At 53.8% G+C, this 57341-nt stretch carries 56 protein-coding genes (1 of these 56 running past the window's edge); 24 read left to right on the top strand and 32 right to left on the bottom strand.

All coding sequences use genetic code 11. The features are described from left to right. Both topA and V8L71_RS14360 read right to left on the bottom strand, forming a co-directional pair. Positions 1 to 1273, bottom strand: partial view of a type I DNA topoisomerase gene (gene topA / locus V8L71_RS14365; RefSeq protein ID WP_336274538.1) — the 5' portion only. 1355 nt of this gene lie to the left of the window's left edge; the window shows 1273 of its 2628 coding nt (coding positions 1-1273); the start codon lies at positions 1271 to 1273; the stop codon falls past the left edge of the window. Between the two features lie 319 nt (positions 1274 to 1592). Continuing rightward, positions 1593 to 4193 carry a DUF3141 domain-containing protein gene (locus tag V8L71_RS14360; RefSeq protein ID WP_336274537.1) on the bottom strand — a complete coding sequence of 867 codons (2601 nt, stop codon included), beginning with the start codon at positions 4191 to 4193 and terminating at the stop codon, positions 1593 to 1595. 248 nt (positions 4194 to 4441) lie between these two features. On the opposite strand from V8L71_RS14360, the gene V8L71_RS14355 reads away from it, so the two are divergent. Continuing rightward, a complete protein-coding gene (locus tag V8L71_RS14355) occupies positions 4442 to 5428 on the top strand; it encodes a LysR family transcriptional regulator (RefSeq protein WP_035557245.1) in 987 nt (328 codons plus the stop codon). A gap of 172 nt (positions 5429 to 5600) precedes the next feature. After that, entirely contained in the window at positions 5601 to 6659 is a 1059-nt protein-coding gene (lipA, locus tag V8L71_RS14350; RefSeq protein ID WP_336274536.1) for a lipoyl synthase, read from the top strand. Positions 6660 to 6715: 56 nt separating this feature from the next. On the opposite strand, the gene lipB is transcribed toward lipA, so the two are convergent. From lipB to V8L71_RS14295, 11 genes are all read right to left on the bottom strand, one after another. Next, positions 6716 to 7378 (bottom strand): lipoyl(octanoyl) transferase LipB, encoded by a 663-nt coding sequence (gene lipB, locus V8L71_RS14345; RefSeq protein ID WP_336274535.1) that lies wholly within the window; start codon positions 7376 to 7378, stop codon positions 6716 to 6718. A 2-nt stretch (positions 7379 to 7380) separates the two neighbouring features. Then, complete coding sequence (locus V8L71_RS14340) at positions 7381 to 7692, bottom strand: HP0495 family protein (RefSeq protein WP_035557238.1); 312 nt, start codon at positions 7690 to 7692, stop codon at positions 7381 to 7383. 53 nt (positions 7693 to 7745) lie between these two features. Continuing rightward, positions 7746 to 8960, bottom strand: coding sequence for a D-alanyl-D-alanine carboxypeptidase family protein (locus V8L71_RS14335; RefSeq protein WP_336274534.1), 1215 nt, complete (start codon positions 8958 to 8960; stop codon positions 7746 to 7748). 97 nt (positions 8961 to 9057) lie between these two features. Next, the gene (locus tag V8L71_RS14330) at positions 9058 to 10101 is read right to left on the bottom strand and encodes a septal ring lytic transglycosylase RlpA family protein (protein ID WP_336274533.1); all 1044 of its coding nucleotides are present in this window, start codon (positions 10099 to 10101) and stop codon (positions 9058 to 9060) included. Next, positions 10098 to 11165 (bottom strand): lytic murein transglycosylase B, encoded by a 1068-nt coding sequence (gene mltB / locus V8L71_RS14325; protein ID WP_336274532.1) that lies wholly within the window; start codon positions 11163 to 11165, stop codon positions 10098 to 10100. The genes V8L71_RS14330 and mltB overlap by 4 nt, the downstream gene beginning before the upstream one ends. Positions 11166 to 11286: 121 nt before the next feature. Next, on the bottom strand, positions 11287 to 12447 hold the full coding sequence (gene rodA / locus V8L71_RS14320) for a rod shape-determining protein RodA (RefSeq protein WP_176303662.1): 1161 nt from the start codon (positions 12445 to 12447) through the stop codon (positions 11287 to 11289). Positions 12448 to 12450: 3 nt separating this feature from the next. Beyond that, a complete protein-coding gene (gene mrdA, locus V8L71_RS14315; protein WP_176303661.1) occupies positions 12451 to 14358 on the bottom strand; it encodes a penicillin-binding protein 2 in 1908 nt (635 codons plus the stop codon). Between the two features lie 71 nt (positions 14359 to 14429). Beyond that, on the bottom strand, positions 14430 to 14897 hold the full coding sequence (gene rlmH, locus V8L71_RS14310; RefSeq protein WP_008956613.1) for a 23S rRNA (pseudouridine(1915)-N(3))-methyltransferase RlmH: 468 nt from the start codon (positions 14895 to 14897) through the stop codon (positions 14430 to 14432). Then, positions 14894 to 15280: a ribosome silencing factor gene (rsfS, locus tag V8L71_RS14305; RefSeq protein WP_035557221.1), complete on the bottom strand. Its 387-nt coding sequence runs from the start codon at positions 15278 to 15280 to the stop codon at positions 14894 to 14896. The genes rlmH and rsfS overlap by 4 nt, the downstream gene beginning before the upstream one ends. 78 nt (positions 15281 to 15358) lie before the next feature. Continuing rightward, positions 15359 to 16018 carry a nicotinate-nucleotide adenylyltransferase gene (nadD, locus tag V8L71_RS14300; RefSeq protein ID WP_336274531.1) on the bottom strand — a complete coding sequence of 220 codons (660 nt, stop codon included), beginning with the start codon at positions 16016 to 16018 and terminating at the stop codon, positions 15359 to 15361. A 9-nt stretch (positions 16019 to 16027) separates the two neighbouring features. Next, a complete protein-coding gene (locus V8L71_RS14295) occupies positions 16028 to 17335 on the bottom strand; it encodes a glutamate-5-semialdehyde dehydrogenase (RefSeq protein ID WP_336274530.1) in 1308 nt (435 codons plus the stop codon). Between the two features lie 346 nt (positions 17336 to 17681). Here V8L71_RS14295 and V8L71_RS14290 point away from each other — a divergent pair, with 346 nt between their 5' ends. From V8L71_RS14290 to V8L71_RS14280, 3 genes are read left to right on the top strand one after another with little or no spacing between them, the layout of a single operon-like run. After that, entirely contained in the window at positions 17682 to 18536 is an 855-nt protein-coding gene (locus V8L71_RS14290) for a hypothetical protein (RefSeq protein ID WP_101145735.1), read from the top strand. Then, positions 18533 to 19465: a diguanylate cyclase domain-containing protein gene (locus V8L71_RS14285; protein WP_008956618.1), complete on the top strand. Its 933-nt coding sequence runs from the start codon at positions 18533 to 18535 to the stop codon at positions 19463 to 19465. Before V8L71_RS14290 ends, V8L71_RS14285 begins: the two co-directional genes overlap by 4 nt. Positions 19466 to 19504: 39 nt before the next feature. Continuing rightward, positions 19505 to 20902 carry a bifunctional DedA family/phosphatase PAP2 family protein gene (locus tag V8L71_RS14280; RefSeq protein WP_336274529.1) on the top strand — a complete coding sequence of 466 codons (1398 nt, stop codon included), beginning with the start codon at positions 19505 to 19507 and terminating at the stop codon, positions 20900 to 20902. Positions 20903 to 20921: 19 nt separating this feature from the next. On the opposite strand, the gene V8L71_RS14275 is transcribed toward V8L71_RS14280, so the two are convergent. Genes V8L71_RS14275 through mpl form a run of 3 tightly spaced genes read right to left on the bottom strand, consistent with a single transcriptional unit; the run spans position 20922 to position 23662 of the window. After that, on the bottom strand, positions 20922 to 21545 hold the full coding sequence (locus V8L71_RS14275) for a LysE family translocator (RefSeq protein ID WP_336274528.1): 624 nt from the start codon (positions 21543 to 21545) through the stop codon (positions 20922 to 20924). A 3-nt stretch (positions 21546 to 21548) separates the two neighbouring features. Next, entirely contained in the window at positions 21549 to 22214 is a 666-nt protein-coding gene (locus tag V8L71_RS14270; RefSeq protein ID WP_336274527.1) for a flavin prenyltransferase UbiX, read from the bottom strand. Continuing rightward, complete coding sequence (gene mpl / locus V8L71_RS14265) at positions 22211 to 23662, bottom strand: UDP-N-acetylmuramate:L-alanyl-gamma-D-glutamyl-meso-diaminopimelate ligase (protein WP_336274526.1); 1452 nt, start codon at positions 23660 to 23662, stop codon at positions 22211 to 22213. Before mpl ends, V8L71_RS14270 begins: the two co-directional genes overlap by 4 nt. A gap of 278 nt (positions 23663 to 23940) precedes the next feature. Between mpl and V8L71_RS14260 the strand changes: the two genes are divergently transcribed. Then, positions 23941 to 24327, top strand: a complete 387-nt coding sequence (locus V8L71_RS14260) for a glutaredoxin family protein (protein ID WP_336274525.1) — start codon at positions 23941 to 23943, stop codon at positions 24325 to 24327. A gap of 57 nt (positions 24328 to 24384) precedes the next feature. Here V8L71_RS14260 and V8L71_RS14255 read toward each other — a convergent pair whose 3' ends face one another. Beyond that, positions 24385 to 24951: a hypothetical protein gene (locus tag V8L71_RS14255; RefSeq protein WP_336274524.1), complete on the bottom strand. Its 567-nt coding sequence runs from the start codon at positions 24949 to 24951 to the stop codon at positions 24385 to 24387. 274 nt (positions 24952 to 25225) lie between these two features. Here V8L71_RS14255 and V8L71_RS14250 point away from each other — a divergent pair, with 274 nt between their 5' ends. The 7 genes from V8L71_RS14250 (at position 25226) to pepQ (ending at position 33388) form a co-directional block, all read left to right on the top strand. Beyond that, positions 25226 to 26806 carry an ABC transporter substrate-binding protein gene (locus V8L71_RS14250; RefSeq protein ID WP_336274523.1) on the top strand — a complete coding sequence of 527 codons (1581 nt, stop codon included), beginning with the start codon at positions 25226 to 25228 and terminating at the stop codon, positions 26804 to 26806. A gap of 185 nt (positions 26807 to 26991) precedes the next feature. Next, positions 26992 to 28041 (top strand): ABC transporter permease, encoded by a 1050-nt coding sequence (locus tag V8L71_RS14245; protein WP_035557203.1) that lies wholly within the window; start codon positions 26992 to 26994, stop codon positions 28039 to 28041. Beyond that, positions 28038 to 28994: an ABC transporter permease gene (locus V8L71_RS14240; protein ID WP_336274522.1), complete on the top strand. Its 957-nt coding sequence runs from the start codon at positions 28038 to 28040 to the stop codon at positions 28992 to 28994. The genes V8L71_RS14245 and V8L71_RS14240 overlap by 4 nt, the downstream gene beginning before the upstream one ends. Before the next feature lie 7 nt (positions 28995 to 29001). Further along, the gene (locus V8L71_RS14235) at positions 29002 to 30018 is read left to right on the top strand and encodes an ABC transporter ATP-binding protein (RefSeq protein WP_336274521.1); all 1017 of its coding nucleotides are present in this window, start codon (positions 29002 to 29004) and stop codon (positions 30016 to 30018) included. Beyond that, complete coding sequence (locus V8L71_RS14230) at positions 30015 to 31088, top strand: ABC transporter ATP-binding protein (protein WP_431313182.1); 1074 nt, start codon at positions 30015 to 30017, stop codon at positions 31086 to 31088. The genes V8L71_RS14235 and V8L71_RS14230 overlap by 4 nt, the downstream gene beginning before the upstream one ends. A 49-nt stretch (positions 31089 to 31137) precedes the next feature. Beyond that, positions 31138 to 32049 (top strand): LysR family transcriptional regulator, encoded by a 912-nt coding sequence (locus tag V8L71_RS14225; RefSeq protein ID WP_336274520.1) that lies wholly within the window; start codon positions 31138 to 31140, stop codon positions 32047 to 32049. 43 nt (positions 32050 to 32092) lie between these two features. Continuing rightward, positions 32093 to 33388, top strand: a complete 1296-nt coding sequence (gene pepQ / locus V8L71_RS14220) for a Xaa-Pro dipeptidase (protein WP_336274519.1) — start codon at positions 32093 to 32095, stop codon at positions 33386 to 33388. 83 nt (positions 33389 to 33471) lie between these two features. On the opposite strand, the gene V8L71_RS14215 is transcribed toward pepQ, so the two are convergent. Continuing rightward, complete coding sequence (locus V8L71_RS14215) at positions 33472 to 34065, bottom strand: OmpW/AlkL family protein (protein ID WP_336274518.1); 594 nt, start codon at positions 34063 to 34065, stop codon at positions 33472 to 33474. 457 nt (positions 34066 to 34522) lie between these two features. Then, positions 34523 to 34954, bottom strand: coding sequence for a GGDEF domain-containing protein (locus V8L71_RS14210; RefSeq protein ID WP_336274558.1), 432 nt, complete (start codon positions 34952 to 34954; stop codon positions 34523 to 34525). A 190-nt stretch (positions 34955 to 35144) separates the two neighbouring features. On the opposite strand from V8L71_RS14210, the gene V8L71_RS14205 reads away from it, so the two are divergent. Next, positions 35145 to 35909: an SDR family oxidoreductase gene (locus V8L71_RS14205; protein WP_336274517.1), complete on the top strand. Its 765-nt coding sequence runs from the start codon at positions 35145 to 35147 to the stop codon at positions 35907 to 35909. 75 nt (positions 35910 to 35984) lie between these two features. Here V8L71_RS14205 and V8L71_RS14200 read toward each other — a convergent pair whose 3' ends face one another. Together V8L71_RS14200 and V8L71_RS14195 are read right to left on the bottom strand one after the other, a co-directional pair. After that, on the bottom strand, positions 35985 to 37061 hold the full coding sequence (locus tag V8L71_RS14200) for a 2,3-butanediol dehydrogenase (RefSeq protein ID WP_336274516.1): 1077 nt from the start codon (positions 37059 to 37061) through the stop codon (positions 35985 to 35987). 31 nt (positions 37062 to 37092) lie between these two features. Then, positions 37093 to 38907 (bottom strand): NAD(P)/FAD-dependent oxidoreductase, encoded by a 1815-nt coding sequence (locus V8L71_RS14195; protein ID WP_336274515.1) that lies wholly within the window; start codon positions 38905 to 38907, stop codon positions 37093 to 37095. 287 nt (positions 38908 to 39194) lie between these two features. On the opposite strand from V8L71_RS14195, the gene V8L71_RS14190 reads away from it, so the two are divergent. From V8L71_RS14190 to V8L71_RS14180, 3 genes are all read left to right on the top strand, one after another. Continuing rightward, complete coding sequence (locus tag V8L71_RS14190; RefSeq protein WP_336274514.1) at positions 39195 to 41165, top strand: sigma-54-dependent Fis family transcriptional regulator; 1971 nt, start codon at positions 39195 to 39197, stop codon at positions 41163 to 41165. Positions 41166 to 41261: 96 nt separating this feature from the next. Beyond that, a complete protein-coding gene (locus V8L71_RS14185) occupies positions 41262 to 42116 on the top strand; it encodes an AAA family ATPase (RefSeq protein ID WP_336274513.1) in 855 nt (284 codons plus the stop codon). Between the two features lie 3 nt (positions 42117 to 42119). Then, positions 42120 to 43301 (top strand): vWA domain-containing protein, encoded by a 1182-nt coding sequence (locus V8L71_RS14180; RefSeq protein WP_336274512.1) that lies wholly within the window; start codon positions 42120 to 42122, stop codon positions 43299 to 43301. Positions 43302 to 43350: 49 nt separating this feature from the next. On the opposite strand, the gene V8L71_RS14175 is transcribed toward V8L71_RS14180, so the two are convergent. After that, positions 43351 to 43914, bottom strand: coding sequence for a hypothetical protein (locus tag V8L71_RS14175; RefSeq protein WP_336274511.1), 564 nt, complete (start codon positions 43912 to 43914; stop codon positions 43351 to 43353). 171 nt (positions 43915 to 44085) lie between these two features. Between V8L71_RS14175 and V8L71_RS14170 the strand changes: the two genes are divergently transcribed. Then, the gene (locus V8L71_RS14170) at positions 44086 to 44484 is read left to right on the top strand and encodes a RidA family protein (RefSeq protein ID WP_336274510.1); all 399 of its coding nucleotides are present in this window, start codon (positions 44086 to 44088) and stop codon (positions 44482 to 44484) included. Here V8L71_RS14170 and V8L71_RS14165 read toward each other — a convergent pair. The 3 genes from V8L71_RS14165 to V8L71_RS14155 all read right to left on the bottom strand — a co-directional run bounded on the left by V8L71_RS14165 (position 44444) and on the right by V8L71_RS14155 (position 47465). Beyond that, entirely contained in the window at positions 44444 to 45910 is a 1467-nt protein-coding gene (locus V8L71_RS14165; RefSeq protein WP_336274509.1) for a cobyric acid synthase, read from the bottom strand. The genes V8L71_RS14170 and V8L71_RS14165 overlap by 41 nt on opposite strands. Before the next feature lie 142 nt (positions 45911 to 46052). Then, on the bottom strand, positions 46053 to 46565 hold the full coding sequence (locus tag V8L71_RS14160) for an O-acetyl-ADP-ribose deacetylase (RefSeq protein WP_336274508.1): 513 nt from the start codon (positions 46563 to 46565) through the stop codon (positions 46053 to 46055). Positions 46566 to 46607: 42 nt separating this feature from the next. Next, positions 46608 to 47465 (bottom strand): bifunctional transcriptional activator/DNA repair enzyme AdaA, encoded by an 858-nt coding sequence (locus V8L71_RS14155; protein ID WP_336274507.1) that lies wholly within the window; start codon positions 47463 to 47465, stop codon positions 46608 to 46610. A 215-nt stretch (positions 47466 to 47680) separates the two neighbouring features. Between V8L71_RS14155 and V8L71_RS14150 the strand changes: the two genes are divergently transcribed. From V8L71_RS14150 to V8L71_RS14140, 3 genes are all read left to right on the top strand, one after another. Continuing rightward, the gene (locus tag V8L71_RS14150; RefSeq protein ID WP_336274506.1) at positions 47681 to 48601 is read left to right on the top strand and encodes a glutaminase; all 921 of its coding nucleotides are present in this window, start codon (positions 47681 to 47683) and stop codon (positions 48599 to 48601) included. Positions 48602 to 48716: 115 nt separating this feature from the next. After that, positions 48717 to 49535, top strand: coding sequence for a DUF1206 domain-containing protein (locus V8L71_RS14145; protein WP_336274505.1), 819 nt, complete (start codon positions 48717 to 48719; stop codon positions 49533 to 49535). 10 nt (positions 49536 to 49545) lie between these two features. Continuing rightward, entirely contained in the window at positions 49546 to 50148 is a 603-nt protein-coding gene (locus V8L71_RS14140) for a YqaA family protein (protein ID WP_008956387.1), read from the top strand. A gap of 52 nt (positions 50149 to 50200) precedes the next feature. Here the strand turns inward: V8L71_RS14140 and V8L71_RS14135 are convergent, their stop codons facing one another. The 3 genes from V8L71_RS14135 to V8L71_RS14125 all read right to left on the bottom strand — a co-directional run bounded on the left by V8L71_RS14135 (position 50201) and on the right by V8L71_RS14125 (position 52993). Beyond that, entirely contained in the window at positions 50201 to 50989 is a 789-nt protein-coding gene (locus V8L71_RS14135; RefSeq protein ID WP_336274504.1) for a slipin family protein, read from the bottom strand. Between the two features lie 57 nt (positions 50990 to 51046). Further along, on the bottom strand, positions 51047 to 52405 hold the full coding sequence (locus V8L71_RS14130) for an NfeD family protein (protein ID WP_336274503.1): 1359 nt from the start codon (positions 52403 to 52405) through the stop codon (positions 51047 to 51049). 180 nt (positions 52406 to 52585) lie between these two features. Beyond that, positions 52586 to 52993, bottom strand: a complete 408-nt coding sequence (locus V8L71_RS14125; protein WP_336274502.1) for a DUF4019 domain-containing protein — start codon at positions 52991 to 52993, stop codon at positions 52586 to 52588. A 201-nt stretch (positions 52994 to 53194) separates the two neighbouring features. Here V8L71_RS14125 and V8L71_RS14120 point away from each other — a divergent pair, with 201 nt between their 5' ends. The 3 genes from V8L71_RS14120 (at position 53195) to V8L71_RS14110 (ending at position 55344) form a co-directional block, all read left to right on the top strand. Further along, entirely contained in the window at positions 53195 to 53938 is a 744-nt protein-coding gene (locus tag V8L71_RS14120) for a class I SAM-dependent DNA methyltransferase (RefSeq protein ID WP_336274501.1), read from the top strand. Positions 53939 to 54033: 95 nt separating this feature from the next. Beyond that, positions 54034 to 54837: a helix-turn-helix domain-containing protein gene (locus V8L71_RS14115; RefSeq protein WP_336274500.1), complete on the top strand. Its 804-nt coding sequence runs from the start codon at positions 54034 to 54036 to the stop codon at positions 54835 to 54837. A 51-nt stretch (positions 54838 to 54888) separates the two neighbouring features. Then, positions 54889 to 55344: a carboxymuconolactone decarboxylase family protein gene (locus V8L71_RS14110; protein WP_336274499.1), complete on the top strand. Its 456-nt coding sequence runs from the start codon at positions 54889 to 54891 to the stop codon at positions 55342 to 55344. A 107-nt stretch (positions 55345 to 55451) separates the two neighbouring features. On the opposite strand, the gene V8L71_RS14105 is transcribed toward V8L71_RS14110, so the two are convergent. The 4 genes from V8L71_RS14105 to V8L71_RS14090 all read right to left on the bottom strand — a co-directional run. Beyond that, on the bottom strand, positions 55452 to 55931 hold the full coding sequence (locus tag V8L71_RS14105) for a YehS family protein (protein ID WP_336274498.1): 480 nt from the start codon (positions 55929 to 55931) through the stop codon (positions 55452 to 55454). Positions 55932 to 56025: 94 nt separating this feature from the next. Next, a complete protein-coding gene (locus V8L71_RS14100; protein ID WP_336274497.1) occupies positions 56026 to 56448 on the bottom strand; it encodes a tetratricopeptide repeat protein in 423 nt (140 codons plus the stop codon). 168 nt (positions 56449 to 56616) lie between these two features. Continuing rightward, the gene (locus V8L71_RS14095) at positions 56617 to 57042 is read right to left on the bottom strand and encodes an N-acetyltransferase (RefSeq protein WP_336274496.1); all 426 of its coding nucleotides are present in this window, start codon (positions 57040 to 57042) and stop codon (positions 56617 to 56619) included. A 96-nt stretch (positions 57043 to 57138) separates the two neighbouring features. After that, on the bottom strand, positions 57139 to 57341 hold a 203-nt coding region (locus V8L71_RS14090; RefSeq protein ID WP_336274495.1), incomplete at its 5' end, for a hypothetical protein.

Genomic DNA, 57341 nt, shown 5'->3' with positions numbered 1-57341 from the left:
GCGTGCTGGACAGGTACTCAGCGGGTGTCATCTGGCAAGCCACAAACTGGCGCCAGATCAGCTCGTAAAGGCGCTCTGCATCGCGCTCCATACCGGACAGGTCTGATGCTTTGCGTTCAACGCTGGAGGGGCGAATCGCCTCGTGGGCTTCTTGGGCACTCTCTTTACTGCTGTAACGATTAGGCGCTTCAGGCAGATAGCGCTCGCCAAACTCTTCTCCGATATAACTGCGCACGCCTTCCACTGCATCTTTTGAAAGATTGGTGGAGTCAGTACGCATATAGGTGATATAGCCCGCCTCATACAGACGCTGGGCCATGGTCATGGTCTTCTTAACAGAAAATCCTAACCGGCCACTCGCGGCCTGCTGTAGCGTAGAGGTAATAAAGGGCGCTGTCGGCTTGGAGCTGGTGGGCTTATCTTCCCGCGAAGTAATCGCGAGCTTGGCTTTTCTAAGCTGCTCAATACGCGCCAGGGTGTCTTTTTCAGAGGTGGGCTTAAAGGCTTTGCCATCCTGACGAACCAGGGCAAAACGCACTAGCTCACCCTCAGGAGAGGCCAAATCCGCGTGCACATCCCAAAACTCTTCTGGAATAAAGGCACGAATTTCGCGCTCGCGCTCAACAATTAGACGTACCGCGACTGACTGTACACGGCCAGCCGACAGCCCACGCGCCACTTTCGCCCACAGCAAAGGCGAAAGCATAAAGCCAACAACACGGTCTAGAAAACGCCTAGCTTGCTGTGCTTCCACCCGGGGAATATTTAGCGCGCCCGGTGCCTTAAACGCATCCTGAATAGCATTTTTGGTGATTTCGTTAAACACCACGCGCTTATAGCGGCTGTCGTCTCCACCGATAGTCTCACGCAGGTGCCAAGCAATGGCTTCCCCTTCGCGATCCAAATCCGTTGCGAGATAGACAGCGTCGGCTTTCTCAGCCAACTTTTTCAGCTCAGCCACCACTTTCTCTTTGCCTGGCAGCACTTCATAGCGCGCTTCCCAGCCATTACTGGGGTCAATCCCCATCCGCCGAATCAGCTGATCTTGGCTCTTACGCTTCTTATATTCCACTTTCTCTTCCGCCGACATCTTGCGTGTCGCTGCGGCTTGGCGTGCGCGCTCCTTAGGGTCGGAGGCTGCCTTACCTGAGCCGCTGGTCGGCAGGTCACGAATGTGACCCACGCTCGACTTCACGATGAAATCGTTGCCGAGATATTTGTTAATCGTCTTCGCTTTAGCCGGCGACTCGACGATGACCAGTGACTTGCCCATAGTGCTCCACTTTCCTAATGCACGGGCTGTCTAGCACGTGCTCTAAATTCGGTGCCGTATCGCCGGGATGAAACCGCCCGCTAACAAAGATACGGATGAAAAAATGCGCCTACCCTACCCTACCCCAGCCCTTAGCTAAGCGCCAGTAGCAACCAACGCGCAGGGAAAATACGTAGATTTCAGGCAACCAAGGTTATATTTCAGATAAATAGTAGCTAGACACTAGACTGCCACTGGCATTACGGCAACCCAAAAGGTGCTGAGACAAACAAAGCGCCCCCACCATATAGGCAGGGGCGCTGTAAGCTAACGCACTGTTTTAGCGTTTGTCAGATGGCTTACTACCGCCGTTAGCGCTGTCAGATTTCACTGTTGACTTGGTGCTTTCATCAGCAGTTGCAGAGGGTTTAGTGGCTTTTTCCTCTGTTTTCTCAGACGCAGCCGAAGGCTTAACAGATGTTAGCTTAGCTGCTTTTGGCTTAGCCTCTTCTGTATTAGCTTTTGTTTGACTAGCTCCTTCCGATTTAACAACGTCTTGTTTAGGTTTGCTAGCTTCTGGTTTAATAACTTCTTTATCAGACTTGCCCGCCGCACCAGCCTTAGCGGTTTGTGACTTTGCTGGTGTCTTCGCCTTGGCAGCGTTAGGAGTAGCAGATGCTTCCTTTTTGCTAGGCCGTGCCTGATCAAAAAGCGCCTTTACCTGAACAAAGCGATTTGCAGCATGTTCAGAAAGCTCGCCACTGGCGGCAAACACGTGCTCAAGGTGGCTAATATAACCATCGATATCGTCGTTGCTATTACCCTTGAGTAAAATAGGCAGTGAATTCAATGCTTGTTCACGATCCAGCTTCAAAATAAAGAACTGCTCGCGCACTAGGCGTTTAAATTCACTCAGCTCTATGCCTGGCTCAAGCTCAGCACGGGAGGCGCGTAGCCGTTTGAAGTTACGCTCATCCGTGGCTGGAGCACCGCCGAGTACGTAGATCAGCGAGCGCATAACCGCCTCATGAGCACCACCGTGGGTAATCTTCTCGCGCAGCGCTTCCCGGCGCTGCTCCATGAAGCGGCGGTGCTCGGGCTCAGCGCCGGGGCGGCGGCGATGCACATGGGCATCGCCATAAAGGCCCACGGCGGCCTGCAACAGCGGCTGGCCGTAAATATCCATAAACATTTTTTCAGTACTGCTATCGCGTAAATCGCGCACCGCATTGAGGCTTGCAACCAGCTGGTCAGAGCCCATGGTCTCAAGGGATTTGAAAAGATTATCATGTGAAACAGGATGACGATTTTTACGTATCGCGTCTGCCATTACCGGTAGCGGCACAGAAAGCGGGTTGCGGTCAGAAAGCAGCTTGTAGCCCAGGCGGATAGGGTGCATACGACGAATTAAGCGCGCCGCCTCAGGTGTTATCATGGCTTTTAGCCAAGGCTGCATAAATATCCGATACAAGCCCAAGTTTATTTCTGAAATACGCGCTACGGTGGCAAAGCGACGATCATCCTCAGGCTTGTGCATCACTGCCTGATCTAATTCTTCAAAGTTACGCGGCATAAATTCGAGCAGATAATCTCGCTCGAACAGCTCAGCATCTTCGCCCTTCTCCGCCGGGGATATGGAGGTTTCGTACAGCCCTGGGGGCAATACGTCGATGTAATCCATATTGGCAGTGAATTCGGTATGCTCTTTGCGTGACACGCTACCCGAAACAAATATACCTAGGTGGCCGGTAGTATCATGCTGGCAATAGACGATGGTTTGCTCGTTGGCAATGATGTCATCTGTGTTTTCATATAAATCACGAATCCATCCCAAGGCTTGCGGTGGCGGGGTAATATCATCCCCACGCGAGCAGAACACTACGATCGGCGAACGCACATTGCGCAGGTCGATTCGGCGCCCATCATGGGTCACCAACTGCGCGGTAGAGAGTCGATTACCGACAAACAGGTTATCGACAATATATTGGATTTCTTCACCGCCCAACACGACGTGACCGCCCCACCAGCGCTCAAATTCGAGGTATCGGTTCGCTTCTGTATCGATGTTGTCGTAAAGGTGATACTGCTTTTTCCAGTACGTATTAGCAGGGTTTAGGCGTTCAAAGTTCTGCACCAACCACGCCCCGTCAAACAGGCCATCACCAATGTCGCTAGTGAGCGCCGTAATCCAACTGCCCCCCGCCATTCCGCCGGTATAACGCATTGGGGCTTTGCCATGTTCGCCAGCCCAATAAGAAAGCGGTGCCCCGGCAATAAGAATAGGGCCAAACACATCTGGCTCTAGTGCGGCCGCCATCATGATTTGCCAGCCCGCTTGGCAATTACCCACCACCATGGGCTTTTCGGTGGTTTCTGGGTGACGTTCGATCACATGGCGTAGAAACGCAACTTCTGACTCAACCACATCCTCCACGGTCTGACCCGGTTCAGGAAATGGCAAAAAGCCAATAAAGTAGCAGGGATGCCCCGCTTTAAGCGCCACGCCCAACTCGCTGTCAGGCTTAAACCCGCCAATCCCTGGCCCATGCCCCGCACGCGGGTCGATGACCACAAAAGGACGTTTTTGTAGGTCAGTTTCAGTCCCTTCATGGGGCAATACGCGCAGCAGCTCATAGTTAGTTGGCCGCGGTAGCGTCCGGCCATCCATCAGCACTTCGGTATCAAACCCCAACACACTGGGCTTGGTTTGCTCCATGTGCTCAAGGTATTGATTACCACGCTCACGCATCACATCTAAATACAGAACGCTACGCTCCATGCTATCGCGCCAGTAACCGAAGGCCGCCCGTCCAAACCCAAATGGGTCGAATAAGGATGCGATCGTTTCACTACTTGGCAATGCTGTGGAACCATTTTGTTGCTTTAACCAGGCGTCAGTAAAAGCGCTTGTGGTGAGCAAAGGATTGGCGAGAAAGTTCATAGGTTCTCCCATTGGGATGATGCGCCGGCATCAAACCGGGCAGCAATGAGGATGCTGCAATGCAATATAGTTTAGGCCACTACGTGCGTGACGTCGATCTTTACCCCTAATAATTACGACTAATGGGGTGACATAGCTCTCTTTAAGCAGCGCCAAAGATTCAGTGTTAGCATGCGTTGCGCTGACGATAAAGCCTGTATTTGGCATTAGTCCTAGCGACATTAAAGGGTGTTCACTATGAGGTTGCTATGTCATCCCCTACTCTGCTCAATCGCCTTACATTTCGGCAACTACAGGTCTTCCAGGCGGTGCACCGGCAACGCTCTTATTCTCGCGCAGCTGAGCAGCTGGGACTTACTCAGCCCGCGGTGAGCGCACAAATACGCCAGCTTGAGCTGGCTTTGGGTCAGCCACTCTTTAACTACGCGGGCAAAACGCTCCACACACTTCCCGCCGCCGACACGCTCGCCCATTCGACACGAGAAATTTTTGGTCAGCTTTCACGTCTGGAAATGAACCTATCGGACATTAATGGCAAAATAAGCGGCGAACTTAATATTGCGGCAGTATCCTCGGCTCAATATGTGGTGCCTTACTTACTCGCCCGGTTCCGTGCTCACTACCCAGAGGTGCACGTTCGCTTAAAGGTATGCAACCGCAGCCAAGCCCTAGAGCGGTTGACTGAGCAGCAGGACGACCTCGTTATTATGGCGATGGTGCCAGAGGATGATCGCTTAGTAGTGATGCCAATTCTTGATAATGAATTAATCGCGGTGGTTTGGCCGGAACACCCCCTGCTCTCTATGCCGGAGCCCTCTCTGGCAGACTTTGCACGCCACTACGTATTGATGCGCGAGCCAGGCTCTGGCGTGCGCAATGCCTTTGAACAAATGGCCGCCAATCAGCAGGTCGCCCTTCCACACTGTATTGAGCTGGGCACCAATGAAGCCATTAAAGGCGGAGTAATGGCCCACTTAGGCGTTGCCGTTCTCCCCCGCTTGGCGGTACAGCTTGAACTTGAGCAAGGGTTACTTTTTGAGCTTGGGCTTCCCGATTTTCCGATCCACCGATCCTGGTGCACGGTGTATGCGCGGGAACGTTTTCCCACACCGGTGGCAGAGCTTTTCTTAAGCTTTATCCGTGAGCACTTACCCGATTATCGCCGCCATTTTCAAGCGCCTTCAAGCCCGTTACCGAGCCACGGCGTCGCTTGCCTGCCAATGCTTGCGCCCTAGGGTCATGCGGTGTCCTGTTGACAGTGAAATATGTTACATTAGTAGCTATTAGCACGATGAAATATCGGATGCACTTCGTATTAATTAATCAGGTATCAATTGGCAGGTCTTGTAAGGGCTTAACGCCCACAAACGCACTCGGCCTACCGCACAAAAGAGAGGCTCTGTCCCTATGAGCAATACCCCTCCGCAACGCGTGTCTAGCGGTGAAAAATTCCGTAATGAACATGGCATGACGGTGATCAAGGATGGCATGAAGCAGCGCAAAGCGCAGGCAGAAGCCCCTTCTCTTGAACGCAAGCCTAAGTGGCTGCGCGCTCAGATCCCTGGAGGGGAGCGTTTTGAAGCGGTCAAAAAGAACGTTGCTACCCATCGACTAAGCACCGTTTGTGCTGAATCTCATTGCCCCAATATGGGCGAGTGCTGGAGCAACGGCACGGCGACCATCATGCTTATGGGTTCAGTATGCACTCGCGCTTGTCGATTCTGCGCGGTAGATACCGGCAATCCACAAGGCTGGCTTGATCACGAAGAACCTGAAAACACCGCGAAGTCAGTGGAGTTAATGGGCCTTCGTTACATCGTGCTCACCTCGGTAGACCGTGACGATCTCGACGATGGCGGTGCATCGCACTATGCCAACTGTATTAGTGCCATTAAAGCGCGCACGCCTGAAGTAGTCGTGGAAGCCTTAACGCCTGACTTCGATGGCGAGCTGAGTGCTATTGAGCGCGTTGTTGATTCTGGGTTACAAGTATTTGCCCAAAACGTTGAAACCGTTGAACGATTAACAGGCCGTGTACGTGATCGGCGAGCGGGTTATCGTAAAACGCTTGACGTGCTTGCCCATGCCAAGCGCTACCGTCCTGACATCATCACCAAAACCAGCTTAATGCTGGGATTGGGCGAAACTGACGAAGAGATTTTGCAGACTTTTGATGACCTGCGTGAAATCGGTGTCGATATCGTCACGCTTGGTCAATATTTGCGCCCAACCAAAAATCACTTGGCGGTAGAGCGCTGGGTAACGCCAGAAGAGTTTGACCGCTACCGCGTGATCGGTTTGGAGAAAGGCTTTATGGAAGTGCCTTCTGGCCCGCTGGTGCGTTCCAGCTATCGCGCTGATCGCGTGTTTGAAAAGAACAACCTGGGGCTCGCCTCACCCGCTGCAATTCCTGGTCAGGAACAAGAAGCGAACCCCAATATTATTCCAGCGTTAAACGTAGGATAAGCCTAACTTTACCGCTATATAGAGCTAGCTGAAAATAGGGAGCCACCGGCTCCCTTTTACAGCGGCGAGCTACCTACACTGACTAATTCACGATTTAGCCGTTTGGCTAGCGCTTTCGCCAACTGCTCCCCGACCTGATGATTGCTTGGTAGCGATGCAACGTCGGCCAACCTCACCATGGGCATGCCGGCATAGCCGCAGGGATTAATCCGTAAAAAAGGCGTTAGGTCACCATCGACGTTTAACGCTACGCCATGAAAGCTTGCCCCACGCCTAATTCGCAAGCCTAATGAAGCAATTTTAGCCTCACCAGCGTCGGTCACTACATACACACCGGGCGCATCAGGCCGTGCACGCGCGCTTACACCGTAACTGCTTAATACATCAATCACCGCATTCTCCAATGCAGTGACTAAATCACGTACGCCAATTTTTCCACGCCGCACATCCAGTAACGGATATAGCACCACCTGACCAGGCCCGTGATAGGTAACCTGCCCACCCCTATCTGTATGCACTACCGGAATATCCCCGGGTAGAAGTAAATGCTCCGGCTTGCCGGCCTGCCCTTGAGTAAATACAGGATCGTGCTCGACCAACCAGAACTGATCAAGGGTATTGGCATCGCGGGTATCAGTCAGCGAGCGCATGGCTTCCCAAACAGGAAGATAGGGTTGGCGCCCCAAGTGATGCAGCTTGATTGGCTCGGCGTCGCTCACGCTTACACCACCATATGCACACGACCGGTGGCTTTTAACGCCTCAAACAGCTCTTTAATGTGCTGCTCTCCAGTCGCTCTAATCACCACACGAACCGATTGGAAACGACCATTACGGCTATCAACTACCTGCATTGTCGTGGCGTCGAAATCAGGCGCATGGCGCACAATGACCTGACACACACAGGCAGGAAAGTCTTCGGCGGCATCGCCGACGACTTTTAACGAGTAATCACAGGGAAAAGTGATTTTAGGCGGCTCTTGAACCGCCGGTTGGCGCAAATCACGCAGTCCTTGTGGCGTACCTTTTTTCATAGCAACCCCATCATTGCAAAAAACAAAACCAACGGCTTAAACCTAATCAAACTTTAGTCGGTAAAGTTGCTGATTAGGCCACTAAAGAAGCGCTGCACCTGATCAAACAAACGCTTGAAGAGACCGCCCTCTTCAATGTTTTCCAAGGCCACCAAGCGACGCTCACCGACCACCTCGTCGCCCAGATGAACCTCAAGGGTGCCGACCTCATCACCAATAGCAATCGGGGCCTGAAGATCCGGGTTCAGATTAAGGCGCGCGCGCAGTTCTTCATTACGGTTACGCGGCAAGGTCATAAAGACCTCTTCATCGACTCCCACGCGTAATTCGTTAATATCGCCACCCCACACACGCGGCGTGGCCAAAACAGCACCACGCTCGTAAAGCTTCATGGTCTCGAAAAAGCGGAAACCATAGCTGAGTAGCTTTTGGGTTTCCTGAGCACGCGCCTCATCGGAGGTGGTCCCCATCACAACGGAAATCAAGCGCATATCGTCACGCTTAGCCGACGATACAAGGCAAAAACCAGCCTCTGTGGTCCAGCCGGTTTTTAGGCCGTCGACCGATGGGTCACGCCACAGCAAACGGTTGCGGTTGGGCTGGTCGATGCCGCCATAAGAGAAGGTACGCTGGGAGTAAATTTCATAATGTTCGGGATAATCATTAATAATGTGCTGCGATAAGCGTGCCATATCATGGGCAGTTGAATAGTGCTGCTCGCCCGGCAAGCCCGTGGCATTTTGGAAATTTGTATTATTCATGCCCAGCCGAGTGGCATGCTGATTCATTAGGTCCGCAAAGGGCGTTTCACCACCGGCTAAATGCTCGGCCATGGCGACACTGGCATCGTTGCCCGACACAATAATAATTCCATGAAGAAGGTCATCTACTGAAACTTGATCACCCACTTCGATAAACATTTTAGAGCCGCCGGTACGCCACGCGTTCTCACTAATATTAATCATGTCAGTCAGATTAATAGTGCCGCGATCAAGCTCTCGCTCAACCAAATAGGCTGTCATCAACTTGGTCAAACTGGCCGGCGGAAGGCGTTCATCCGAATTATGCTCCGCCAAAATGCGACCACTGTTGGCATCCATGAGTATCCACGAACTCGCCGCTAACTGAGGGGCCGCAGGAATAATGGTTTGCGGCTGCGGAATTACCGGTTGAGGAACTTGCTGTGCACTGGCAGACACAGCAACCGTCGCCATTGCAGCAAAAAGGCATAGGCGTGCAGAGCGGCCAATGGATGTAAACACGTTCATAACGTCAGTCTCACTTACTTGAAAGCTTACTTGTAAAGCTTTTTTTAAAAACAAGGCGGCGCGTAAAACGCGCCACAAGAAATAAATAGGGTGCTAATTATCGCACAACAAAGACCTGGGGGAACCCTGCTTGACGCAGCGTTTCACGTGCTTGAGTCTCCTGCCCCGGCCTAATGGGGCCTATCTGCACACGATAGACGTCGGCATCACTCATAATACGTACGTCATGGGGCTGTTCAACCTGCAGCCGCTGCTGCAACTGCTGTGCGCCTTCAGGGTTACCGAGAGCAGCAATTTGTAGGTAAACGGCGTCACCTGTCCCGCCTTGGTTTGGCGATGGCTGAGATATCGATGCTTGTGAGGGTGCAGCAGGCGCTGAAGCAGTAGGCACTGAAGAATTTGATACTGAAACATTAGACGCCGCTTGCCGGGCAACAGCCGATGGAGCGTTTGAAACAACTTGCCTCTCTGGAGCGCTTGCTTGTTGGGAAGAAGCACTCCCCCCTCGACCACGCTCGGCTAGCCACTGTTCAGGGTTGATTGCTTCAACTTTAACGGAGCCGGTGCCATTGTCGAGAAAACCCAATCGTGCCGCTGCCGCATACGAGAGATCTATTTCACGGTCACTATGAAACGGGCCGCGATCATTTACCCTGACAATCACCGATTGCCCGTTATCCAAGCTGGTTACCCGAGCAAACGTGGGTAAGGGCAACGAACGGTGAGCTGCCGACATTTTATACATATCGTAAATTTCGCCGTTTGAGGTCGCATAGCCGTGGAATTTTTCACCATACCAAGAGGCCGTACCGCGTTTTTCGTAGCCTGTGGCATCAGGCAGTACATGGTAGGTTTTTCCCCACACCTCATAGGTTGAGCGGTTGCCACCTCGGGAGGGCTGCTCAACGCGCGGCTCTGCATCGGGCACTTTGGTAACATCCGGCGGTTCAAGTGGGTAGGCATCTCCGCTCATGGCGTAACGACCGTCACTCGTAGCGGCCGACGAACTAGGGGCAGCTGCTTGATTGGCCGAGCTAGGCACATCAATACGCTGGGTATCATTGCTAGCACAACCACTGACCAGCGCCAGCAAGGCGATTACCCCGCCAGCACGCCTGGTTATCGTCAGTTTGCTATTCATGCCTCGTCCTCATGCAGCTTATCGTGCAATGTGGCGATCTCTTCCGCCAACTCGGCTACAGCCATGGCATACAGGTGACTATGGTTATAGCGAGTAATCACATAAAAATTATACTCGCCGAACCGATAGTGGGTCTCGCCATCAGCGAACTCAAGCGCCAACGGCGCGACTAACAATTCACTATCTAGAGAATCCTCAGGCATCAGTCCATGCGCGGCCAGTTGAGCGACACTCACTGCAGGAGGCGACGTTTGGTTAAACGAGAGTTCCTGTAATAGCTCGCTTGACAATTCGTCTGGCCCAGTGGCCTGGTGATAAATATCAGCCCCTGGTTTCCAGTTATGCTCGGCAAAGTAATTAGCGACACTACCAATCGCATCGACTGGGTTTTCCCACAAATCGCGGCGGCCATCATCATCAAAATCTACCGCATAGGCTTGGTAACTGGTGGGGATAAATTGCGGATAGCCCATAGCTCCTGCATAAGAGCCGCGCAGCCCAGTAGGGTCGACCTGCTGCTCGTACGCTATACGTAAAAACGCTGCCAGCTCACCGCGAAAAAAAGCGCCTCTCACCGGGTGATGAAACGCCAGTGTCGCCAGCGAATCCAATACACGGTGCTGGCCTTTATGACGACCGTAGTATGTTTCAACGCCAATAATAGCGGTAATTATTTCAGCAGGAACGCCATAGGTATTTTCGGCTCGCGCCAAGGCGTCAGCATGCTCATCAATAAATTCGACGCCCTCTTCGATGCGCTGCTGGGTCATAAAAATAGCGCGATACTCATGCCACTTTAAACGTCGCTCGGCGGCCCCTTCCATAGCGTCCAGTACACTTTGGGTATAATTAGCCTGTCCGAGCGCCTCTTCCAGCCACGCTTGAGGGACTCCTTGCTCAACTAGCTCTTCCATCAGCGCTTGGCTGTCAGCATTTTGCTGAGGTGCAAAGTGCTGTGGGGCAGCTTCACCCTGAGAAGGCTCATCAGCAATTGCGATGGGCGTTACCCAGCACATCATGGCTGCCAAAAAATAGCGGCTCGTCTTCCCTTGAACCTTGTTCATTAACTCTCCACTCCTGAGCTCTTTATCCCAGAACGATTAATTCCAGAACCATCTATTCCTGAGTTTTCCATTGCCGAGCAACACAGGCGTCTGAACTGTATGTTTGGGCTGGGCAACTTCGCTAGCGCGATAGCAGCCGCCGATGAGCATGTATGGACATGAGAATACCGAAACCCGCCAACAAGGTCACGCTTGAGGTGCCGCCAAAGCTAACCAGCGGTAGCGGCACACCAACGACAGGCAGAATGCCACTCACCATGCCCATATTGACAAATACATAGATAAAAAAGGTGAGGATGATACTGCCTGCGACTAAGCGGCCAAAGGTATCCTGGGCAGCGCTTGCCATCCATACACCACGGCTCACGATTAATAGATACAGGCACAACAGCACCAGCATACCCACTAAACCAAACTCTTCGCCTAAAACGGCAATAATGAAATCCGTATGCCGCTCTGGCAAAAACTCTAACTGGGACTGGGTTCCCTGCAGCCACCCTTTGCCCCACAACCCACCGCTACCTATGGCGGTGGTTGACTGAATGATATTCCAGCCAGAGCCCAGCGGGTCGCTTTCAGGGTTCAAAAAAGTTAACACGCGCTGACGCTGGTAGTTATGCATATTCATCCATAACACCGGCACCCCGGCGGCCCCCAATGCCGCGATAAATCCGATCAACCGCCACGACAAACCTGCTAGCAGAACCACGATAAGAGCAGCACTGGCTACCAGCAACGAGGTTCCCAAGTCAGGCTGAATAGCCGTCAGCACGACGGGCACGCCGATGATAACGCCACACACTAGTATATCGCGCAGACGCGGCGGCAATTCACAGCGATTAAGATAGGCCGCCACCATTAACGGGGCTGCCAGTTTCATCATTTCCGAGGGTTGAAAGCGTATGACGCCAGGAATGACTAACCAGCGCTTAGCGCCCATCCCCACATCACCCACTACATCAACAGCAACCAGCATGGCAACCCCGACCCCATAGGCTAGCGGCGCGAAGCGCAAAAAAGTAGAAGGTGAAAACTGGGCAATGATCACCATCACCACCAGGGCGATGCAAAACCGTATGCTCTGAGCAATCACGGCATCAATGGATTGCCCAGAAGCGCTATAAAGAACGATTAAACCACTGCCCATCAATACCAGTAGCAAACCAAGCAGCCAGGGGTCTAGATGGATTCGCTCCCAAATACTTTTACGCCGGGCGATGCCGCTTTCGGGCGGGCGAACTGGGTAACCACGCATAGAACGCGCTAGATAATGCCAAGGCATGGGTTAGTTCCCCTCCACATTGGCGTTATCTTCTTCTAACACTTCGCGTACTTCTTCTACGTCCGGCGCTTCATCCTCAAGTAACCAGGCATCCGTCATAGCACGCGCCAAATGAGCCGCGTGTGTACTGCCGCCGCCTGCGTTTTCAACAATAACGGATACCGCAATCTGAGGGTCTTCCAGCGGTGCAAAGGCCATAAACAGCGCGTGGTCACGGAGCCGCTCCGCTAACTCATCAGCGTTATAGCGTTGGTCCTGGCCCAGCGAAAACACCTGTGCAGTGCCTGACTTACCGCCCATGCGATACTCAAGGCCCACGCCAGTTCGACGCGCTGTCCCTTCGGTGCCACTAATCACCTTCTCCATACCGCTGAATACCCGATTCCACCAGTTGTCATTAGCTAACTGAATGTCATCCAAGGTGTCGGGCAGGTCACGGGGGACAGGGGTATCGCCAATCTGACGCGCCAAGCGCGGCTTCACCCAGTGGCCGCGATTGGCCAGCGTTGCAGTGGCGCTGGCTAGCTGCAAAGGCGTCACCTGCCAGTAGCCTTGCCCAATCCCCACGGACAGGGTCTCACCGGGATACCAGGGCTGGTTAAAGCGTCCTCGTTTCCAATCACGCGAGGGCATCAAAGCGCTGCTTTCTCCTTGCACGTCATGGGCGACACGCTGACCAAAGCCAAAATTACTCATCTGCTCATGGAGATTATCGATACCTAAATCATGTGCCAAGGTGTAGTAGTAAGTGTTATTAGAAACGGCTAGGGAACGCTCCATATCGACACGACCATGCCCCCAGCGCAACCAGTTGCGGTAACGACGGGAGTCGTTAGGTAACTGATAATAACCGGGATCATTAATCGTGCTATCAGGGGTAATGACACCTTCCACCAACCCGGCCAGCGCTAGAAAAGGTTTAATGGTAGAGCCAGGAGGATAATGACCACGGATAGCGCGGTTAAAAAGCGGTAAATCGAGATCTTCCTGCAAACCACGATAAGAAGCCACATCAATGCCGGTGACGAACTGATTACTGTCAAAACCCGGTGTTGAGACCATCGCAAGAATCTCACCTGTGCCTGGCACGATAGCCACGATAGAACCGCGACGACCATCTAACAATTCATAAGCCAGCATCTGGAGGGACTTATCCAGCGTCAATGTTAAATTCTTCCCAGGCACCGGGTCAGTGCGCCCTAGCTCTCGTAGCACTCTTCCGCGGGCGTTCGTTTCCACTTTGCGTAAACCCGCCTCACCATGCAGCTCTTCTTCGTAAAAACGCTCAATACCGGTTTTACCAATAAAGTGAGTACCCGCGTAACGACCTGCATCCAGCGTTTCCATCTCTTCAGCATTAATACGGCCAACGTAACCTAGCGCATGGGCCATTATTTCGGCATCAGGATAAAACCGCAGCGGCTGTGCCTCTATCTCCACCCCTGGCAATCGGTGGCGGTTAACTGCCAAACGGGCAATTTGGTCTTCGCTTAGATCACTGGTAAGCAGCGCTGGCTGGAAAGGTCGTTGACGCTGGCGTGAGCGCACGTTAAACGCTTCAATCTCTTCTTCAGGAAGCTCAAGAAGCTCTACTAGCAGCGCCAGCGTTTCATCCAGATTATCAACACGCTCGCGAACAAGGGTCAGGTTATAGGTTGGACGGTTTTCAGCTAACAGTACGCCATTACGATCGTAGATTAACCCCCGGTTAGGCGGCAGCGGTTCGACGCGAACCCGGTTATTTTCAGAGCGCGTGCTATACATGTCGTGCTGGACGATCTGCAAATAAATTAGCCGCCCCGTTAACAAGCTGGCCAGGGTCAACACCACCAACACGGCGAGCAGCGCTCTAACACGAAAAATACGCAGTTCTTGCTCGGAGTTTTTTAGCGTGTTGGGGCGCTTGAGCATGGCAACGAAGACTCTCAAATCAAACAAAGGGCGCAACAGGACACAAACAGTAAGGGCTTACCATTCAGCCGTTAACGGTGATAAGGGTGACCCACTAATAGTGTCCAGGCACGGTAGAGCTGCTCGGCCAGCATAATTCGTACCAGTGGATGTGGTAGCGTCAGTGGTGAGATTGACCAGGTTTTGTCGGCTGCGGCTGAGAGCGAAGGCTCAAGCCCGTCTGGACCACCTACAAGCAGAGCAATATCCCGCCCGGCCATGCGCCAAGCGTCAGCTTCTTGCGCCAGCTGCTCGGTGGTCCATGGTTTACCTTTCACTTCCAGTGCTACCACGTATTCGTCGCCACGCAACTTATCGCGAATACGCTGCGCCTCCTGGGCGCGCGCTTTCGCGATATCTGCATTTTTGCCACGCTGGCCGAGGGTGATTTCTTCAATCTCGAGATTGAAATCTCTCGGAAGCCGCTTACGGTAGGTCTCCACGCCCTCTTCTACCCACCCAGGCATTTTGCTTCCCACCGCTAACAGCCGGATTTTCATGACATGCCGGCTCGCTCTTGAAAGCGCTCAAGCGACTCACCAATCGCGCCCGAGTCCGTCGGCAGATCGGCCCATAGCCGCTCCAAATCATAGAGCGTGCGCGCCTCAGGCATCATGACGTGAACCACAATGTCACCGAGGTCGACCAGCACCCAGTCGGCGTTATCACCACCTTCTACGCCCAAAGGGCCAAGCCCTGCTGCCTTGGCTTTTTCCACTACGTTTTGCGCCAGAGCAGCGACATGACGGGTCGACGTACCACTGGCAATCAACATGAGGTCGGTGACCTCGGTTAATTTAGCAACATCTAACTGCGTAATGTCGCGTGCTTTCAGTTCTTCTAGCGCGTCAACCGCTAGATTTTTCAATGTATCGATGTGCATGACTCCTAAAGACAACCTCATGGGGTAATCGGTCAATAAAGCCGGCCATTGTAACGGCTTATTTGACGACTGCCAGCGCTATTCACACTGCTGGTAAAGTCCGTAGCGCGCAATAGCCTGTTCAACGGAGGGCGGCACCAAATAGCGCACGCTTTTACCCGCTTCCAGCCGCTTTCGAATATAGGTCGCTGAAATGGCCATTAAGGATGGCAATTCAAGCGACAAAAAGCCCCCACATGACCGCTGCATTAATTCCTCTACGCTATCGACTACCCGATGCTCTACCAGTTCCATTAATGGCGCTGGCAATGGATCGCCATAGCCTGGGCGAGCAATAACCACCAAATGGGCAAACTCAAATATGCGCGCCGGTTGATGCCATTGTGTAAGCCGCAAAAAAGCATCGAAACCAATCGCCATGACCAAGCGCGCATGCTCACCATACTCCGCACGAAGCTCGGCAAGCGTATCGGTGCTGTAGGAGGGGCCGTCACGCATCAGCTCACGATCATCAGCCAACAAGCCAGGCGTGTCACCGATACCCGCCTTTAAGAGCGCCAACCGTTGCCGCGCTGACACCTGCGGCTGATCCCGCAAGGGGGGCTGCTGAGCAGGTATCATATGTAGCTGATCAAGCGACAGCGACTCATGCAACTCCACAGCACTGCGTAAATGCCCCAAGTGAATGGGGTCAAAAGTGCCGCCCAACATTCCAATACGCTGAAATTTTAGACTCACACCACCCCCTTATTCACGCACTTGACCATCACCGAATACGACGTACTTCTGGGTGGTTAAGCCCTCTAACCCTACCGGCCCGCGGGCATGCAACTTGTCGGTTGAAATCCCAATCTCAGCGCCCAAGCCATACTCAAAACCGTCGGCAAAGCGAGTCGAGGCATTAACGATGACCGAGCTCGAATCCACTTCCGCCATAAAGCGTCGCGCCAGTGAATAATCTTGGGTCACAATCGCATCGGTGTGGTGTGAGCCATACTGCTCAATATGGGCGATCGCCTCATCAACACCATCGACCACTTTAATCGCCAGCACCGGGGCTAAGTACTCGGCGTGCCAGTCCGCCTCATCGGCTGCGATAGCCTGAGGTAACAGTGCCTGAGTACGCTCACAACCACGCAGCTCCACCTCATGTTCAGCATAGGCACGTGCCAGCTCGGGTAACAGTAAGTCAGCAATCGGCGCATCGACCAGCAGTGTCTCCATGGTGTTACAAGTGCCGTAGCGATGGGTTTTCGCATTGACGGCGATGGCTAAGGCCTTGGCAGGGTCAGCGGTGGTATCGATGTAGACATGACAAACCCCGTCCAGGTGTTTGATGACCGGCACGCGCGACTCACGAGTAATACGCTCAATTAGCGATTTCCCACCACGGGGAATAATGACATCGACATATTCCGGCATGCTAATCATGGCGCCTACTGCCGCCCGGTCGGTGGTTGCTACCACCTGAACACTACCTGCTGGCAGACCTACATCCGCAAGCCCTGCTTGAATACAGGCACTAATCGCAGCATTTGAGGCGCTGGCTTCTGAACCGCCACGCAAAATACAGGCATTACCCGATTTTAGACACAGGCTAGCGGCTTCCAGCGTCACGTTAGGGCGCGACTCATAAATAATGCCAATAACGCCTAGTGGCACGCGCATTTTGCCAACCTGAATCCCGCTGGGCCGGTAACGCATATCACTAATCTCGCCCACTGGGTCTGGCAAGCTCGCTACTTGCTGAAGCCCTTCAATCATGGCGTCGATTCGAGCATCGTTTAGCGCTAAACGGTCTAACAGCGCGCTCTCTAAGCCGTTCTGGCGGCCACGCTGCAAATCCTCAGCATTGGCGTCTAGAATGCGCCCACGCGCTTCTGCCAAACGCTGCGCCATTGCCATCAGGGCACTGTTTTTCAATCCCGTATCCGCCCGGCGTAGCTCACTGGCTGCGCGGCGTGCCGCCTGACCCAACGCCTGCATATAGGCGGGCACGTCTCCAGACGCTAGGTGCTGATGGGCCTCTTCTTGGAACGATGTTGAAACGCTCATAGTGTCTCCATGCGGCATCGTGCGTGCTAAGTTCAAATATGAAATTCCAGTACTCAAGCCATGTATTCAAGCCGAGTGTTCAGAATAACTACCAAGATTAAAATCTAAAGTGAATAATGCCCTAAGCAGGGTCGAGGTACGCTGTTCAGTGGTTATGAAATGATAAACCCAATAGCTTTGAATGGCATGATTGTGCAGCCGTTTTTACGTTTGTGCTTATGTTACGCCATTTCGACGTTATACTGAGGATGATTAAGGCGCTAATATGTGTCGCGTACGTTGTTCATAATACGCTCACCCACTTGCTCAGATATTTCTGGTTATTCAGGACGAATAGTAAGTCACCATGCAAAGCAAGTACAAAATACGCTTACTACGTGCCAACCTTTTAGCGGCTGCCGTTGCTTTGGCGCTTTGGACGCCCTCTACGCCGCCCGCTGCAGCACTCGTGCTGTGGCTTTCAGTCGGCTGGCTATTTATTACCGCTCTAATGCTCGACTTCAGTCACCGACGCTCGCGAGGGTTGCCATGGCAGCTTGTGCCGGGCGTGCTGCTGGTCGCGTTAATTGCGGCTGCTCCTGAACGGCACAGCATTTTGATTTGGGCCTGGGCCGCCATGCTGATGCTGCCACAAAATAATTGGGTGGCGGCGTTTCACCTCAGCGCCGCATTGGTTAGCTCTGTTCTGGTGGCGCCCCAACTGGAAAAGTCTGAATTTATTCTGCTGCTCTGCTGCCTGTTCGTGCTTGGCTTGCTGGCCCTCTCCAGAGCACAGCAGCTTATTGATATGAACGGCTCTATTCGCCAACGCTTACGCTTGATTCCAGGGCTCAATTTATGGGCCGGTGAACAATTACTGCGCGACATTGCCCGCGAACAAACGCGCTGTGAGCGTGAAGGCATTCATGCAGAAGTATTTATACTGCACGTCAAACGTCATCAACTTTGGCCAACCGCACAAAAACTGTGTGAATTAACGCATGATTTTGAAAACGTGTACCGTTTAAGCAGTACGACGCTGGTCACCCTGCTTCTCGCACGTTCACCGAAAGAAGCCACTCAACGACGCAGCTTGCTGCTCGCCGATTTACCCGACAATATCACGAGTGAATACCTTGAATTGATCGATATCGAACCGGCAACCCTATCGGTATGTGAGATGAGTAAGTTACCGGCTGAGCGAGCACGAGAGACGATATGACCGAGCACCATATTCCCAAGCGGTTGATGACGCTCGCCTACGCCGCCAGCATTGCGCTAATGGCGGGTTATGCGCTTTGGCTATATGCCATGGGTGACTACCGCGACCTGCTGATCCCTACGTTCATGACCCTGCTGCTCATGTCAGCGTTACTCATGCATATCGGGCAAGGGCTGAAAAGTTATCTGCCGCGCATCATATTGCTTTGCAGTACTTACTCGGTGGTACTTAGTGCTTTTTACTACCACCCTGGGGCATCGCCCATTTGGCTTGGCCTGCCCGTTACCGCCACTTTTTTATTGTTACCGTTGTGGGCTGCGTTACTGATCAATGTTGCTATTGGCCCCTTATGGTGGCTGCTTCCCTCCGTCGCCGCTGCGCCACCCGCGATTATTGTCGGCTATGCCGCCTTAACGCTGCTCCTTGCGCTACCTCGCTGGGAACACGCCCGTCGCCGTGCTTTACTTCGGGCGACTGACCCAAACGATAGCGACTGCAACGCCTATCACATTGATACGCTGAAAGAACGCTTAAATAGCGAATTCCAGCGTGCGGCCATGCTCAATCAACAGCTAGCGGTGCTAGTAGTGCACTTGCCGCAGCTGGATATGGCCGCAGAGCAATTTGGCCATCGCGCCCAGACGGCTCTATTAGGCGCACTATGTAGCGAAGTGAATAGCCGCTGCCGTGACCATGATGTCCTGGGCCGCGCCGATAACGCTACGTTTTGGCTGGTTCTGCCAGACACCAGTGAAAGCGGGGCACTATTGGTTCGCGAGCGCTTACAGCGAGCTCTTTCTGAGCGCGTGCTGGTGGAAACTGGCCAGCTTGAAGCACGTATTGCGGCCTGCTTACCCAGTCGAGCAGAAAGCTTTGAGCGCTATTTAAAGCGCCTGGAAGCACGCGGCGCGTCACTCTCCAACGTTTAATTTATTGTTAGCCCCCCTCATTTGTCGCCGGAGAAGTATGTGCCGCTAGCCGATATGCTCCTCTCATTAACGCCATCGCCCCTACTACTACTTTGCTTGGTGCTGGTCATTGCATTAGTGGAATCGCTTGCACTAGTGGGCTTGCTAGTACCTGGCGTGGTGTTAATCACCTCAACGGCCTCTATGGCAGGACATCAGGATATTACCTTGGCATGGCTGATTGGTGCGGCCTTTATAGGGGCTGTTATAGGTGACGGCATCAGCTTTTTGCTCGGCTATAGACATCGCGATCAAGTTACCCAGCGTTGGCCACTGTCTCAGCATCCCGAGTGGCTGGGAAGAGGGTCACGCTTCTTTGAGCGCTACGGTATATGGTCGGTTTTTATCGGCCGCTTTGTAGGCCCTGTAAGACCTATTATCCCTTTGGTGGCAGGCATGATGCGCATGCCGCCACGCACTTTTATTTGGGCCAACCTAACCTCGGCAGCCCTGTGGGCACCTGCTTATATTCTACCCGGCTACCTACTTGGCCGCACTTGGCAGCACCATTTGAATCTACCACCAGGCCTTGAAGCCGCCTTACTGATACTGGCCGTTATTGTTGTCGCTCTCGCGGTTATTTTTTCATGGGGCCGCCATCAAGCCACACGGCATGGGCGACTTTACCGGATGATCGCCGGTACTGCTCGTCGGCTGCCACTGCTACGGCGCCCCTGGCTTGCAATGAGCCAATCAGGAGATGTCCCATTAGCCTCCCTGCTACTGCTGGTCATAGCACTTGGTAGCCTCTCGGGCTGGACGCTAATGGTTATCGGCGAAAACGGCCCACTGGATATGGATATTTTTATTCATCGACTGTTTACAGGGCTGCACGGTGATATTGCTTACAGCGCAGGGAATATTTTTGCAAAAATTGGCGACACCTTTGGCATTATCGCGTTCGCACTGCCGTGGGCGGTATGGTTACTGTTAGGCAAACGCTGGGATGCCCTACGGCACTGGGGCGGCGCCTTTGCAGGGGTCGCACTGCTTAACATTATTGGTAAAGGGTTGTTTGGACGTGCCCGCCCTGACACACCGGACTACCTGATGGGCTCTTTTTCCTACCCAAGCGCGCATACATCCACCGCTGTGGTGCTATTTGGTCTGACAGCAGCGTTTATTGCAGCCGAAATGCCTCGCCATAAGCGCTTTTTGGCCTATTGGTGTGCGCTTGCGCTTGCACTGCCTATGGCGTTATCAAGACTGGTGGTGGGGGTGCACTGGTTTAGCGACCTAGTGGGAGGCGCGCTGTTAGGCTTAGTTGTCTGCGCACTAACCCTGCTGCATTGGCAGCAGCAGCCCCGGCCAAGCCTACGGCCATGCCCCTGGCCTCTACTCAGCGTGGCATCATTGGTACTTCTCAGCGCCCGCGTCGGGTTTTTGCCGCCGGTTTAAAGCACTAACACCGTTTTGATCAACCAAGGGCAAGCCAGAGCCCAACCCCTATCATCAACGTGCCAGCGATTCGGTTAAGTAAGCGCACATTGCCGCTCTTGCCGAGCACATTACGTAGCGTTTTACCCCCAGTGGCATAGACCAGCATGCTAGCGAGCTCGATGGTTAAAATGACCGCAATCAGCAGGCTGAGCTGGCCTGGCAATGGGCGATTACTGTCTAAAAAAGGTGGCAGTAGTACCATAAAAAACGCCCACCCCTTGGGGTTTGCTACCGCAGTGACAAAGCCTTGCGTCGCTAGCTGTAGCCGACTGGCTGGTGGGCCAGCATCCAACTCGCTAGGTATTGCCATTCGTCCGCGGGAACGCCACATCATAATGCCCAAATAGCCTAAATAGGCGCCGCCCACCCATTTGAACAGCACAAACAGTTCTGGCTGACGCAGCATTAGCGCCGCCACCCCGGCACCCGCCGCTGCCGCGACCAAACCGACGCCGAGCAGCTCGCCAATCATCATCCACAGCGTACGTTTAACGCCTTGGGTCATACCCAGCACCATAGCAAGTGTCATGCACATGCCTGGGGTAAGCGAGACAAACAAAAACGTTGGTACAAAAACCGAGAGCGTCGCCCACGACATCATAGACTAGTTATCCTTAGTTGATGAGGAGTTAGCAGTGCTTTCGACCTCACCCCAGCGAGGCACCAGAGAATGCTCGATTCCCAACTGGTTTAGGATACGCGCCACAATAAAATCGATTAGATCCTCAATACTTTGTGGGCGATGATAAAACCCCGGCGCCGCTGGTAAAATGACCACGCCCAGGCGGCTTAACGCCAGCATGTGCTCAAGATGAATGGGGGAAAACGGACTTTCACGAGGCACTAACACCAGCGTACGACGCTCCTTAATCGCAACATCGGCCGCCCGCTCAATCAGATTATTGCTTGCTCCGGTGGCTACCGCCGACAGTGTTCCCGTTGAGCACGGGCACACCACCATTGCCGATGGCGCACCGGAGCCTGAAGCCACTGGCGCCATCCAATCTTCGCGCCCAAAGCAGCGAATCTGCCCAGGCTGGGCACCGCTACGTTCACTTAACGCCTGAGCTAACCGCTGAGGCTGCGCTGGCAGTTCGATATCCGTTTCGGTGGCAATCACCATGTGTGCAGCTTTGGAAATCATCACCCACACTTCATGCCCCGCTGCGACCAGCACATCAATCAGACGTAGGCCGTACTGCGCCCCAGAGGCACCGGTAAGTGCGACGGTAACTGGCTTTTTGAATGGCGGTTCAGTTTGATTGGTCACACATGCCCCTCGTTGGCGGCGGCTTTTTGGGCAGTCGTCAAAGCGGCCAGCAAGCGCTCATGCACGCCCTCAAAACCACCATTAGACATCACTACAATACGGTCCAATGGTGACGCTTGCATGACCACAGCCGCCACCAATTTATCGATGTCGTTATGCAGCTGCGCACGCGCCCCCTGAGTGGCTACCAGCTCCTCCATTGACCAATCCAGCCCAGTGGGCTGAAACCAAAACACACTATCAGCATCAGCCACGCTCTCAACCAAACGTTCGCGCAGCGCGCCCAAGCGCATCGTGTTGGAGCGCGGCTCAATCACTGCCAGCAGCCGCCCCTTGGTGGTCGCCGCGCGTAACCCTTTGAGCGTGGCGGCAATCGCCGTGGGGTGATGGGCAAAATCATCAATGACCTGAATACCATTGATTTCACCGCGCACTTCCTGCCGCCTTCTGGGGGTTTCAAAACGCGCCAGCGCCGCACAACCACGGACTAAATCAATCCCACACAAGCTGGCTGCCGCTAATGCTGCCAATGCATTGCGGGCGTTATGCTCACCGGTAAGCGCCCATTCAACGACACCATCTTCGTCTTGGCCCTTGTTATTTTGAGAATGGCTATCCTGGCTGGGCTCGCCACCACAATGAAGCACCTGGAAACGGCTGGCATCGTCACGCTCAAGGGTAAGCTGCCATTCACTCGTGGCTTGGTCACCAAAATGAGCGACCGGAGTCCAAGCGCCCTGGGCAAGCACACGCTCAAGAGCGGGCTGCTCATCAGCCACTAAAAGTTGGCCTTGGCTGGGCACGGTACGCACTAAATGATGGAACTGGCGCTCAATCGCGGCCAGATCAGGGAATATATCCGCGTGATCAAACTCAAGGTTATTGAGTATCGCAATATGCGGGCGGTAATGAACGAACTTGGAACGCTTATCGAAGAACGCCGTATCGTACTCGTCAGCTTCCACTACAAACGGTGCTCGCGAATCGCCTAAACGCGCCGATACACCAAAATTACGCGGTACGCCGCCGATCAAAAACCCTGGCGTTAAACCGCCGCTTTCCAATAACCATGCCAATATACTCGCAGTGGTCGTCTTTCCATGGGTACCTGCTACCGCAATCACTTGTCGCCCAGGCAACACGTGCTCTGCCAACCACTGCGCGCCGGAAGTGTATGGCAGGCCACTATTAAGTAGTGCCTCCACCTCTTCATTACCGCGCGAGAGCGCGTTACCGACTATCACAAGGTCGGGCACAATACCCGGCGCTAGCGAGAGGTGGTCCGCGTGATACCCCTCTTTCAAGATAATGCCCGCTTCAGCCAGTTGGGTACTCATAGGCGGGTATACATGCTGGTCAGAGCCACTTACCTGATGACCCAACTCACGGGCCAGCAGCGCCAGGCTTCCCATAAAGGTGCCGCAGATACCAATAATATGCAGATGCATGGCATTCGCCCCGTTATTCGCCAATAAACTATTCGCAAAGACGTTTAATAAAAAAGCCAAAATATGGCGTAAAAATAGTCAAATAGCCTAGCATGCTGACTCAACTTGCTCATCTACTCATCGCTATAAACTGCGATTAACGGGGTCAAAACACCCTTCAAGTGACAAATCCTTTCAGTTGTTGCAGGATGCGGCCACTGTTTATCAATGTTAACTATCACTCTCTTTCCACTCGGCACGCTGATATAAGCCTAACCATCAGCGAAAGGAGCCTTTAGATGCGCATTTTAATCCGCTATTTCTTTCGTGGCGTTCGCTTAGTGCTTGCCCCGTTTATGCTGATTTCTGAAAAGCTCTCTACGCCTAAGTCAGTTGAACGCTCGCCTGAAGAGCAAGCCACTATTGATCAGACATGCCAGCGGCTGGCCATGTATCAATTTCGCACCTGCCCGTTTTGCATCAAGGTACGCAAAGAGATAGCGCGGTTGGGATTGAACATTGAACTGCGCGATGTCCAGCTTGACCCTGACCATAAGCAAGCGCTCTTGGAAGGCGGGGGAAAAGTTAAAGTGCCCTGCCTCAAAATTATCCATGATGATGGCCGGGAAGAGTGGATGTACGAATCTGACACAATCAATGCCTGGTTACATAAGCAGTTTGACTAACTAACTGCGTTACACCGTCATGTATTACCCGAAACGGGCAGATGTCGGTTTCGGGTATCAAAACTCGATTTTTTGCGCCTTCACATCAAACGCCACATCAATCTCAATGGTTTCTTCCTGACTCGGAGGCTCATCAAGCTGTATTTGTAGCGCCAGCACGCCCTGTATCGTGCCAGCCACGTGAACTCGTTGATTGGCCCGCCCATAGTGCGTCAGCGTTACCTCTACATCGCCCCCTTCAGAGGTGTAGAGCGGCGGTGAGGTCGAGTCTCCCAGCGGGTGTAACACCACGGCGCTGATCAGCTCCCCTTCGCTTATCGCCAGGCTAATAGACAGCGCTTCTTGAGTCTCCCAGGCCTCATCATCAACAAACCCCGTGATATCGATAGTGATATGGTCACCTGACTCAATAAATGATGCGTTTGAATCATTGCCATGACTCAAAATAAACCATTCGCGTAACTCACCATCTAACGAGCCTTTGATCTGAGCCGCTATTTCCGAGCTGGCTGGCAAATCATGCTCTGAGCCCTGCTCTGCATTGGATCCAGGCGTTGGTTCAACGGCGGCAGCTAAGGTGGGAAGGTACCAAGCCATAGCTGCCACGACGATTTTTTTCCACATACGGCTTCTCCGCCTATTCGGACTTATCTTTTTTCTTACTACTTTCGTCTAATTATAAGCACGCAATGTGCCGCTACTAGCCACGTCATGTAGCAGATGAATGATGCCTGTCATTATTTCGATTGTATGACGCAACAGGCAGTCTCTATGTTGTTAGCCTATGTTATTAAGATAGCTTTAAAGCTGACCGTGTCTGTTTTACGGGTATTTCCGTTCTTTAGCGAGGGAAAGCATCTGTAAAACGAACAATAAACAATGACCCAAGGGAACAATTATGACGTTCAAGAAAACCCTACTGGCTTCTGTTATTGGTGCAGTGGTTGCAGGTACGACATTGCTGCCAATGACGGCAAGTGCTGAAACCCTTCGTATTGGTTACTCTGCCGACCCAGAAACGCTCGATTTACACGAACAACTCTCTGGCGGCGTGCTGCGTTTCTCTCACCTCGCGTTCGATCCGCTCGTACGCTGGACCAAAGATTTCCAGTTTGAGCCGCGCTTAGCCACCGAGTGGGAGCAAGTAGACGAAACCACTATGCGCATGACGCTGCGCGAAGGCGTTACCTTCCACTCTGGTAACGAATTCACCGCTAAAGATGTGGTATGGACTATTGAACGTCTGAAAGAAAGCCCTGACTACCGCGCTATTTTTGAACCCGTTGCCAGTGCCGAAGCGGTTGACGACTACACCGTTGAGATCGTTACCACGGAACCTTACCCGCTGTTGCTCAACCTTGCTACGTACATCTTCCCGATGGATAGCGAGTTCTATACGGGTGAAACCGACGACGGTAGCGACAAAGCTGAAATCGTCAAAGCGGGTAACTCCTTCGCTTCACGCAACGTTTCAGGCACCGGCCCGTTCATCGTGACCGACCGTCGCCAAGGCGTTCGGGTTGATTTCGAACGTTTCGAAGATTACTGGGACACTGAAAGCGAAGGCAACGTATCCAACATCGTCATGACGCCTATCGCTGAAAACGCCTCTCGCGTTGCGGCACTGCTTTCTGGCGGCGTTGACTTTATTGATGCCGTTCCGCCCAACGATTTAGACCGTGTCCGTGAAGCAGATGGCGTCAATCTGATTGAGATCGACGGTACCCGCATCATTGGCTTCCAAATGAACGAAGAGCGCGTAGAAGCCTTCCAAGACGCCCGCGTTCGCCAAGCGGTTGATCTGGCTATTAATCAAGAAGGCATTGCTGACCGTTTAATGCGTGGCTTTGCTAACCCGGCTGGGCAGTTCTCGCCAGAGGGTTACTCAGGCCACAACCCTGATTTAACGCCACGCTACGATATCGAACGTGCCAAAGAGCTAATGGCGGAAGCGGGGTATGAAGAGGGCTTCAGCGTTGAAATGATCGCCCCCAACAACCGCTACGTGAACGATGCCCAGATCGCCCAAGCAGTGGCCAACATGCTGGCGCAAATCAACATTAAAGTTGATCTACGCACCATGCCGCTCGCCCAGTACTGGCCTGAATACGATACCCGTGAATCCGATATGGCAATGATCGGCTGGCACGCCGATACGGAAGACAGCGCCAACTTCTTCCAGTACCTCTCTTTCTGTATCGATGAAGAAACCGGCGCGGGTCAGTACAACTACGGCAGCTACTGCAACGAAGAGATTGATGCACTGGTCACCGAAGCGGATAGCGAAACGGATCTGGAAAAACGCAACGAAATGCTGCGTGAAGCCGAAGCCATGCTTTACGAAGACGTTGGCTTCATCATGCTGCACTGGCAGAACCTTGCCTATGCCGCGGCGGATGGTGTTGAGGTTGAGCCGGTGGTGAACGCTATCGACTTCCCTTACCTAGGTGACTTGGTCGTTAAAAACAGCGACGACTAATCATTTCCATCGCTCATTAGTTGCATAGCGCTAAAAGAGTCACTGCACTATTAACTGTCAGTATGCTTCGCTCCCTAAACATTTAGGGAGCGAAGCCTTTTGTTTGGCAGTTCGAACCTGCAAGCACTTTGAATAACCATGCCCCTACTCTCTTTGATGAACCCTTCACATAGGTGGCGTACGCCATGATTGCCTTTTTAATCAAGCGGCTGATGCACGCGATTTTGGTGATGTTTGTCATCAGCGTGCTGGCCTTCGCCATTCAGGACAACCTGGGTGACCCCGTACAGCAGATGGTCGGCCAGTCAGTGCCGGAAAGCGAACGCGAAGAAATTCGTGAGCGCTTAGGCCTGAATGATCCTTTCCTGGTGCAATACGCGCGCTTCGCTAAAAATGCCGTTCAAGGTGATTTTGGCTACTCCTACTTTTACCGCGAACCAGCGTTAGAAGTTATCGCCCGTCACTTACCCGCCACCTTGGAGCTGGTATTTGCGTCGACGCTGATAATTGTGCTGTTTTCAGTCCCTATCGGGGTATATAGCGCTATTAAGCCGCGATCACCGATATCGCGCTTATTTATGGGCGTATCGATCATCGGTATTTCAATCCCCGTGTTTCTTACCGCGATCGTGCTTATTCAAATTTTCGCGATTGGCGTTACCGTAACGCTATTCCCAGAAAGTACCGGCTGGGGCGCCTGGCTGAATGACTTCTTCTCTACCGAAGGCAATATGCCCTCCTTTGGCCGAGGCTATGATCTGGTGAATGTGGTGGGTGACTGGGACACCAATTTAGCCACCTGGAACGGCTTACAGCATCTAGTATTACCGGCTGTCTCCTTGGCCTCTATCATGCTGCCGCTGTTTATTCGCCTTATCCGTGCCGAGATGATGGAAGTCCTACAGTCTGAGTACGTGAAGTACGCCCGCGCCAAGGGTATCTCTATGCGTCGCGTGTATTTCGTTCATGCACTCAAGAACACCATGCTACCGGTGATTACCGTGGGCGGTGTACAGATCGGCACCATGGTGGCCTATACCATCCTGACCGAGACCGTTTTCCAATGGCCGGGCATGGGCCTGATGTTTTTGGATGCGATCAACCGCGCTGATATTCCGCTAATTGTGACCTACCTGATGATTGTCGGCGTTATTTTTGTGGTCACCAATACGATTGTGGATCTGATCTACGGTCTAGTGAACCCCACCGTTAAACTGACTGGGAAGCCCGCATGAGCAACACACGTAATTCTTCACAAGCGAGCGCTTCACCCGGCCGCTGGGAGCGCCTCCGCGACTCCTATATGTGGTACAGCTTCAAGCGTGACCGCACCGCCCAGCTCTGCCTGGCCGTGTTTATTTGTATGGTTATCGCCGCTTTTGCCTCACCGCTGTTGGCGCCGACGGATCCTTACGACCTCGCCCAAATCGATATTATGGCTTCAGAGCTGCCGCCCTTCTGGATTGAGGGGGCCGATGAGCGCTACTCCTTAGGCACCGACGCCCAGGGCCGTGATTTATGGTCGATTGTGCTGTACGGCACACGCGTTTCGCTGTTAATCGGCTTTGGCGCGGTCATTTTGCAAGCGCTGCTGGGGGTCACTTTCGGCCTCATGGCGGGCTATCTTGGCGGCCGTGTCGATACTATATTGATGCGGCTGGCGGATATTCAGCTCTCCTTCTCGACGTTAATGGTCGCTATCGTGGTAGGCGCCTTGGTTAAAGCGACCATGGGCAGCGCCTTCTATAGCCAATACGCAGTGATGATGCTGATCCTGATTATCGGCCTGGCCGAATGGCCGCAGTATGCCCGCACTGTACGCGCCTCGGTGCTGGCAGAGAAAAACAAAGAGTACGTAGATGCTGCCCGTGTAATGGGACTGCGCAGCAAGCGCATTATGTTCCGCCACGTGCTGCCCAACACCATGTCGCCGATCTTCGTTATCTCGACCGTACAGATTGCCAACGCGATTATTTCTGAAGCAGCCCTGTCGTTTCTGGGCCTGGGTATGCCGGAAACGCATCCATCTCTGGGCTCGTTGATTAAATCAGGCTTTGACTACATCCAGTCAGGCTCCTGGTGGATTACGTTAATTCCAGGTGCGGTACTGGTGGTGCTGGTGCTGTCGATCAATCTACTCGGTGATTGGCTGCGTGATGTCATGAACCCACGACTCTACAAAGGCTGAGGACACCATGGCACTACTTGAAGTCAATAATCTTGATGTCCGCTTTGCGCTGCGCCAGGGTGAAGTCCACGCCTTGCGGGACATTAGTTTCAGCCTTGAGCGCGGTGAGCGTTTGGGCATTGTCGGTGAATCTGGCGCAGGTAAATCCGTCGCGGCTTTTTCGCTACTCAATTTAATCGCTAAGCCAGGCTTTATTGCGGGCGGTACTGTCAACTTTGACGGCCAAGTGCTCAACCGCATGTCCGAGCGCGGCCTGCGCAAAGTGCGCGGTAATCGCATCTCGATGATTTTCCAAGATCCGATGATGACGCTCAACCCGGTGCTCTCCATTGGCGAGCAAATGGTCGAGTGCTTGAAAGCGCACCGGCGTATTTCCTCCAAAGAAGCCCGCGCGATTGCCTTGGATAAGCTGCAACAGGTGCAAATTCCCTCACCGGAAACGCGTTTGGATCAGTACCCTCACGAGCTATCCGGCGGTATGCGCCAGCGGATTATTATCGCCATTGCGCTGCTGCTCGACCCGGACATTATCATTGCCGACGAGCCGACCACGGCGCTTGACGTGACGATTCAAGCCGAAATCATGGCGCTGCTGCTTGAACTCTGCGAGCAGCACAACGTAGGCCTGATTCTCATTACTCACGACCTGGGCGTGGTCAGCCAGGTCACCCAACGCATGCTGGTCATGTACGCGGGCCGGGTGATCGAGCAAGGGCCGACACGGGAAATCATTAATGACCCGCAACACCCCTATACCCAAGGGCTAATCAACGCCTTGCCGCAGATGGCAACGCCAGGCGAAAAGCTCAACCAGATTCGTGGCAGTATGCCATCGCTTTCTAACCTGCCAAGCGGCTGCGCGTTTCATCCACGCTGCGATTTTATCAATCGCGCCGATGGCCAGCCCCGCCCCGCCTGCACCCAGCAAGTGCCCGAATTTGTTGAGTCCGGCAATTGCCGCGTGGCGTGCCACATGGTGGCTGAAATGCTTGAAGACCGCCGTATGAAGGAGGAAACCTCATGAGTGCGCACGCTGAGGCCATGACGGAAAACCCTATGCCTACTCCTCGTCAGAACGAAGAGAGTGCTGATTCGCTGCTGCAGATCCGCGATTTGAAAAAGCGCTTCTCTCTCTCGGGTGATTTCCTTGATCAACTGCGCTTCAAGGGCGGCAAGCTGGTACGGCATCAAGAGCACGTCCATGCTATTAACGGCGTGAATCTGGACATCAAACGCGGTGAAGCACTGTGTGTGGTGGGCGAATCCGGCTGCGGTAAGTCCACCGTAGCGCGTACGGTGATGGGGCTTTTGACACCCTCGGAAGGCGAGATTCGCTACGATGGCCAACGTATCGATAATTTAAGCTCGCGTCAGTTGCTGCCGTATCGCAAGCGTATGCAGATGATTTTCCAGAACCCTTATGCGTCGCTTAACCCACGCATGACCATTCAGCAAACCTTGGAAGAGCCGCTGCGCCTGCATCACCCTGACTGGAAGCGGCCAAAAATCCTCGAAAAGGTTGAAGAAGTGATGCACTCAGTGGGTATTGATCCCGACTGGGGCAAGCGTTTTGGCCACGAGTTCTCGGGTGGTCAACGTCAGCGTATCGCGATTGCCCGTGCCCTGGCCGTGGATCCTGAATTCATCGTCGCCGATGAGCCTATTTCTGCCCTCGACGTCTCGATTCAAGCCCAGGTGCTCAACCTGCTAATGGAAGCTCAGCAAGAGCGCAACCTGACCTATCTGTTCATCACTCACGATTTAGCCGTGGTCGAGCATTTTGGCACCCATGTGGCGGTGATGTACTTGGGTACGGTGTGTGAAATTGCCACGACGGCCACGCTGTTTGAAAAGCCGCGCCACCCTTACACCCAAGCGCTGCTCTCGGCGATCCCGCGCTTAAAGGATGACCGCCCTCAGCATATTCGTCTATCCGGTGAAGTACCGACCCCGGTTAATTTGCCCAGTGGCTGCGTGTTTCATGGCCGCTGCCCGCATGCTAATGCACGCTGTAAGCAAGAGATTCCTCTTTTGCAAACACAGGATGACGGAACCCGTGTCGCATGCCACGCTGTTGAAGAGGGGCGCCTATGAGTAGGGTCCCCTTTACAATACAGCGAGCCAAGTCGCTGAGAGGTAGAGCATGGAAATTCGCTGGCTAGAAGATTTTATCGCCCTGGCCAGAACGCGGCACTTCTCTCGCGCAGCAGATGATCAACACGTTACCCAGCCCACCTTCTCCCGGCGGATTAAATTGCTTGAGGAGGAGATGGGCGTAACGCTGATTAACCGTCAAACGTTACCCCTCTCGCTCACGCCCGCTGGTGAGGAGTTTTTAACCCTGTGTGAACAGGTGACCGAGCGAGAGCGGCTTACGCGAGACCGAGTGCGTGAAATCAATGCTGGCCAGCAGCGGCGTATTATGGTGGCGGCGCCGCAGAGCCTGTTGCCGCATTTTTTGCCTGAATGGCTTGCCTCTACAGGCTGGCAAGACCGCGTACAGCCCTATTTGCGGGCTACCGGCTGGGTAGCTAACGACTATTTTCAAGCGTTAGCGCGGGCCGAGTGCGACCTTGCCATCTGCTACTGGCCAATTGGGCGCTGCGACCTGGATATTGATACCAGTGCCTGCACCTACCGGGTAATCGGTCATGAAAGGCTGATTCCGGTGACTGGGTTAAATGCAGAGGGAGCATCCTGTGCGTTGCTACCAGGGTCGCGCCATCAACCAGCGCCTTGGCTTGCTTACCCAAAGCGCGGCTTGCTTGGCTCAGCCGTTAAAGCCCATTTGGCTAGGTTGCCGCAGAGCACTTACTTAACTGCACAGAGTGAAAATCTCTACGCGGCAGGCATTAAAGAGCTGGTGCTGCTTGGCTATGGCATGAGCTGGCTGCCTGAGCGCAACGTGGCCGCAGAGCTTGCTCAAGGTACGCTGGTAAGAGCAGGCGATAGCCGTTGGGATGTGCCGATGGAACTACGGCTCTATCGCCATCAAAGCCACCACCACGCTGAACTCGACGGTTTCTGGAGTGAACTCGCCACTCCACGCACTTGAAGTCGTCTTTGAGAAAGCTTACTTAAGAAAGGACACGGTTTGCATGTCGAGCACTCTTTTTAACTTGCAACTCGATCATATAGCCCACCTTCAGCGCGCCTATGCGTCGATGTTGAGCGAACATGGATTAGATAGCCTAGCGATTTACAGTGGTCATGCCAGCGTGCATTTTGCTGACGATCATACGCCCCCCTTTCAGACTTACGGCCATTTCATGCACTGGGTGGGCTTAGCCGATGTACAGCATAGTTGGCTGATTATTCAGCCAGAAAAACGCCCACAGCTATACTTGTATGCACCCGCTGATTTTTGGCATTTACCCACTCATCTTCCCGAAGAGCCTTGGGTGACCGCCTTCGATGTTCACTTTTGCAGCGACAAAATCACACCACCCTTGATCGGTAATGCGGCCATTATCGGCGATACTGACCAACTCTCAGCTAGTCATCAGCAGACGATGCACGCCGAACGTCAGCCTGAGCAACTGGTGAATTCACTGGATGAATTGCGGCTATTTAAAACGCCCTATGAGATTGCCTGTATTCGTGAAGCCAACCGCCTAGCGATAGCGGGCCATCAAGCAGCGCAAGCAGCGTTTATTGGCGCCTCCGGTGAACTGGATATTCAATTGGCTTACTTAGGTGCCAGTCGTCAGCGCGAATCAAACGTACCTTACCAAAACATCATCGGTTTAAATGAACACGCAGGGGTACTGCATTACCAGCATTACGACCTAAATGCGCCTAAACGGCGTTACAGCCTGCTAGTAGATGCTGGACGTCGGTTTCGAGGTTACTGCGCTGATATTACTCGCGCCTACGCTGGCCCCGATGCACCTGCAGCGTTTGGCGAACTGGTCACAGCCATGCATGATTTGAAAGATGAGCTTGTGAAAGGTGTGGCGCCAGGCGTTAGCTTTATTGCCCTACATGAGCAAATGCATCAACAGCTAGCTGATATATTGGTGGACCACAGGCTATTCAAAGGCACCGCAGAGCAAGCGGTTGCTGAAGGCGTAACACGAGCCTTCTGCCCTCATGGGTTAGGTCATTCGCTGGGCCTGCAAGTACACGATGTAGCTGGATTGCGTCACCCAGACGGCACGCCAGCACCTGCCCCAGAAAAGCACCCAGCACTGCGGTTAACGCGTACGCTGCGCCCAGGTATGGTCGTGACCATAGAGCCAGGGCTCTATTTTATCACTATGCTGCTCGCCCCTCTGCGTAGCACATCACTGCCCATTAACTGGCTACTAATTGATCAGCTCTCACCCTGTGGCGGCATCCGCATTGAAGATAACATCGCGGTCACAGAAAGCGGTTTTGATAATCTAACGTAATGCGCTATTTTTCCGCTCCCTAAACGAGCAACGCCCGGCAAAAGGCCGGGCGTTGGATAACCACAAAACATGTCAGTACTCGATTAGAAGCGGTAAGTAACACCGCCGCCAATAGTAACCGGTTCAATGTCGACTTCACCGCCAACGTTGATATCGGCGTTCACATCCGCGTAGCTTGCGTAGCCATTCAGCATGATGTTATCAGTCACGGCCAGATCAATACCCACCTGACCAATGGCGCCGTAGCTTTCATCAACGCTCAAGCCGCTCGGCTCGCTGGAGAAATGTGTGTAGTTAAGACCAGCACCTACGTAAGGCTGCACGCGTGAATCCAAGCCGCCCAGCGGGTAGTAGTTAACCAGCAGGTTAACCGGCAAGCGATCAATACTGCCCGCTCCCACACCGGCTACACTCAAGTCGTGCTCGAATTCTTCGGAGCTGTTCAGCTCAACACCGACCTTATCGGTAAACAGGTAACCCACGCCATAGGTTAATCCGCGCGCTTCATCAACACTTAATGAATCACCGGCTACATTGCCATTATCTGAACCCGTATCCGTCTGGGCAACGCCGCCACGGACAAATACATCGCCAGCGTTATAAGCAAGAGCTGCAGAGCTTGCCAGAGTGAAACCAGCAGTGATTACAGCGGCAGAAATCAGTTTCATATTACTCATCAGGGTCGTCCTCATTATGCAGCGCGCAGTTCCTTGCGCTTAGGGATTGCGATTCTTGCTATCCAACTTCCTATACAGTATATAGTATAAAAACAGTGTTTCCAAATATCTTGTGAAATATTAATATAAGTAAATTAGCCCTGATGTTTTTTTAGGCATAAAAAAAGTCCCCCGAAGGGGACCCAGGTGGAGCACGCCAGCTCACTCGATGTATCGTGCGGCTAAACCGCAACGATGTAGCAAAGAAGGGAAAGCACCAGCTCAATCATAGGTCGCTCTATTCATTTGCTGCTTACTCTTTATATTGCGAACGGCGTGCCACTATATTTTTAATATATATAAAACAATTACTTATAAAATTCAAGGGCAATTCAACATTTAAATAGCGCTTTCACACACTGCAAAGCGCACCAACAACGCGCATTTTACTGGCTGATTGCCTCAAAACGAGACATGGTTACTGACAAACTTGATTTCGACCACCACGTTTAGCGCGGTATAGCGCTTCGTCTGCTGTCACAAGCAGCCTTTCCCGTTCCTCATCTAGCACATCGACACTACATACCATCCCCGCTGAAAGCGTACAGGCAAACTCAATGTCGCCTTGTCTAAAGCGCAAGCGTGAAAAATATTCCCGTATGTTTTCCAGTTTTTTCCACCCATCCTCTGCTTCACAATATGGAAGAACGACTAAAAATTCCTCGCCCCCATAGCGACCTATGATGTCCGTTTGACGCAAACGCTGACGCAGGAGTGTGGCAACAGAAGCAATTACGACATCGCCTACCGCATGACCGTACGTATCGTTAACTTTTTTGAAATGGTCAATATCTATCATCGCTACTACTACTGGGTACTGCTGCCGGTAGGCACGAGCAATTTCGTTGATGGTGGCGCTTTTATGCTCAAACCTCGCGGGTTAGATGACAGCACATATAATTTATCGGGAATTGTGCAGCTAAGCTTAATTAATTAGTCTAAATGTATGCATTAATTCATCGGCTGTCGCTGGTTGTATCGATATTTCACATTCAGACGGCTGCTACTTTCAGCCGCGCCACCCACTATGGAAAACATTGATGACCACACCTCAAACCATCTATATCACTGGCGGAGCCCAGGGAATTGGCCTCGGTATCGCCCACACGCTGCTCACCGACGGCTACCGCGTCGCCATTACCGACATTGATGAAGAAGCTTTAAGCGCAGCCTCTGAGCGGTTGCCCCACCGTGAGAACCTGCTAACACTAATGGCGGATGCCAGCGATGAGGCGCAGGTAGCTAGCAGCCTCGAAAAAGCCACCAGCCATTTTGGCCAGTTAAACGGCATCGTTCATAACGCAGGTATTGCAGACCCCTTCAATGGCCCGGTGGAGCAGCTTTCGCTAGAGACATGGCAGGCCTACTTAAACACCAACCTCACCGGCGCCTTTTTGTGTGCCAAACATGGCGCTCCCTACTTACGCCCGCACGGTGGCAGCTTGGTGCTCATGGCCTCTTCCCGTGCACTTCAATCCGAGCCGGATACCGAAGCCTACGCCGCCAGCAAAGGCGGTATCGTCGCCCTTACTCATGCGCTGGCCATCAGCCTCGGCCCTGATATTCGCGTTAACGCCATCAGCCCTGGCTGGATTGAAGTTGGCGACTGGCAAAAGCCCAGCCGCCAGCAACCTGTGGAGCACCGTGCCGTTGACCTCGAGCAGCACCCGGTGGGGCGGGTTGGCACCCCCGAAGATATTGCCGCGCTCACCCGCTTTCTACTCTCCAAAGAGGCAGGCTTTATCACCGGCCAAAATTTTGTGGCCGATGGCGGTATGACGCGCAAAATGATCTATGCCGAGTAGCGGCACCGCCCATCAAAAAGATCCCATTAAAAAAGGCCATCCGCGGATGGCCTTTCGCTTTTCAAGAACGTACCGCTAAGGCGTGACGATAATCTTCACCTGCGCCTTATCGCTCAACAGGGCTTCGAAGCCCTCCTCCACGATATCCGCCAGCGGAATGCGTTGAGTGACCATATCCTCGGCGCGGAAGTAGCCCCGCTGCATCAGCGCCATCACCGCCGGGTACACATGACGATAGGCAATAATGCCTTTCATGGTGCGCTCTTTAATCACCAAGTCGTTGGGGTGAAAGCTGGCCTCTCCCTCCCAAATACTCACCACCACCACTTCGCCGCCCTCGTGAGTGCTGTGCAGCGCTTGGTTGAGCACGGCGGGAATGCCGGTCACTTCGAAGGCCACGTCCACCCCGCCGCCGCTCAAGGCGTGAAGCTTTTCCACCGCGTTTTCTTGCTGCGGGTCGACAACAATGGCTCCCAGCGCTTCGGCTTTAGCCTTACGGGATGGCGCAACTTCCACCGCATAAATCTGTGCAGCCCCTGCGGCTTTAAGCGCTTCGATGGTCATTAAGCCAATCGGCCCCGCACCAAACACCACGGCGCTATCCCCGGCTTTGAGGCTGCTCTGGCGCACTGCATGCAGCGCAACCGCCGCAGGCTCTACCAGCGCCCCCTGTTCAAAGCTGAGGTCATCCGGCAGTTTGTGCACCATGTGTTCACCCATCACGGTGAACTCCGAGAATCCGCCGCCTCCGCCAGAGAGGCCGTGAAAGCCGAGCAGCGGCGTCAGGTTGTAGCGCTCCATCTGGTAAGCGCCATCCTTGTTAGGTGACAGAATCGGCTCAATGGCCACACGGTCGCCTACTTTGACCCGCGTCACTTTCTCACCAACCTCCACCACTTCGCCCGCAAACTCATGGCCCATAATGATCGGTGCCTGTTCACCGCTAATGGGGTGCGGTTTGCCTACCGGAATAAAAATCGGCCCGGCGGCATACTCGTGTAAATCGCTGCCGCAAATACCGCAGGCGGCGACTTTCACCTTTACCTCATGGGGGTCGTTGATGGTAGGCACCGGCACGTGTTCAACGCGCAGATCTTTGGCGGCATACCATACCGCGGCCTGCATCTGTTGCTGATTCGTCAACTGACTCATAAGTATCCCTTCTTGTTAATACAAATGGCTTTCAAGACACATGGTGAACCGGCTGCAGCCCATAGACAGGCGTTTCCAGCCCTTCCATACGAGCCTTTAACTGCAGCGCCAAATAGTGCGAGTAGTGCCGGGACTGGTGCAGGTTGCCGCCATGGAACCAAAGCGCTTCCTGCTGGGTGGGCTTCCACATATTGCGTAGCTCGCCTTCCCAGGGGCCGGGGTCTTTAGTGGTGTCGGAGCCCAAGCCCCAGCACTTGCCCACTTTATCCGCCACTTCCTGAGAGATAAGCCGCGCCGCCCAGCCGTTCATGGAACCGTAGCCAGTGGCATAAACGACTAAATCTGCCTCTAACTCACTGCCATCGGTAAGCGTGATGGAGTGTGAGTTGATTCGTTCGATCCCTAGGCCGCTACGTAGCTTGATATCCCCGTTGGCGACTAAATCGCAGGCGCCTACATCGATGTAGTAGCCCGAACCACGGCGCAGGTACTTCAAGAACAGGCCGGATTCATCGTCGCCAAAATCGAGCATAAAGCCCGCGTCTTCGAGCTTTTGATAGAACTCAGCGTCGCGTTGTTTAATGGCATCAAACGCCGGGCGCTGGAAATCGGGCAACACCTTATAAGGAATCGAGGCAAACAGCAGGTCGGCTTTTTCGTGGGTCAACCCGCCAGCTACCGCCTCTTCCGAATAAAGCGGCCCCAGCACTTCTTCCATCAATGAGTCCGACTTAACGATATGGGTCGAGGAGCGCTGGAGCATGGTGACATCGGCATCGTGCTCCCAGAGCGCGGCGGCAATATCGTGAGCCGAGTTATTCGAGCCCACGATCACGCACTTTTTGCCCGCGTAAGCATCCGGCCCTGGGTGCTGGCTGGAGTGCTGCTGCTCGCCTTTAAAGCTCTCCGCCCCTGGGAACTGAGGCACGTTAGGTACCCCGGACATACCGGTGGCCATCACCAGCTGTTTCGGACGTAGCGTGATCTCCTCGCCGTTACGCTTCACGTTTACGATCCACTCGCCTGCGGCTTCATCGAAGCGTGCATTCTGACACTCGGTGGCACTCCAATAATTGAGCTCCATCACGTTTGTGTACATTTCCAGCCAATCGCCCACCTTGTCTTTCGGTGCAAACACCGGCCAGTTCTCCGGGAAGGGGATATAGGGCAGGTGGTCGTACCACACAGGATCGTGCAGGCAGAGCGATTTATAGCGGTTGCGCCAGGAGTCCCCCGCGCGCTCATTGCGCTCGATGATAATGGTCGGCACGCCCATCTGCTTTAGCCGCGCCCCCAGGCCAATTCCACCCTGGCCGCCACCGATAATCACGCAGTAGGGCTGCTGTGTGTAGCCCAGTTCGGCTTCCTCGCGCTCCCGCGCTTCCAGCCAGGTTTCCCGCTGTTTGTTGGCACCGTGCTCTGCCCCTTTTGGCCGGTGGTGATTGCGCGGCTCTGGAAAATCATCCAGCGCCTGCATGGTGGTGAGCAGTGTCCAGCACTTGCCGCTCTTCAGGCGCAAGTAACCCTTGCCGCTAGCCACGGCTGTTTTAAAGGTGAACCACCCCTCAACGGTATCGCCGTTTTCGCTAGCCTCCCCTTCCAGCTGCCACTGGGTGGGCTGGGTATGGGCCAGCGTGGCATCGAGCATCGCCTGGATATCATCTTTGCCTTCGCAGGTTTTTAAATTCCAGGTAAAGGTAAGAAAGTCACGCCAATAGCACTCGTCGTTAAACAGCGATAGCACACGCTGAATATCTTGCGCTTGCAGCGCCTCATCAAAATCATGCAGCCATGCGTTGACGGTGCTGGTAGCGTTTTGTGGTGTGCGTACTTGTGTGTCAGTCATCGCGGGTGCTCCAGGGTCGTTGTTGTTGAATTGTCGATAAGACATCCAATCCTAAGCACCCGCCGTGCCAAATACGCCAAACTATCAATAAGCAATTGAAAAATAAAAACAATTCAGCTTAATCTGCTTTCGCTAAGGCGTTGTAAAACACGTACACCTGTCACGCCGTTTACAGTCAAATGTTACAGGTGTAACGCACGACTAACGGCGTAATACACTCACGTTGACACCACCCTCAGAGCGCATAGGCTTGAAGAACAACAACAAGCCCCAGAGCGTAAAACGCCATGCCCACTCAGTCGCCACCTGCACGGCTTCAATCCGTTCAGCGCCAGCATATCGAGCATATTTTCCAGCTCGGCGAAGGCTTGGAAATACCACAGCTACCGGCTCAACCCATGATTCGGCGCTCCTGGCTGCGCTGCCTGAACGAGTACCAGCTCGACCCCACGCAGCCACGCCCTGCCCGCGTGGTGCCTCAGCAAACACTCATAGAACATCGTGAATCCGTCGATGAGCTGCTGCACGTTGCCCGCGCCGGGGTCGAGCAGCTTTACGGGCAAATCGCCCAACTGGGCTACGTGCTGCTGCTCACCGACCATCGCGGCATTACCGTCGAGTTTCGCGGCAACCCAAATCAAGACCAGCAGCTGCGCAAAGCGGGCCTCTATTTAGGTGCCGATTGGGACGAGCGCTTCGCGGGGACCTGCGCAGTAGGCACCTGCCTGTACGACCGCCAAGCGATCATTTGCCACCGTCAGGAGCACTTCGACGCTACGCACATATCATTGACCTGCACCGCCGCCCCCATCGCCGACCCGCAGGGCAACGTGATGGCCGTGCTGGATATCTCGGCGCTGCAATCGCCTGCCCAGCATGAAAGCCAGAATTTCAGCCTATCGCTGGTCACGCTTTACGCCCGCATGATCGAAGACGCCTACTTCCTTCAGCGTTACCGCGACTGTTTGATGGTGCGCCTGGACACCTCCCGAGAGTTTGTCCATGTGAATGGCCGCGGCCTGATCGCCATTGAGGAGAACGGCCAAGTGATCGCCGCCAATGCCGTTGGCCGTGAACTGATCGCCGACCATCAGCGCCGCTGGCCGCCTTGGGCTGCACAACACGCGACCATGCTCAGCGAGTTGTTTGAATGCGAGATTACCGATGTATTGAGTATTAATAGCGCCACTGATGACCAGCTTCGTGCGTTCCGTGCCCGCGCCAGCAACGCCATCTACTTTATTAGCCTTCTGGAGCCCCGCAGGCCGCGCACTGCCCCACCGAATAAGACAACTACCACGCAGCCCAAGCCGCTAGCACGGCTAGGTGCTGACGACCCCGCCATACGCAAGCTGCAAAAACTGGCCGAACGGCTGCGTAACGAAGCCAGTGTCAACGTGCTGATCAGCGGTGAAACCGGTACAGGTAAAGAGGTCGTCGCCCGCGCCCTGCACGACAGCGGCAACCGAGCAAAAGGGCCTTTTATTGCGGTGAACTGTGCTGCCATTCCCGAAGCGCTGATTGAGAGCGAGCTATTCGGCTACGAACCCGGCGCATTTACTGGCGGGCGTGCCAAAGGCATGCGCGGGCTCATCCCCCAGGCCCATGGCGGCACGCTGTTTTTAGATGAGATTGGCGATATGCCGCTGGCCCTGCAAACCCGCCTGCTACGGGTACTCGCCGAGCGTGAAGTGATGCCGCTGGGGGCGAACAAACCCGTCAAGGTCGACCTCCGCGTGATCACTGCCACCCATCGCCATATCGACAAGTTGATTGAGGAGGGAGCCTTCCGCGAAGACCTCTACTACCGCTTAAACGGCGCCCAGCTGCGCCTGCCACCACTGCGCGAGCGGGCCGACAAGCTCTACGTGATTCGTCAGGTGTTTAGCGATGTGGTCAGCGAGCGCGGCGGCAGCCAATCGCCCCGCCTACGGGCCGATGCCATCAGCGCCCTGCTCGCCTACGCCTGGCCCGGCAATATTCGTCAGCTTAAAAACGCCCTGGCGTTTGCCTTAGTGACTGCCGAGAGTGATGAAATCACCGTTTACGACTTGCCTGAACAGTGCCTGAGCCAGCGCATTACCCACACGCCTTCGCTAGCCTCGAATGCAAGCGAGTCAACGGATAGGCACCTCGTCACACAGCTTCAGCAGCATCAGTGGAACATCAGCGCCGTCGCCCGCGAATTGGGCGTTTCACGGCCAACAGTGTATCGGCAAATGCAGCGCCAGGGCATCGTGCCACCGAATAAGGCCTGACGGCTGACGGCCCTACCGCTTGGCCTGGGCGGCCAGCCTCACGTACACTTGTTTGAATCTTATTTCTATTATGCTTCCGACAAGCCGAGGCCCGTTATGGCGTTTGACTCCACCTCTTCGTATATCGCAACCGATGCACTCAAGCAGGCGGTAAATGCCGCCGTGGTGCTTGAGCGGCCGCTTCTCATCAAAGGCGAGCCGGGCACCGGCAAAACGCTGCTGGCTGAAGAGTTGGCTGAATCTCTCGATACGCAGTTGATCACCTGGCACATCAAATCCAGCACCAAGGCGGCTCAAGGGCTGTATGAGTACGATGCGGTAAGCCGTCTGCGGGATTCCCAGCTGGGCGTGGAAGGTGTCGAGAACGTCGCTAACTACATCAAGCCCGGTAAACTCTGGGAAGCCTTTACCGCTGGCGAGCGCGTGGTGTTGCTGATCGATGAAATCGATAAAGCCGATATCGAATTTCCCAACGACCTGCTCCAGGAGTTGGATCGTATGGAATTCCACGTTTACGAAACCGGCGAAACCATCCGTGCCGAGCAGCGCCCGATCATTGTTATCACCTCCAACAACGAAAAAGAGCTGCCGGATGCCTTTCTGCGCCGCTGCTTTTTTCACTACATCGAATTCCCCGACCGCGAGACCATGCAGGCGATTGTCGATGTTCACTTTCCAGATATCGCCCCCAAGCTGGTCAGCGAAGCGTTAGAAGTGTTTTTCGAGCTTCGCAAGGCGCCCGGCCTTAAGAAAAAGCCTTCCACCTCCGAGCTGGTCGACTGGCTCAAACTGCTGATGGCCGACGAGCTGGCGCAAGAAGCACTCTATAACCGCGACCCAGCAAAGGCCTTGCCGCCCATGGCTGGTGCCTTGGTCAAGAATGAGCAGGACACCCAGTTGCTCGAGCGCTTGGCATTCATGATGCGCCGCCAGAAGAACACAGGGCGATAAGCCATGTTTATTGGCCTATTCGAAACGTTAAAGCGCGCGGGCGTGCCCGTCTCACTGCGCGAGCTTTTAGATCTTCATGCCGTAGTGGAGCGCGGCGTGGTGTTCGCCGATATGGAGGCGTTTTATCAGGTAGCGCGCACGGTGATGGTGAAAGATGAGCGCCACTTCGACCGTTTTGATCGCGCCTTCGCCGCCTGGTTTAAAGGCCTTGAGGACATGGACGCCGCCATTGAGGCGCTGATCCCCGATGACTGGCTGCGCCGCGAGTTTGAAAAACAGCTCACCGATGAAGAAAAAGCCAAGATAGAATCCCTGGGCGGCCTCGAAGAGCTTATCGAGACGTTTAAAAAACGCCTGGAAGAGCAGAAAGAGCGCCACGCAGGCGGCAACAAGTGGATCGGTACCGGCGGCACCAGCCCCTTTGGCGCCTACGGCTACAACCCGGAAGGCATTCGTATTGGCCAGGATGGCTCGCGCCACCGCCGCGCCACCAAGGTGTGGGACGAGCGGCGCTTTCGGGATTATGATGACTCGCTGGAGCTAGGCACCCGCAATATCAAGATGGCGCTCCGGCGGCTGCGCAAGTTTGCCCGCCAGGGCGCGCAGGACGAGTTCGATGTGGATAGCACCATCCGCGAAACCGCCAAAGATGCTGGGCTGCTCAACGTGCAGATGCGCCCCGAGCGCCACAACGCCGTTAAAGTGCTGCTGTTTTTGGACGTGGGCGGATCGATGGATGACCATATTCGCGTGTGTGAAGAGCTATTCTCGGCGGCCCGCTCCGAGTTTAAACACCTAGAGCACTACTACTTCCATAACTGCCTATATGAAGGTGTCTGGAAAAATAACATGCGCCGGGGCAACGAGCGCATTCCAACGATGGATGTGCTGCATACTTACGGTGCAGATTACCAAGTGGTGATCGTAGGCGACGCCGCGATGTCACCCTACGAAGTCTCTCATCCGGGCGGCAGCGTTGAGCATTTTAATGACGAAGCGGGCGGCGTTTGGCTAAAGCGCCTATGCGACACGTTCCCACGTTTGGCATGGCTTAACCCTTTGCCGCCCCGCGCCTGGGAGTACACCTATTCGACCACGCTCATTCGCGAGATTATCGAAGACCGTATGTACCCCATGACGCTTGAAGGGTTAGAAACCGCCATGCGCGAACTCGCCAAAAAATAAAGGTGGCATTAGCAGCAGGCTCAGGCAGCGCTGCGTGTCTTCTTATACCTTAAAGGGACGCAGGAAAATCGTTTAAGCCTTTTAAAAATGCCTGCTTGGCCGCTTCAAAAGCTTTCGGGTTGTGTTTGAAGCGACGCAGTATCAGCGCTTCATCCAAGCTCAAGGTGGGGGCCAGTTCGCCAACGCTTTTGGCGGGATGACGCGCGCCTAAACCAATGCGCTTGCCCTCTGCCCCGCCGAACCAACGTTTGATGCCGCTCTTTTGATAAAACGCTTCTTGCTCGGCGGTATCAACGTCAACCCGCAGGGGCGCTTTCAAGGTGAGTTCGCTAATCAAGCGCTGCTGGGCGTCTGCTTGGCCCAGCGCGCAGGCGTGGGTAACCGTCATGCCGACACCTTCTTCGTCCAACACTAGTAGTGCTAACGCTTGGGGCTTACCCTGGGCGTCAACGGCAGCAAATAATCGCGCCGCTTCTTGCGGAAAGAACACGCTGCAGGTGCCGGTAAACACGACCAGCGGCGTTAGACCGGCCTCTTGTCCGTAAACCTCAGCGCATAATCGCGCCAAGCAGGCGTTGCGCTGGGCCTCTGCGTTAACGTGTACGACCTTCATTGGAATCATCCTCGCCGACTGAAAAGCCGCAAGCCTAGAGCAATCATTGCCGTTTTGACAGTGCATTGTGCCACGCGATAGATCCATTCATTTATACTGGTACTGAACACTGCTGCCAACACCCTGTCGACAGTAACTGTAAATGTGAACATTGACTTAGAAGGAGCTAGCATGCCCACCTTTACCAATGACCCCACCATGCCCACACCAAGCTTCCCCGGAAGCCATATGGTTTTGGACGATCACTATGTGTTTATCTCAGGCTTGACCGTTTCTGATCTCTCTAACGGCCACGCCGCTCGGGGCGATATAAAAGAAGAGACTCGCCTTGTGATGCGCGCATTATCGCGCATGCTCGAAATGGAGGGCGGCAGCCTTGCTGATATCGTGCGGGTCGATATTCATCTTACTGACCTAAACGCCATTCAAGACATGGATAGTGTCTACGCAGAGTACTTTGAACCTGGCCGCTACCCTGCCCGCACCTGCACCGAGTCGCCCAACATTTGTGGCCGCAGCAGTATCGAAATTACTGTGATGGCGAAGCGCCAGCATCAATCAGAGCAATAACCGTCTCAATATTAATATGGGTTTCAAGCATATCGGCTAAGCGATCAAGCTCACGCTCGCGGTGGGCTTGATAATCGCTTTGTTCACCGTTAACCAAACCTAACTGTTTCAGCAGTGCCTGGCAGCCGTCGGGATGGTCAAACAAGCCATGCAGGTAGGTTCCTAGAATCTGTCCATCACCGCTAACGGCACCTTCCGGGCGACCATCCACAGTAAATAAGGGGGAATTCAAGGCAGCCCCTTCGCTCACGCCATTATGGATTTCATAGCCGGTGGCTGTCGCGCCTTCAGTAACCGTTATGCCGCTCACATTTCGCAGCTGTTTGCCCGCCATCATACGCGTTGTGAGCGGCAGCAGTCCCAATCCTGCTTCTTTCCCCGGCTGCCCCTCCAGCCCATCAGGGTCATCCACCCACTCGCCCAGCATTTGAAAGCCACCGCAAATACCTAACACCTTACCGCCGTAACGCAGGTGGCGCAGAATGGCTTTATCCCAGCCCTGGCGCCGTAACCAGGCAAGATCGCTCGCAGTGCTTTTACTACCAGGCAGGATAATCACGTCAGCAGCAGGAATCGGCTGCTCGGGCCCCACAAAGGTCAGCGCCACCTGAGGGTGCAAGCGCAGCGGGTCGAAATCGGTGTGATTACTGATGCGCGGAAGTGCTGGCACGACGATATTAAGCACCTTGCTCTGCTTCTCGGCCTGGGTCACCCCAATACTATCTTCAGAATCGAGCACCAGCCCTTGCAGATAGGGCAACGTCCCCATTACCGGTTTACCCGTACGCGCTTCTAACCACTCAAGCCCCGGTTCCAGCAGCGCAATATCTCCTCGAAAGCGGTTAATAATAAAACCTTTGGTGCGCACCTGCTCGCTCCCACTTAGCAGCGCCAGCGTGCCCACCAACTGGGCAAATACGCCGCCGCGGTCAATATCGCCCACCAGCAGCACTGGGCAGTCGGCGGCTTCGGCAAAGCCCATATTGGCAATATCGCCTTCGCGAAGATTAATTTCTGCAGGGCTACCCGCGCCTTCGGCAATAATCACATCGAAGCGGCTTTCCAGTGCCTGCCAAGCCGCCATTACGCTCGCCTTTGCAGTGCGTTTATAGGCATGGTAATCCAGCGCATCCATATGGCCATGCACCTTGCCGCGCAAAATCACCTGGGCGCCACGATCCGTTTCCGGCTTTAGCAGTACCGGGTTCATATCGCTATGAGGGACCAAATAGCATGCCTGGGCCTGCAGCGCCGTGGAGCGGCCAATCTCGCCGCCATCGCTGGTCACTGCGCTATTCAGCGCCATGTTCTGGGGTTTGAACGACGCCACTGATATACCACGCCTTGCCAGTGCACGGCAGAGCGCAGCCACCACGGTGCTTTTACCAGCATCCGAGGTGGTGCCTTGAATCATCAGTGTGGCCATCACGTTATCCCGCCCAGGTGAACAAGAGCGAGACTGTAGCGGGAGGTGGTAAGCGGCGCAATGCGTCTAACCATTTCCAGACATATCGATCATCGAACGACCACTATCTAACTCCACCCATGCCCTTTTCCGTTTTACGACACTAATCGGTTAATTGATTAAGACACGCGTGATAAACCGCCAAATCATCAGCCGAAAAACAGCAGAATGTCACCGACTCAACGCTTGGGTACTCCTTCAATACCGCTTTAACCGTTGAGACGGCTATCGCCGCGGCCTGCTGGATGGGAAAACGGTACACGCCGGTGCTGATACTTGGGAAAGCCACTGTGTCAGCATTGACCGTAGCCGCCAACGCTAAAGACTGCCGATAGCAGGAGGCCAGCAGTGCCTCCTCGCCATGTTCTCCGCCCTTCCACACCGGGCCAACCGTATGGATGACATAGCGGGCCGGTAACTCGAAACCATCCGTCAGCTTGGCTTCTCCTGTCGCGCAGCCGCCTAGTTCCTTGCAGGCTTTCAGTAGTTCAGGCCCCGCAGCGCGATGGATGGCGCCATCAACACCGCCGCCCCCAAGTAGTGAGGTGTTCGCGGCGTTCACAATCGCATCGACCTTCAGGCGTGTTATATCCGCTTGAACGGCGTTGATGTTCATACAAAACCTCCTTCTTTACTTCATCTTTACTTCGCGACTGCTTTATAGAGACAGTTCAACTTCAGGGGTTGAAGCACTCAATTGCGCCAGCTCCCAGGCTTGCACCATCCGCTTTTTCTCAACACCCCACCGGTAGCCGCCTAGCGCACCGCTTTGCTGAATCACCCGGTGGCAGGGAATCCACAGCGCGATCGGGTTAGCGCCCACGGCATTACCTACTGCACGGGATGATTTTGGCGTGCCTAATGCCCTAGCGATATGCGAGTAACTGGCCAGCTGGCCTTCGGGAATAGTGAGTAGTGCCCGCCACACGGCAACTTGAAAATTGGTGCCCGTCACGTGCAATGACAAAGCAGCCGGCGCCTCTTCTGACTTGGCAAAAATCGCCTCCACCGCATAGCGCGTGGCAACTCGGTTAGGGTGGAAGGTGCTGCGCGGCCACTCCATGGCTAGCTTTGTTAGCAGTTCTTCTTCACTGGTGGTATCAATAAAGCCCATGCGACAAATACCACGGGGCGTCATTGCCACAAACATGCTGCCAAGAGGCGTGTCATGAACCCCATAAGTAATCTCAACGCCCTCACCCTGGCGCTTATACTCCCCAGGCGTAACGGCCTCTAGCTGAACAAAGTGATCATAAAGCCGTGATCCGCCGCTAAGCCCTAGGGTATGAGCAATATCCAACAACGAAGTAGAGGAGTGCATCAACTGCTTACCCCGCTCCAGCGTTAGCGCCTGTAAAAACCGTTTAGGGCTAATCCCCACGTAACGACAAAACAGCCGCTGGAAATGGAAGGCGCTAATATGAACGTGAGCGGCCACTGTTTCCAAATCAGGCTGCTCAGTAGCATTGGCAACCATGTAGGTCATGGCTTTTTCGATACGCGCATAATCGTTCATGTTTATCTCTCTAGCCGTTTCGTTTCAGGCTACTTATGGGCTTATCATGGCAGCCTAAGCGCTCAAGGCCCCGTTGCCGACCCGTATCTTGCTCAATGCGTTGTGGGCAAACACCCACTGTTTTAGCGTTATTGTTTCGGTGATGCAAAAAAGACAATTCTCCTGTTTTCCGCTAGGGTGAGGCCCCGCCTCCATTGACAGTGCACACTAAGCCCATGCAAGACTTAATTGATGACATTGCCGCAGCCATGGCGAAAGCAGAGGAACGTGGCAAGGTCGCAGACTATATTCCCGAACTTGGTCATGTAGACCCACAACAATTTGCCATTTCGCTCGCCACCGTCGATGGCCAGGTATATTCGGCGGGCTGCGCGACCACCCCCTTCTCAATCCAAAGCATTTCCAAAGTTTTTACGCTGACGATTGCGCTAGGCCAGATGGGCGACTCACTCTGGACAAAAGTGGGCCGTGAACCCTCGGGCGACCCCTTCAACTCTATCGTGCAGCTTGAACACGAAAGCGGCAAACCGCGTAACCCGTTTATTAACGCCGGTGCCATTGCGGTAGTCGATGCGATCATGATGGGCCATGAACCCAAAGAGACGCTGGGTGAGATTCTAAGCTTTGTGCGTTATATCGCCGATGACGACAGCATTTGCTTTGACCATGCGGTAGCTGCATCAGAGATGGCGCACCGCGACCGCAATGCTTCATTGGCGCACTTTATGAAAGCGTTTGGTCATCTTCGCCACGATGTCGATAAGGTCCTGGGCACCTACTTTCATCAGTGTGCTATTGCGATGAGCTGTGAGCAGCTCGCTCATGCCGGCCTGTTCCTGGCTTCGGATGGCGTCAATAAACCCAGCGATATTCGGGTCGTCGCCCCTCAGCGGGCACGGCGTATCAATTCACTGATGATGATGTGTGGGCACTACGACGCCTCAGGGGAATTCGCTTTTCGGGTGGGCCTGCCCGGCAAAAGTGGCGTGGGCGGCGGCATACTGGCCATCGCCCCAGGCCACGGCGCCATTGCCGTTTGGTCACCGGGGTTAGACCCCTACGGCAACAGCTTGCTAGGCACCCAGGCGCTTGAAATGTTTGTACAGCACACCGGCTGGTCGGTGTTTGGACATTAAAGTACGCACCTTCGCCCGCGTCTCCTACGCTAGACAATAGTAAGTCACTCCCACAGTATAGGCAGGCGGCCAAATATGGACATATCGCAACGCCATCATTCGTCAGGAGGACACCATGGCTAATAGTATGAAAAACCCCGATCACCGTGATGCGATTACACTTTTCGCCCGCATGGGCTACGCCTCCCGCGGCATCGTTTATGTGTTAGTGGGTGGTCTTGCCGCGCTGGCAGCCTTTGGGCAAGGTGGCCAAACAGAAGGCAGCCGCGGTGCATTAGAAAGAGTCCTCACCGCTCCCTTTGGAAAAATACTATTAGGTGTCATCGCAGTGGGTTTGGTTGGCTACGCCATGTGGCGCACCATTCAAGCAGTCAAAGACGCCGACCATCACGGCAACGGCGCTAAAGGCTTAGCTATTCGGGCGGGTTTATTAGCGAGTGCGATTACCCATACGCTATTGGCCTTTTTTGCCGCCACGCTCATCTTCCAATTTACGGGCTCCTCCGGGGGGTCAGGCGGTGGCTCACAGGGCGTGGCAGGCTGGTTGATGCAGCAGCCTTTTGGCCGTTGGCTGGTAGGGGCCGTTGGCTTGGTCATGATTGGTGTCGGCATCTCCCATGCCTTCAAGGGTTATAAGGCCAAATTTGACAAGCACTTCGCTATGCCACCACAAACCCGAAAGTGGGCTTATCCCATCTGCCGTTTTGGCTTAGTCATTCGCGGGATTGTATTTGTTATCGTGGGTAGTTTCTTTCTGATTGCCGCTTATCAGTTTAATCCCGACCAGGCAGGCGGTACGGCTGAAGTATTTAGTACACTGCGCAGCCAAGCATACGGTCAATGGTTACTGGCCGTTGTCGCTATAGGACTCTTCGCGTTTGGCTTATACAGCCTATTAGCGGCTATCTATCGCCGCATTAATCCAGAGATGTAGCGACTCCCTAATGGCCAACACAACAAAGCGAACCAAGCAGTGGTTTGAGCGTATTAATGGCTCGAAGAACATGCTGTGGTTACTCGGCACCCTCTCCTTTTTGGAAACGATTATTCTGCCCATTCCGCTTGAGCTGGTGCTGATCCCGCTGATGGCAGCCAATAAACAACGTATCTGGCTTTTAGCGACGGTCACTACCGCAGGTTGCTTAATTGCTTCGCTGGTCGGCTATGGCGTTGGCATGCTGCTTTTTCAGTCGATAGGTACTTGGTTTATTGAGTTTATGGGCATGGAACAGAGCTATCAGTCGTTCCAAACCTTCTTCGATCAGTATGGTTTTGCCGCGATTTTAGCCATTGGCATTCTGCCCATTCCCTTTCAGGTAGCTATGATTACCGCAGGCCTTTCCGGCTACCCGGTTCTTCTCTTCGCGCTAGCGGCGTTAATTGCCCGCGGCCTGCGTTACTTCGGCCTCGCCTGGCTCGTCCACCGCTTTGGCAGCCGAGTACTGATGTTATGGAAACAACAAGCCCTAGTAACCAGCTTGGTGGCGGGTGTAGTGGTGCTGGTGGTGGCGCTGGGAATGCAGGCTTTGGCGGGGCTGATTGCTTAACCGGCGGTTGAAATATCCAGCCCCACCTTAGCAATGCGCGTTTGGCATTGGCTTAAGCATCATCCTGCGTCTTACCAGACGTTGCTGCCGTATGCTTGGCTTTCATATCTTTGAAGGCCTCCATGATGTCCATGGGTAGCGGGAACACAATCGTCGAGGCGTTTTTGTTGCTCATGTCACTCATGGTTTGCAGGTAGCGAAGCTGTAGCGCGGCGGAATTCTCCTGCATCACGTTGGCGGCTTCCACCAGCTTTTTGGACGCCTGAAGCTCCCCTTCGGCGTGTATCACCTTGGCGCGACGCTCGCGCTCCGCTTCGGCTTGACGTGCAATGGCGCGGATCATGCTCTCATCCAGATCCACATGCTTGATTTCAACATTGGCCACTTTGATGCCCCAGGCTTCGGTTTGGGTATCAATGATTTCCTGGATATCGTCGTTGAGTTTATCCCGCTCGGAAAGCATCTCATCCAGGTCATGCTTGCCCAGCACGGAACGCAGCGTGGTCTGGGCCAACTGGCTGGTCGCCTGGGTGAAATTCTCAACTTGGATGATCGCCTTTTCAGGGTCGACAACGCGGAAGTAAAGCACCGCGTTGACCTTAACGGTGACGTTATCCCGGGAAATGACATCCTGCTCAGGTACGTCCATGGTAATCACACGTAAATCCACCACCTCCATCTTCTGAATGGCAGGAATCACAATGACCAACCCTGGCCCTTTGACCTTCTGAAACCGGCCAAGAAAGAACACCACGCCACGCTTATATTCCGGCAGTATGCGTATGGAGGCGGCAATCAGCATCAACACCAGCACTACTGGAACCAAATAAGAAATAATCATGGGTCACCTCATCGAGTTGCTGGACTATCACATGAATAACGCACGACAACTGAGGGCCTAGTGGGGGGTGACGTATACCGTCAACCCTTCGAGGCGTGTCACTGTAAGCTGATCGCCCTGCTTAACCGGAACATTACTCACCGCGTTCCAGCGCTCGCCGTGCAATTGCACGTGGCCGTGGGTATCAAAATCCTCCAGGGCAATGGCATCTGCGCCAATCAGCTGCTCCGCGCCGGAATGTACCGGGCGGTGATGAAGCGTTGCAAAGCGCATCAGCGTCCATAGCATCAAGCCTCCTGACACCAGCGCCACACCCACGATAAGCGGCAATGAAATAGCCAGATACTCGGCATCCATCAGCATGACCGAGCCGAGCACAAAGGCAACGATGCCTCCTGCCCCCAGCACCCCGAAGCTGGGCAGTAGCGTCTCACCTACCATTAGCGCCAATCCCACCACCATCAACGCTAGCCCGGCGTAGTTAATCGGCAGCACCTGGAACGCAAACAGTGCCAACAGCAGGCAAATGATTCCGATGGTGCCTGGAAATAGGCTACCGGGACTGGCAAGCTCATATATCAGCCCGTAAAAACCCAGAATCATTAAAAAATAGGCGATATTGGGGTTGGTAATCAGCGAAAGTAGTTGGGTACGCCAATCCGGGTCGAAGCGCTCAATGGCGAGATCGGCGGTGGCTAAGGTGTATTCACCCCGCTCCATGACCACTGTCATGCCATCTATCTGCCCTAGCAGGTCATCATTATCACGCGCTACCACATCTATGACGTTTTGCTCTAATGCCTGGTTGGCGGTGAGATTCACTGCATCGCGCACTGCGTCTTCCGCCCAGTCGGCGTTGCGGCCGTGGCGCTCAGCCAAACTGCGGATGAAGCTCACCGCGTCTTCCATGACCTTGCGCTCCATGGCGCTGCCCTCACGGGCCGGCGCATCAGACGCATCTTGATCTTCTTCAGCATCGCTATCAGGCATACCGCCGCCGCCCATTTGCACCGGTGTCGCAGAGCCCAAATGGGTAGAAGGCGCCATGGCCGCTACGTGGCTGCCGTAAAGCAGATAGGTACCTGCACTGGCTGCGCGCGCGCCACTGGGGGAAACATACATCACCACCGGCAGGTCTGAATTGAGCATTTCCCGAATCATATCGCGGGTGGTATCAACCAATCCGCCAGGGGTATCCAGCTCAACAATCACCACTTCGCTGCCCTGCTCTCGGGCTTTACGAAGACCACGCTCAAAATAATCCTTGGTCGCAGGGCCGATAGCGCCTTCAATATTGAGGATTAAAGCGCTGGGCGAGGTTTGTGCCCTGGCCTGCCACGTGAGCGACAGCGCCGCCATCAGCAATCCCGCCACCAACAGCCACAGCCAGTGCGATTTGTGAGAAAGGGAGTGCATATCCGCTCCAGCAGCTATCAATATGCTCAAGGGTATCTACTCAACGTAGCACCCGCAGTGAGCTTCGTCATGAACAACATGATAGCGGGCGGTTAAGCGTAATAACGCTTAACCGCAGGAGGTTATGCTAAGCAACAGCGATGGCTGGAAGGACGTTCGAGGAGGTTGGCTGGGAGTTGGTTAGTTGACGTAATAGCCGCTTACCTTCCAATCACCCTCTTCTAGGTGAGGCGTGATAGTTTCGGTAATCTGAGGCTTATTTTCAAAACGGGTTTGGAACGTAAACACCGCATAATCACCAACAGGCGCGCCGGGCATGGACGTTTCACGGATAACACGTATCCGCCGCCTGGACTCAACCGCCCCAAAATCACGCCGGGCAGCGTTGATGGTACGGGCCAGCATATTGGAAGAGAGCGGCACCTGCAGCAACGTTGAGGATGCCTCCCACGCTTGTTCATACTCACCGCTATCGATGGCTTCAAGCCACGCCAGCGCTGCCGCTTCAGCCGCATCGGTATGTGAATACGCGTTCGTGGTTAGCACGAGAAGCACGGTAGCAATGATAAAAGTCACTGTTTTGGACATAGCAAACTCTTGTGGCAGCCAGGGTTAATCGTGCGTCTTAAGTCATTATCGGAAGCTGGGGGGATTTCTTTAACGCTAATCCCGCCTAGCGGCGACTAATGATAGAAAGGGATTCACCTGTCGTGGTCCGCGCTTCTCAAACCCCACCTGCTCGTTTACTATGCGCCACCCAACCTATCCAGCTCTCACCTTTAGGCGACCATGTCCGTCAACGCACTCTATACCGACCTTTCCGGCTACTACGATTTGATGTGCGTAGATATCGACTACCAAGCACAAAGCAACGCCATTCGACGGCTGCATCAGCTTTTCGGTAACGACGGCACCGCCCATCTGGATTTAGCCTGCGGCACCGGCCCCCACGTGCGCCATTTTATTGATTTTGGTTACGCCAGCGGCGGGCTGGATATCAATCAGCCGATGCTGGATATCGCCGCCTCGCGCTGCCCAGAAGCCCAATTCACCTTGCAAGATATGAGCACGTTCGACGTAAGCGAACCTCTCGATTTAATCACCTGCTTTTTATACTCGATCCATTATAACGATGGTATTGAGAAGCTAACCGCCTGCATCGCCAGCGCCCACCGCGCTTTAAAAGCGGGCGGTGTGTTCTACTTTAATGGGGTGGATAAACAGCGCATCAATAACGATCTATTCGTTAAGCACACCGCGAAACAGGGCGAGGATTCGTTCACCTTCCGCTCAGGGTGGCACTACAGCGGGCACGGTGAAAGGCAGTCGTTAAGGCTCAGCATTGAAAAAACCAGCGCCGGCAACACCCAAGTATGGAACGATGAACACCCCATGGTGGCGGTGAGCTTTATAGAACTAACCGCCCTACTAACGCCTTATTTTGAGGTGCATGTGTTTGAGCATAACTACGAGACCATCACCCCGTGGGATACTGTTTCGGGCAATGCGATTTTTGTGTGCGTGAAGAAATAGCGCCCACACAAGCTTATGGCGGGAAAAGTTCCTAAATGCTGCTTGGTTGAATCACCAGGCGTCTATAGTGAAGAGACCTATCACGGGCTGACGCCATGACCGACCTTATTTTGCCAAGCAACGCACACTTTCTAAATTTTCGGCATCGACCGCCTGACAAGCGCTTGGCCCCCTGGGTACAGTGCCTCTGGTCAATGGGTGGACCTGGGCAACTTAAGACCTCCCGAACCGAGAAGCTCTACCCAGATGCCGGTGCCAGCCTAAGCATCAAGCTCACCATCCCGCGCCCCATCATCACGCTCTGCTTAAACAGGCGCACGCTGGTCGAAACCTTCGACACGTCCACCCCAAGCCTAGGCATTCGCTTCAAGGCTGCCGGCGCCCACGGCCTGCTGGGCCTGCCACTCGAAGCTTTCACGGATGGCTTTCACCATCTAGAAGATGAACTTGAGCCACTAGGGCTGCAGGAACTGATGCCGATAGTAGAACGCCTTTACCAGCTCGACGAAAAGCAGGGTTTGCGACTTCTGGAAACATGGTTATTGCATCGACTGAGACGCATGCCGATTCTCAACAGCCGGATCGTCATGGTCATTCAGGCCATCAGAGAATTACAGCTTCCACCCCAACAGCTAGGCGCCACTATCGGTTTTACTAGGCGTACTCTGGAACGCAAATTAAAACGTGAAGTGGGCGTTACCCCTGGCCAATTAGTAGCTTATGCCCGTCTTAACCTTGCCCGCCATGAGTTGTTTGAGAGCAATCGTTCCCTAGCGGAAATAGCGTTGCAATGCGGCTACTATGATCAGGCTCACTTCACGCACGCTTTCCAAGCACTCGCCTATGAAACGCCCGCCGCCTACCGCAAACGCAAATTGTCGCAAATCTACAAGGCGTGACGAGCTTACGGTTTTAAGCTGAGGCCTCCACTAACCATCTAGGTCATCCTCATGTCTCAGCGTATCTCTCAGCAAGCCGTTTACCGCCTATGCCCTCGCTTGGCTGAACACTTGGTTCCCCTGGGCGCGGTCGCATCCGGCAGTACAGTCACCCCGACCATCACTCATTTGGTTAAATTGCGTGTTTCGCAAATCAATCACTGTGGCTTTTGTCAGCACATGCACTCGCAAGAGGCCAGAGATGATGGCGAACATCAGGTTCGCCTGGATGTGCTTCCCGCCTGGCGTGAAGTTGCCTGTTTCAGTGAGCAGGAACGCGCCGCTCTGGCATGGGCAGAAGCCCTTACGCTGCTAAGCCAACACCCAATCAGCGACGAAACCTACCAGAATGCCTTAGCCGCCTTTGGAGAGCAGGATTTACTGGAATTGACCACGGTGATTCTGGCCATCAACAGTTGGAATCGGGTCGCAGTCAGCATGCAGTTTATGCCTGCTATCAAACTATAAATCTCCAACTACAGGGTTGAGAAAGGCGGTTTCCTTCCAGGCTACCGCCTTTTATTCAGACCTCTTTGAGACCAAATGCACCATCAATATCTGATACTGATGAAAGGTCAGGCTTCTGAACCACTAGGGGAAGGACGCAGTTGCATCTGAACGCCGAGTAAAAAGTTACGCAGCACCTGATCTTTACACTCGCGATAATTCTTGTGGCTTGGCTTACGGAAAAAAGCGCTTAATTCATGATTGCTGATGCGGAAGCCTGCCAGCTCAAAAATAGCCAGAATATCGTCAGCCTTTAGATTTAAGGCAATGCGCAGCTTCTGGAACACCATGTTGTTGTTTAACTGCGTTTCTGGCGCTGGCTGCGGGCCTTCGCGCTTACCACGCTTGAAGCTGATAAAGCCGTTCAGAAACGCTGCCAGCTCTCTATTTTTCATCGTCACAAAGGCATCGTCTTCATCCTTTTTCAGCCAAGCAGTGACCTGTTCCTGAGTCACGCTGACTTCTGCCAAGGCGAAAATATCCACGATGGTGCTGTCTTTTAAATCAAAGGCATACCGTATGCGGCGGAAAATATCGTTATTAGTCAAAATCGTATCCCTAGTCTTAGGCAAACCCAGCACAATCAGGCGTTATGTGCATCTACGTTTATCGTGAATATCACTAACATCAGCAGCTTAAAAACTAACCTGTTGTCAGCTTTCCAAGCAGCTCATCAATTTCGTCTTTAAGCTCGCCATCTTCAATCTTGTTGGCGGTGATTTGGGCCTTTTTAAGATTGTTGATCGCTGCGTCAGTCTGACCCAACTCCACCTGCAGCTTCGCCATGGAGAACGCGATGGATGACATATGGTCTTTCGAATTCACTGCAACGGCTTTCTCAAAGGCTTTTTCGTAGACAGCCAACGCCTCATCCAGCTCTTCCGTGAAGTCAGCCAGCGTTTCCCACTGCTCTGGATGGTCCTTGTCGGTATTTTCGTTCTCGGTGCAGATCGCTTCCAACTGTGCATAAAGCGCATCAAACGCCTCTCTATCCTCTTTATCAGCAGCCTTCATGAGTTTTTCAGCGAGTTCGTAAACCGCTTTGTATATTTTGGTGTTAATCATGAACGACTACCTTTTCTCTATTAAAAACAGTAACAAGTAAAAAATCTGCTAAAAACAACGTTGTGGAACCGCCAACTCACCTTGGCCGGTGACATTATACCCTTTGAGGATAGCGCTACGGGTGTTCATTTTTCGGTTTTTGTAGCAAGACCAGACCACTGACCGCTATTAACAGTAAAGCTCCATGATGAACTCAGGTTCACCCGTTTGTTCATCAATCTGTTCACCTAATGAAATGAAGCCATGCTGCTTATAAAAATTGATGCTGGGGGCATTCTGGCTGTAAACACTGAGCTGCAAACACGACCTTCTGCTCTTGGCATCATCAATTAATGCTGACCCTATCCCCTGGCCCTGAAGGCTGGGTGACACAAAAACCGCTGCCAACGTACTTCCATAGAGGCAGTAAAACCCTGCTATTTGCTCATCCGCTTCATAGACAAAGGTCTCCGATGCAGGGATGTATACATCACGCATTTCGCTAACTTTGGACTGCCAATATTCTGACCCAGCGAAGGAGTGAGCTTTAATCGATGCTGAAAGCCAGATATCCAAAATGTGTTCAATATCCGCCTCCCGGTATTTACGAATCATCTAGATGTTCCTAACGATGGTCAACGGCGCCAAAGGCGTTACTGAAAAGCTGCTTAGTCCTGGATAGGTTTGCACCTGTTTCAGGGCTAGGCAGCTTCATAAATAAGGTGGGAGTACTTTGCCTTCCTTAGGGTAAATCTGTTCCTTCCATTGGGTTAAGTAACGCCCTTCACTTTCTCCTGAATCCGTGAAGCCGGCGCCGACACTTTCCCTATCACCGCCAGCGAGCACTTTTTGATCATTCGCCCCGTGCAAGTTGGCTTTCGCAAGCCCGTTATTGCCAAAACCCACCGTGCTGA

This window comes from Vreelandella indica, from assembly GCF_037070225.1.
GTDB classification, from domain to species: Bacteria; Pseudomonadota; Gammaproteobacteria; order Pseudomonadales; family Halomonadaceae; genus Vreelandella; species Vreelandella arctica.
This window is presented reverse-complemented; position numbering and strand designations above follow the sequence as displayed.

Excerpts from the sequence above, each read along its gene's own strand:
- V8L71_RS14360 (WP_336274537.1), bottom strand. The coding sequence starts at position 4,193 with ATGAACTTTCTCGCCAATCCTTTGCTCACCACAAGCGCTTTTACTGAC.
- V8L71_RS14355 (WP_035557245.1), top strand. The coding sequence starts at position 4,442 with ATGTCATCCCCTACTCTGCTCAATCGCCTTACATTTCGGCAACTACAG.
- lipA (WP_336274536.1), top strand. The coding sequence starts at position 5,601 with ATGAGCAATACCCCTCCGCAACGCGTGTCTAGCGGTGAAAAATTCCGT.
- V8L71_RS14340 (WP_035557238.1), bottom strand. The coding sequence starts at position 7,692 with ATGAAAAAAGGTACGCCACAAGGACTGCGTGATTTGCGCCAACCGGCG.
- V8L71_RS14335 (WP_336274534.1), bottom strand. The coding sequence starts at position 8,960 with ATGAACGTGTTTACATCCATTGGCCGCTCTGCACGCCTATGCCTTTTT.
- V8L71_RS14330 (WP_336274533.1), bottom strand. The coding sequence starts at position 10,101 with ATGAATAGCAAACTGACGATAACCAGGCGTGCTGGCGGGGTAATCGCC.
- mltB (WP_336274532.1), bottom strand. The coding sequence starts at position 11,165 with ATGAACAAGGTTCAAGGGAAGACGAGCCGCTATTTTTTGGCAGCCATG.
- rodA (WP_176303662.1), bottom strand. The coding sequence starts at position 12,447 with ATGCCTTGGCATTATCTAGCGCGTTCTATGCGTGGTTACCCAGTTCGC.
- mrdA (WP_176303661.1), bottom strand. The coding sequence starts at position 14,358 with ATGCTCAAGCGCCCCAACACGCTAAAAAACTCCGAGCAAGAACTGCGT.
- rlmH (WP_008956613.1), bottom strand. The coding sequence starts at position 14,897 with ATGAAAATCCGGCTGTTAGCGGTGGGAAGCAAAATGCCTGGGTGGGTA.
- rsfS (WP_035557221.1), bottom strand. The coding sequence starts at position 15,280 with ATGCACATCGATACATTGAAAAATCTAGCGGTTGACGCGCTAGAAGAA.
- V8L71_RS14295 (WP_336274530.1), bottom strand. The coding sequence starts at position 17,335 with ATGAGCGTTTCAACATCGTTCCAAGAAGAGGCCCATCAGCACCTAGCG.
- V8L71_RS14290 (WP_101145735.1), top strand. The coding sequence starts at position 17,682 with ATGCAAAGCAAGTACAAAATACGCTTACTACGTGCCAACCTTTTAGCG.
- V8L71_RS14285 (WP_008956618.1), top strand. The coding sequence starts at position 18,533 with ATGACCGAGCACCATATTCCCAAGCGGTTGATGACGCTCGCCTACGCC.
- V8L71_RS14275 (WP_336274528.1), bottom strand. The coding sequence starts at position 21,545 with ATGATGTCGTGGGCGACGCTCTCGGTTTTTGTACCAACGTTTTTGTTT.
- mpl (WP_336274526.1), bottom strand. The coding sequence starts at position 23,662 with ATGCATCTGCATATTATTGGTATCTGCGGCACCTTTATGGGAAGCCTG.
- V8L71_RS14260 (WP_336274525.1), top strand. The coding sequence starts at position 23,941 with ATGCGCATTTTAATCCGCTATTTCTTTCGTGGCGTTCGCTTAGTGCTT.
- V8L71_RS14255 (WP_336274524.1), bottom strand. The coding sequence starts at position 24,951 with ATGTGGAAAAAAATCGTCGTGGCAGCTATGGCTTGGTACCTTCCCACC.
- V8L71_RS14250 (WP_336274523.1), top strand. The coding sequence starts at position 25,226 with ATGACGTTCAAGAAAACCCTACTGGCTTCTGTTATTGGTGCAGTGGTT.
- V8L71_RS14245 (WP_035557203.1), top strand. The coding sequence starts at position 26,992 with ATGATTGCCTTTTTAATCAAGCGGCTGATGCACGCGATTTTGGTGATG.
- V8L71_RS14240 (WP_336274522.1), top strand. The coding sequence starts at position 28,038 with ATGAGCAACACACGTAATTCTTCACAAGCGAGCGCTTCACCCGGCCGC.
- V8L71_RS14235 (WP_336274521.1), top strand. The coding sequence starts at position 29,002 with ATGGCACTACTTGAAGTCAATAATCTTGATGTCCGCTTTGCGCTGCGC.
- V8L71_RS14230 (WP_431313182.1), top strand. The coding sequence starts at position 30,015 with ATGAGTGCGCACGCTGAGGCCATGACGGAAAACCCTATGCCTACTCCT.
- V8L71_RS14225 (WP_336274520.1), top strand. The coding sequence starts at position 31,138 with ATGGAAATTCGCTGGCTAGAAGATTTTATCGCCCTGGCCAGAACGCGG.
- pepQ (WP_336274519.1), top strand. The coding sequence starts at position 32,093 with ATGTCGAGCACTCTTTTTAACTTGCAACTCGATCATATAGCCCACCTT.
- V8L71_RS14215 (WP_336274518.1), bottom strand. The coding sequence starts at position 34,065 with ATGAGTAATATGAAACTGATTTCTGCCGCTGTAATCACTGCTGGTTTC.
- V8L71_RS14205 (WP_336274517.1), top strand. The coding sequence starts at position 35,145 with ATGACCACACCTCAAACCATCTATATCACTGGCGGAGCCCAGGGAATT.
- V8L71_RS14200 (WP_336274516.1), bottom strand. The coding sequence starts at position 37,061 with ATGAGTCAGTTGACGAATCAGCAACAGATGCAGGCCGCGGTATGGTAT.
- V8L71_RS14195 (WP_336274515.1), bottom strand. The coding sequence starts at position 38,907 with ATGACTGACACACAAGTACGCACACCACAAAACGCTACCAGCACCGTC.
- V8L71_RS14190 (WP_336274514.1), top strand. The coding sequence starts at position 39,195 with ATGCCCACTCAGTCGCCACCTGCACGGCTTCAATCCGTTCAGCGCCAG.
- V8L71_RS14185 (WP_336274513.1), top strand. The coding sequence starts at position 41,262 with ATGGCGTTTGACTCCACCTCTTCGTATATCGCAACCGATGCACTCAAG.
- V8L71_RS14180 (WP_336274512.1), top strand. The coding sequence starts at position 42,120 with ATGTTTATTGGCCTATTCGAAACGTTAAAGCGCGCGGGCGTGCCCGTC.
- V8L71_RS14175 (WP_336274511.1), bottom strand. The coding sequence starts at position 43,914 with ATGAAGGTCGTACACGTTAACGCAGAGGCCCAGCGCAACGCCTGCTTG.
- V8L71_RS14170 (WP_336274510.1), top strand. The coding sequence starts at position 44,086 with ATGCCCACCTTTACCAATGACCCCACCATGCCCACACCAAGCTTCCCC.
- V8L71_RS14165 (WP_336274509.1), bottom strand. The coding sequence starts at position 45,910 with ATGGCCACACTGATGATTCAAGGCACCACCTCGGATGCTGGTAAAAGC.
- V8L71_RS14160 (WP_336274508.1), bottom strand. The coding sequence starts at position 46,565 with ATGAACATCAACGCCGTTCAAGCGGATATAACACGCCTGAAGGTCGAT.
- V8L71_RS14155 (WP_336274507.1), bottom strand. The coding sequence starts at position 47,465 with ATGAACGATTATGCGCGTATCGAAAAAGCCATGACCTACATGGTTGCC.
- V8L71_RS14150 (WP_336274506.1), top strand. The coding sequence starts at position 47,681 with ATGCAAGACTTAATTGATGACATTGCCGCAGCCATGGCGAAAGCAGAG.
- V8L71_RS14145 (WP_336274505.1), top strand. The coding sequence starts at position 48,717 with ATGGCTAATAGTATGAAAAACCCCGATCACCGTGATGCGATTACACTT.
- V8L71_RS14140 (WP_008956387.1), top strand. The coding sequence starts at position 49,546 with ATGGCCAACACAACAAAGCGAACCAAGCAGTGGTTTGAGCGTATTAAT.
- V8L71_RS14135 (WP_336274504.1), bottom strand. The coding sequence starts at position 50,989 with ATGATTATTTCTTATTTGGTTCCAGTAGTGCTGGTGTTGATGCTGATT.
- V8L71_RS14130 (WP_336274503.1), bottom strand. The coding sequence starts at position 52,405 with ATGCACTCCCTTTCTCACAAATCGCACTGGCTGTGGCTGTTGGTGGCG.
- V8L71_RS14125 (WP_336274502.1), bottom strand. The coding sequence starts at position 52,993 with ATGTCCAAAACAGTGACTTTTATCATTGCTACCGTGCTTCTCGTGCTA.
- V8L71_RS14120 (WP_336274501.1), top strand. The coding sequence starts at position 53,195 with ATGTCCGTCAACGCACTCTATACCGACCTTTCCGGCTACTACGATTTG.
- V8L71_RS14115 (WP_336274500.1), top strand. The coding sequence starts at position 54,034 with ATGACCGACCTTATTTTGCCAAGCAACGCACACTTTCTAAATTTTCGG.
- V8L71_RS14110 (WP_336274499.1), top strand. The coding sequence starts at position 54,889 with ATGTCTCAGCGTATCTCTCAGCAAGCCGTTTACCGCCTATGCCCTCGC.
- V8L71_RS14100 (WP_336274497.1), bottom strand. The coding sequence starts at position 56,448 with ATGATTAACACCAAAATATACAAAGCGGTTTACGAACTCGCTGAAAAA.
- V8L71_RS14095 (WP_336274496.1), bottom strand. The coding sequence starts at position 57,042 with ATGATTCGTAAATACCGGGAGGCGGATATTGAACACATTTTGGATATC.